This is a genomic window from Rothia sp. HMSC064F07, assembly GCF_001837265.1.
Taxonomy (GTDB): Bacteria; Actinomycetota; Actinomycetes; order Actinomycetales; family Micrococcaceae; genus Rothia; species Rothia mucilaginosa.
The window spans coordinates 104,193-161,863 of sequence record NZ_KV831928.1; the positions used below are offsets into that span (position 1 = coordinate 104,193).

The 57,671-nt window shown below is 59.9% G+C and carries 46 protein-coding genes, 1 tRNA gene and 1 pseudogene (1 of these 48 only partly in view); 7 read left to right on the forward strand and 41 right to left on the reverse strand.

Going from position 1 to position 57,671, the window contains the following annotated elements; translation table 11 throughout:
* The 11 genes and pseudogenes from HMPREF2712_RS09215 to clpS all read right to left on the reverse strand — a co-directional run.
* Nucleotides 1-371 (reverse strand): annotated as a pseudogene (locus HMPREF2712_RS09215) (multidrug transporter); the annotation flags it as partial.
* A 265-nt stretch (nt 372-636) separates the two neighbouring features.
* Nucleotides 637-1,707: a cytochrome d ubiquinol oxidase subunit II gene (cydB, locus tag HMPREF2712_RS08225; protein ID WP_070616505.1), complete on the reverse strand. Its 1,071-nt coding sequence runs from the start codon at nt 1,705-1,707 to the stop codon at nt 637-639.
* Between the two features lie 21 nt (nt 1,708-1,728).
* On the reverse strand, nt 1,729-3,300 hold the full coding sequence (locus HMPREF2712_RS08230) for a cytochrome ubiquinol oxidase subunit I (protein WP_005507833.1): 1,572 nt from the start codon (nt 3,298-3,300) through the stop codon (nt 1,729-1,731).
* A gap of 490 nt (nt 3,301-3,790) precedes the next feature.
* Nucleotides 3,791-5,893: a DNA gyrase/topoisomerase IV subunit B gene (locus HMPREF2712_RS08235; protein WP_070616507.1), complete on the reverse strand. Its 2,103-nt coding sequence runs from the start codon at nt 5,891-5,893 to the stop codon at nt 3,791-3,793.
* A gap of 223 nt (nt 5,894-6,116) precedes the next feature.
* Nucleotides 6,117-7,346, reverse strand: a complete 1,230-nt coding sequence (locus HMPREF2712_RS08240) for an RDD family protein (protein ID WP_070616510.1) — start codon at nt 7,344-7,346, stop codon at nt 6,117-6,119.
* 306 nt (nt 7,347-7,652) lie between these two features.
* Nucleotides 7,653-8,309 (reverse strand): non-canonical purine NTP pyrophosphatase, encoded by a 657-nt coding sequence (locus HMPREF2712_RS08245; RefSeq protein ID WP_070616512.1) that lies wholly within the window; start codon nt 8,307-8,309, stop codon nt 7,653-7,655.
* Nucleotides 8,310-8,347: 38 nt separating this feature from the next.
* Nucleotides 8,348-9,079 (reverse strand): ribonuclease PH, encoded by a 732-nt coding sequence (rph, locus tag HMPREF2712_RS08250; RefSeq protein WP_005506419.1) that lies wholly within the window; start codon nt 9,077-9,079, stop codon nt 8,348-8,350.
* Between the two features lie 121 nt (nt 9,080-9,200).
* Nucleotides 9,201-10,094, reverse strand: coding sequence for an MBL fold metallo-hydrolase (locus HMPREF2712_RS08255; RefSeq protein WP_005507828.1), 894 nt, complete (start codon nt 10,092-10,094; stop codon nt 9,201-9,203).
* Nucleotides 10,085-11,137, reverse strand: coding sequence for a glutamate racemase (gene murI / locus HMPREF2712_RS08260; RefSeq protein ID WP_005507827.1), 1,053 nt, complete (start codon nt 11,135-11,137; stop codon nt 10,085-10,087). The genes HMPREF2712_RS08255 and murI overlap by 10 nt, the downstream gene beginning before the upstream one ends.
* Before the next feature lie 153 nt (nt 11,138-11,290).
* The gene (locus HMPREF2712_RS08265) at nt 11,291-11,911 is read right to left on the reverse strand and encodes a DUF2017 domain-containing protein (RefSeq protein WP_070819727.1); all 621 of its coding nucleotides are present in this window, start codon (nt 11,909-11,911) and stop codon (nt 11,291-11,293) included.
* Entirely contained in the window at nt 11,911-12,231 is a 321-nt protein-coding gene (gene clpS, locus HMPREF2712_RS08270) for an ATP-dependent Clp protease adapter ClpS (RefSeq protein WP_005506424.1), read from the reverse strand. Before clpS ends, HMPREF2712_RS08265 begins: the two co-directional genes overlap by 1 nt.
* 239 nt (nt 12,232-12,470) lie before the next feature.
* Between clpS and HMPREF2712_RS08275 the strand changes: the two genes are divergently transcribed.
* Together HMPREF2712_RS08275 and HMPREF2712_RS08280 are read left to right on the forward strand one after the other, a co-directional pair.
* Nucleotides 12,471-13,769, forward strand: coding sequence for a nicotinate phosphoribosyltransferase (locus HMPREF2712_RS08275; RefSeq protein WP_049354836.1), 1,299 nt, complete (start codon nt 12,471-12,473; stop codon nt 13,767-13,769).
* Nucleotides 13,770-13,842: 73 nt separating this feature from the next.
* Entirely contained in the window at nt 13,843-14,469 is a 627-nt protein-coding gene (locus HMPREF2712_RS08280) for an isochorismatase family protein (protein WP_070616516.1), read from the forward strand.
* A gap of 489 nt (nt 14,470-14,958) precedes the next feature.
* Here the strand turns inward: HMPREF2712_RS08280 and HMPREF2712_RS08285 are convergent, their stop codons facing one another.
* The 6 genes from HMPREF2712_RS08285 to HMPREF2712_RS08310 all read right to left on the reverse strand — a co-directional run bounded on the left by HMPREF2712_RS08285 (nt 14,959) and on the right by HMPREF2712_RS08310 (nt 23,464).
* Complete coding sequence (locus tag HMPREF2712_RS08285; RefSeq protein ID WP_070616518.1) at nt 14,959-16,353, reverse strand: transcriptional initiation protein Tat; 1,395 nt, start codon at nt 16,351-16,353, stop codon at nt 14,959-14,961.
* A 427-nt stretch (nt 16,354-16,780) separates the two neighbouring features.
* A complete protein-coding gene (locus tag HMPREF2712_RS08290; protein WP_005507820.1) occupies nt 16,781-18,568 on the reverse strand; it encodes a DEAD/DEAH box helicase in 1,788 nt (595 codons plus the stop codon).
* 316 nt (nt 18,569-18,884) lie between these two features.
* The gene (locus HMPREF2712_RS08295) at nt 18,885-19,184 is read right to left on the reverse strand and encodes a DUF3039 domain-containing protein (RefSeq protein WP_005506434.1); all 300 of its coding nucleotides are present in this window, start codon (nt 19,182-19,184) and stop codon (nt 18,885-18,887) included.
* A gap of 311 nt (nt 19,185-19,495) precedes the next feature.
* Entirely contained in the window at nt 19,496-21,172 is a 1,677-nt protein-coding gene (locus HMPREF2712_RS08300) for a transporter (protein ID WP_070819728.1), read from the reverse strand.
* Nucleotides 21,148-22,116, reverse strand: a complete 969-nt coding sequence (locus HMPREF2712_RS08305) for an ABC transporter ATP-binding protein (RefSeq protein ID WP_070819729.1) — start codon at nt 22,114-22,116, stop codon at nt 21,148-21,150. The genes HMPREF2712_RS08300 and HMPREF2712_RS08305 overlap by 25 nt, the downstream gene beginning before the upstream one ends.
* A 316-nt stretch (nt 22,117-22,432) precedes the next feature.
* The gene (locus tag HMPREF2712_RS08310) at nt 22,433-23,464 is read right to left on the reverse strand and encodes a co-chaperone YbbN (protein WP_070819730.1); all 1,032 of its coding nucleotides are present in this window, start codon (nt 23,462-23,464) and stop codon (nt 22,433-22,435) included.
* A 295-nt stretch (nt 23,465-23,759) separates the two neighbouring features.
* Here HMPREF2712_RS08310 and HMPREF2712_RS08315 point away from each other — a divergent pair, with 295 nt between their 5' ends.
* Nucleotides 23,760-25,046 carry an AI-2E family transporter gene (locus HMPREF2712_RS08315; RefSeq protein ID WP_070819731.1) on the forward strand — a complete coding sequence of 429 codons (1,287 nt, stop codon included), beginning with the start codon at nt 23,760-23,762 and terminating at the stop codon, nt 25,044-25,046.
* Nucleotides 25,047-25,233: 187 nt separating this feature from the next.
* On the opposite strand, the gene HMPREF2712_RS08320 is transcribed toward HMPREF2712_RS08315, so the two are convergent.
* Together HMPREF2712_RS08320 and HMPREF2712_RS08970 are read right to left on the reverse strand one after the other, a co-directional pair.
* Complete coding sequence (locus HMPREF2712_RS08320; protein WP_070819732.1) at nt 25,234-26,052, reverse strand: alpha/beta hydrolase; 819 nt, start codon at nt 26,050-26,052, stop codon at nt 25,234-25,236.
* 66 nt (nt 26,053-26,118) lie between these two features.
* A complete protein-coding gene (locus HMPREF2712_RS08970) occupies nt 26,119-26,445 on the reverse strand; it encodes an ATP/GTP-binding protein (RefSeq protein WP_080562540.1) in 327 nt (108 codons plus the stop codon).
* Nucleotides 26,446-26,672: 227 nt separating this feature from the next.
* Here HMPREF2712_RS08970 and nucS point away from each other — a divergent pair, with 227 nt between their 5' ends.
* Nucleotides 26,673-27,386, forward strand: coding sequence for an endonuclease NucS (gene nucS / locus HMPREF2712_RS08325; protein ID WP_070687950.1), 714 nt, complete (start codon nt 26,673-26,675; stop codon nt 27,384-27,386).
* Nucleotides 27,387-27,617: 231 nt separating this feature from the next.
* Here the strand turns inward: nucS and HMPREF2712_RS08330 are convergent, their stop codons facing one another.
* The 13 genes from HMPREF2712_RS08330 to HMPREF2712_RS08390 all read right to left on the reverse strand — a co-directional run bounded on the left by HMPREF2712_RS08330 (nt 27,618) and on the right by HMPREF2712_RS08390 (nt 41,230).
* Nucleotides 27,618-27,875: a hypothetical protein gene (locus HMPREF2712_RS08330; RefSeq protein ID WP_070629492.1), complete on the reverse strand. Its 258-nt coding sequence runs from the start codon at nt 27,873-27,875 to the stop codon at nt 27,618-27,620.
* Between the two features lie 2 nt (nt 27,876-27,877).
* Nucleotides 27,878-29,341: a F0F1 ATP synthase subunit beta gene (atpD, locus tag HMPREF2712_RS08335; protein WP_005507810.1), complete on the reverse strand. Its 1,464-nt coding sequence runs from the start codon at nt 29,339-29,341 to the stop codon at nt 27,878-27,880.
* A 56-nt stretch (nt 29,342-29,397) separates the two neighbouring features.
* A complete protein-coding gene (locus tag HMPREF2712_RS08340) occupies nt 29,398-30,339 on the reverse strand; it encodes a F0F1 ATP synthase subunit gamma (RefSeq protein ID WP_070506648.1) in 942 nt (313 codons plus the stop codon).
* A gap of 75 nt (nt 30,340-30,414) precedes the next feature.
* Nucleotides 30,415-32,040: a F0F1 ATP synthase subunit alpha gene (gene atpA, locus HMPREF2712_RS08345; RefSeq protein ID WP_070629493.1), complete on the reverse strand. Its 1,626-nt coding sequence runs from the start codon at nt 32,038-32,040 to the stop codon at nt 30,415-30,417.
* 187 nt (nt 32,041-32,227) lie between these two features.
* Entirely contained in the window at nt 32,228-33,040 is an 813-nt protein-coding gene (locus HMPREF2712_RS08350) for a F0F1 ATP synthase subunit delta (RefSeq protein ID WP_049354850.1), read from the reverse strand.
* Nucleotides 33,040-33,597 carry a F0F1 ATP synthase subunit B gene (locus tag HMPREF2712_RS08355; protein WP_049326923.1) on the reverse strand — a complete coding sequence of 186 codons (558 nt, stop codon included), beginning with the start codon at nt 33,595-33,597 and terminating at the stop codon, nt 33,040-33,042. The genes HMPREF2712_RS08350 and HMPREF2712_RS08355 overlap by 1 nt, the downstream gene beginning before the upstream one ends.
* Before the next feature lie 51 nt (nt 33,598-33,648).
* The gene (gene atpE, locus HMPREF2712_RS08360) at nt 33,649-33,852 is read right to left on the reverse strand and encodes an ATP synthase F0 subunit C (protein ID WP_005506461.1); all 204 of its coding nucleotides are present in this window, start codon (nt 33,850-33,852) and stop codon (nt 33,649-33,651) included.
* Nucleotides 33,853-33,995: 143 nt separating this feature from the next.
* Nucleotides 33,996-34,787, reverse strand: coding sequence for a F0F1 ATP synthase subunit A (gene atpB, locus HMPREF2712_RS08365; protein ID WP_005507804.1), 792 nt, complete (start codon nt 34,785-34,787; stop codon nt 33,996-33,998).
* Between the two features lie 112 nt (nt 34,788-34,899).
* The gene (locus HMPREF2712_RS08370; protein WP_005506464.1) at nt 34,900-35,160 is read right to left on the reverse strand and encodes a hypothetical protein; all 261 of its coding nucleotides are present in this window, start codon (nt 35,158-35,160) and stop codon (nt 34,900-34,902) included.
* 28 nt (nt 35,161-35,188) lie between these two features.
* A complete protein-coding gene (locus tag HMPREF2712_RS08375; protein ID WP_070819733.1) occupies nt 35,189-35,761 on the reverse strand; it encodes a hypothetical protein in 573 nt (190 codons plus the stop codon).
* On the reverse strand, nt 35,761-37,047 hold the full coding sequence (locus tag HMPREF2712_RS08380; RefSeq protein ID WP_070819734.1) for an MraY family glycosyltransferase: 1,287 nt from the start codon (nt 37,045-37,047) through the stop codon (nt 35,761-35,763). Before HMPREF2712_RS08380 ends, HMPREF2712_RS08375 begins: the two co-directional genes overlap by 1 nt.
* 257 nt (nt 37,048-37,304) lie before the next feature.
* Nucleotides 37,305-39,263, reverse strand: a complete 1,959-nt coding sequence (locus HMPREF2712_RS08385) for a polysaccharide biosynthesis protein (protein WP_070819735.1) — start codon at nt 39,261-39,263, stop codon at nt 37,305-37,307.
* On the reverse strand, nt 39,263-41,230 hold the full coding sequence (locus HMPREF2712_RS08390) for a glycosyltransferase family 2 protein (protein WP_070819736.1): 1,968 nt from the start codon (nt 41,228-41,230) through the stop codon (nt 39,263-39,265). Before HMPREF2712_RS08390 ends, HMPREF2712_RS08385 begins: the two co-directional genes overlap by 1 nt.
* A gap of 429 nt (nt 41,231-41,659) precedes the next feature.
* On the opposite strand from HMPREF2712_RS08390, the gene HMPREF2712_RS08395 reads away from it, so the two are divergent.
* A complete protein-coding gene (locus HMPREF2712_RS08395) occupies nt 41,660-42,661 on the forward strand; it encodes an NAD-dependent epimerase/dehydratase family protein (protein WP_070819737.1) in 1,002 nt (333 codons plus the stop codon).
* Nucleotides 42,662-42,835: 174 nt separating this feature from the next.
* Here HMPREF2712_RS08395 and HMPREF2712_RS08400 read toward each other — a convergent pair whose 3' ends face one another.
* From HMPREF2712_RS08400 to argS, 9 genes are all read right to left on the reverse strand, one after another.
* Nucleotides 42,836-44,038, reverse strand: a complete 1,203-nt coding sequence (locus HMPREF2712_RS08400; protein WP_070819738.1) for an L-threonylcarbamoyladenylate synthase — start codon at nt 44,036-44,038, stop codon at nt 42,836-42,838.
* A 169-nt stretch (nt 44,039-44,207) separates the two neighbouring features.
* Nucleotides 44,208-45,134 (reverse strand): peptide chain release factor N(5)-glutamine methyltransferase, encoded by a 927-nt coding sequence (gene prmC / locus HMPREF2712_RS08405; RefSeq protein ID WP_070629500.1) that lies wholly within the window; start codon nt 45,132-45,134, stop codon nt 44,208-44,210.
* A gap of 133 nt (nt 45,135-45,267) precedes the next feature.
* Nucleotides 45,268-46,350, reverse strand: coding sequence for a peptide chain release factor 1 (gene prfA, locus HMPREF2712_RS08410; protein WP_005507792.1), 1,083 nt, complete (start codon nt 46,348-46,350; stop codon nt 45,268-45,270).
* Between the two features lie 140 nt (nt 46,351-46,490).
* A complete protein-coding gene (gene rho, locus HMPREF2712_RS08415; RefSeq protein ID WP_070819739.1) occupies nt 46,491-48,635 on the reverse strand; it encodes a transcription termination factor Rho in 2,145 nt (714 codons plus the stop codon).
* A 512-nt stretch (nt 48,636-49,147) separates the two neighbouring features.
* Nucleotides 49,148-50,116: a homoserine kinase gene (gene thrB / locus HMPREF2712_RS08420; protein ID WP_070819740.1), complete on the reverse strand. Its 969-nt coding sequence runs from the start codon at nt 50,114-50,116 to the stop codon at nt 49,148-49,150.
* A 122-nt stretch (nt 50,117-50,238) separates the two neighbouring features.
* Nucleotides 50,239-51,339, reverse strand: a complete 1,101-nt coding sequence (gene thrC / locus HMPREF2712_RS08425) for a threonine synthase (protein ID WP_070616551.1) — start codon at nt 51,337-51,339, stop codon at nt 50,239-50,241.
* Between the two features lie 156 nt (nt 51,340-51,495).
* Entirely contained in the window at nt 51,496-52,785 is a 1,290-nt protein-coding gene (locus HMPREF2712_RS08430) for a homoserine dehydrogenase (RefSeq protein WP_049354858.1), read from the reverse strand.
* A gap of 302 nt (nt 52,786-53,087) precedes the next feature.
* Nucleotides 53,088-54,608 (reverse strand): diaminopimelate decarboxylase, encoded by a 1,521-nt coding sequence (gene lysA / locus HMPREF2712_RS08435; RefSeq protein ID WP_070819741.1) that lies wholly within the window; start codon nt 54,606-54,608, stop codon nt 53,088-53,090.
* Nucleotides 54,609-54,690: 82 nt separating this feature from the next.
* A complete protein-coding gene (argS, locus tag HMPREF2712_RS08440; RefSeq protein WP_070819742.1) occupies nt 54,691-56,355 on the reverse strand; it encodes an arginine--tRNA ligase in 1,665 nt (554 codons plus the stop codon).
* A gap of 74 nt (nt 56,356-56,429) precedes the next feature.
* Between argS and HMPREF2712_RS08445 the strand changes: the two genes are divergently transcribed.
* Together HMPREF2712_RS08445 and HMPREF2712_RS08450 are read left to right on the forward strand one after the other, a co-directional pair.
* A tRNA-Arg gene (locus tag HMPREF2712_RS08445) sits at nt 56,430-56,503 on the forward strand.
* Between the two features lie 225 nt (nt 56,504-56,728).
* Nucleotides 56,729-57,671: the 5' portion of an NADP-dependent oxidoreductase gene (locus HMPREF2712_RS08450; protein WP_070819743.1), read on the forward strand. It continues 5 nt past the right edge of the window; the window shows 943 of its 948 coding nt (coding positions 1-943); the start codon lies at nt 56,729-56,731; its stop codon lies beyond the right edge, outside the window.

Genomic DNA, 57,671 nt, shown 5'->3' on the forward strand with positions numbered 1-57,671 from the left:
GCGTACTCGACGTTCCAGGGACCGTACTTTCGCCCCATCTCGCCGCGGGGCGCACCCTCAGAGTGGGGAGCCTGGCTGGTGTAGTTCTGCCCGTGTTCGGCGTAGCACTGCTTCATGGCAATCTGAAAGGCGGTGTACTCGTAGTTGGTGCGCTCGTAGTAAAGGTAATCGTCCAGAGGCATCTTCACGATGTCCTGTTCCGCGTCAAAGATGGCGTGGACGCTTTCGTCACGTTCCAGCGGCGGGTTGAAGAGCGAGCAGGCACTCAGGGGCATGATGCCGATACAGAACAGGGCGCCCGTGGCGAGCAGGCGGCGGCTCATGCCAGTGCGAGGGGCGGGTGCAGTGGAGCTGCGGTTGAGGAACTTCATCGTTAAACCCCTTTCATAAGAGTGAGTTGTACACCACATTACACCTTTTACTCCCTGTCGCGCCCGAATTTCGGGGGGGGTGTGCACCAAAAATTTTTGCGCGCCTACTCATCTGCCGAGAGTTGCATCCGCTACGGTCATAGTCCCCTGCAGGAATAGTCCTCTGTGCGCCTACTCCTCTGTGTACCTGGTCCTCAGCGGGCATAGAAAAATCCCCCGAACTTCTCAAAAGAGAAATTCGGGGGATCCTTCAATCAGCTACATGCTACTTGGTCGGCAGTTCAGCCAGTTCGGTAGCGTCGTGAGCGTCGGGGATGTGATCCACGTGCAGACGCTTACGGAAGACCCAGTAGGTCCAAGCCTGGTAGACGAAGACGACCGGCAGACCAAGGCAGGTCACGAAGGTCATAACGCCCAGGGTGTACTCGGAGCTGGATGCGTTCGCAATGGTGAGCGAGTATGCCGGGTCCAGGGTGGAGGGCAGAACGTTCGGGTACATTGCGGTGAAGATTGCCAACGCGCCGAATGCGAGAAACACGGACAGACCAGCGAAAGCGCGACCCTCACGGCCACCCTTTGCGGAGATCCAAGCAATCAGAACAGCAACCACAGCCAGGATGGTGCACAGCCAGGAGACGCCGTTACCGGTGGTGAAGTCCAGGGTCAGAACCCATGCAACGATCGGCAGCAGCAGGACGGGAGACCAGCGTACCAGGGTGTTGCGGGCACGGTCACGGATGTCACCATCGGTCTTCAGAGCGATGAAGGCAAGACCCTGAACCAGAGCGAAGCCCACGAAGCCCAGGCCGCCGAGCAGAACCGGCAGGGAGACCCAAGCGAAGGCGCCGCCGACGCGGTCACCATTGTCGTTGATGGGCAGACCCATGGAGGTCAGGCCCAGCAGAGCACCGACGAGCAACGCGATGAAGAAGGAAGAAACAGACAGAGCGATGTTCCAGTTACGGATCCACTTCTCGTCGTTCTTCTTACCGCGGTATTCAATTGCGACCACGCGCAGAATCAGGAAGACCAGCGCGAGGGTCAGAGGAATGTACAGAGCCGAGAAGAGGGCTGCGTACCAGATGGGGAATGCTGCGAAGATAGCAGCACCGCCGGACACAATCCACACCTCGTTACCGTCCCAGACGGGGCCGATGATGTTCAGCAGCAGACGACGTTCCTTCTCGTTCTTGGTGAACTTGGAACCCATCAGCATACCGACGCCCAGGTCGAAGCCGTCGAGGATCAGGTACATGATGAGGAAGACGCCAATGGCGACAAACCAGAGGGTGGGCAGGCCAGGCTGACCGGCAAAGATATTGAAATCAAAGTTCATGGTGAATCAATCCTTACCCGCCTAGTAGGCGAACTCCAGCACATCGCGCTTGGACTTGTCGTTGGACTCGTCCTCGTGGTGCGATTGAACCAGCTCGGGCATTGCTGCCACAACACCGGCCTTGACGTACTTAATGAGCAGGTAAACCTCAACCACCATCAGCACACCGTAGAGCAGGCCCAGGGTGAGCAGGGAGAAGAGGATTTCTTCACCGGAAACACCCGGGGAGATAGCTGCTGCGGTGAACAGGTGGATCGAGGGATCACCCTGAAGGTTCGGAGCCACAACGAAGGGCTGGCGGCCCATTTCGGTGAAGATCCAGCCCAGTGCGATGCCAAAGAAGGGAGCCAGGATAGACCAGACAGCAACGTTCTTGAGCAGCTTGGACTCAGGGACGGTGCCTACGCCCTTCTTACGGGTTACCCACAGTGCGTAGAGGTAGAAGGGCAGAACGATTCCGCCGAGGCCCATCATGCCGCGGAAGCCCCAGTAGGAGACCTCGAGGGAGGGCAGGTAGTCAATCTTCTGACCTGCGCGCTCACCGTAGAGCGGGTTGTTGGGCAGGTTGGTGCCGAACTTAGCTTCATACTCGGGCAGCAGGGTCTGGATGCCCTTCACCGGGGTGTCGAAGTTGTCGTGTGCCAGGAAGGACAGCACGCCGGGAACCTCGATGACGGGGGTGATCTTGTCACAGCTCTGAGCGCCGAGCTCACCGACGGTCAGAACGGAGAAGGAGGTGCCGTCGTGGCACGCAGCTTCTGCAGCAGCCATCTTCATGGGCTGCTCGTGAATCATCATCTGCGCCTGAATGTGACCGGACGCGCCGATACCTGCGAAGGCGAGGAGGCCCACAACAGCGCCCAGGCGCAGGGACTTGAACCAGACCTGGAAGTCTGCCTTGTCGCGTGCGCCCTTGTCGGACTCACCAACAACGACCTTGCCGTCAACGACCTTGTCGATGCCGTCCTTGCGGCGGCGCCACAGCTTGTACCATGCGATACCAACCAGGAAGCCACCGGCAACCTGGATAGCGGAGGTGATGACGTGAGTGAAGGTCACCCATGCGAGGGGGTTCAGCAGCACAGCGCCGATGTCGGTCATACGGGGACGACCGTCAATCATTTCTGCACCAACGGGGTGCTGCATCCAGGAGTTTGCAACCAGAATGAAGAATGCAGAAATCCAGGAGCCGAGGACTGCCATGAACAGCGAGAATGCGTGTACAGCAGGCTTGAGGCGATCCCAACCGAAGATCCACAGACCCAGGAAGGTCGACTCAACGAAGAAGGCGAAGAGGCCTTCCATTGCCAGCGGAGCGCCGAAGACGTCGCCGACGAAGCGGGAGTATTCACTCCACGCCATGCCGAACTGGAATTCCTGAACCAGACCGGTGGCCACACCCATTGCGAAGTTAATGAGGTATAGCTTGCCCCAGAACTTCGTCATGCGCTTGTATTCGTCCTTCTTGGTACGAACGTAGCGAATGTACAGGTAGGTCACAACAAGGCCCAGACCCAGAGTCAGCGGAACCATGAAGAAGTGGTAGACGGTGGTAATACCGAACTGCCACCTACCAAAATCAAGGGGATCCATTGATAGGTCCTTACTATGTGTGTACTTAATGTGTGTTTGTGCCAGATTTCGGGTAGCCCGCCATCGATGGAGGGCATACGAGAGTTACTGACACACTGTCTCTCATGCTTCTAAGGTACAGGGTTTTCCTGAGGAGCTGTGAGTAGGCTGTGCATAGTATGGACGTTTATTGTTTGACGTTTCGCTAAAGGTACGTTGAACGTTATCCCCCGGCGTGCGGGTGGATTGAGGGGCGAAACGCTGTGGTGCTGTGCGGGGTTGCGAAGTAGTTTCGGAACCGCGGTAAAACTTTGCATTTTTATATTATTTCTGCAAAATTTTGGTGACAGATTCCCGGAATATGACAGGTGGTTCAAGTAGCACTCAAAGCTTAAATTTGCCTAAATTATACCGATTTTACTGAGATTTCCAAGAAATAGTGTGACTATTATCACAGAAAAATCATGGAATGTGACACGCCAGGCACCGCTCCCCCGCAAGGTACCGCAAGCTACATATCGATGCTCTCAGTATCCAGCTGATGAGCACCCGCAATGATGAACTCCTTACGCGGAGCCACCTCAGAACCCATCAACAGGGAGAACGCACGCTCGGCAGCCTCCGCATCCTCAATGCGAATACGGCGCAACATACGATGACGCGGATCCATCGTGGTCTCAGCCAGCTGGTCAGCGTCCATCTCACCCAGACCCTTATACCGCTGAATGGGTTCCTTATAGGACACACCCTGCTCCTGCAAAGAATCCAGAAGCTCATGCAGCTGCTTCTCCGAGTAGGTGTACACCATCTCGTTCGGCTTGCCGCGGCGCACCACCTCCACGCGATGCAGCGGCGGAACCGCAGCGTACACGCGACCCGACTCAATCAGCGGACGCATGTAACGGTAGAACAGAGTCAGCAGCAGGGTACGAATGTGGGCGCCATCCACGTCCGCATCGGTCATCATAATGACCTTGCCGTAGCGGGCAGAGTCCAGGTCAAAGGTGCGGCCCGAACCGGCACCAATCACCTGAATCAGCGCCGCACACTCAGCATTCGCAAGCACATCAGTCACCGAAGCACGCTGAGTGTTCAGGATCTTACCGCGAATCGGCAGCAGAGCCTGATACGAAGAAGAACGCGCCAGACGCGCAGTACCCAGCGCCGAGTCACCCTCCACAATGAACAGCTCAGAATGCTCAACATTGGTCGAACGGCAGTCCACCAGCTTAGTGGGCATGGACGAAGACTCCAGCGCGGTCTTACGGCGCTGAGTTTCCTTATGGATGCGCGCCGAGACGCGGGTCTTCATCTCAGAGACGACCTTCTCGCACAGAGCGGCCGCCTGAGCCTTCTCCGCACGGGCAGTCGACTCCAGGCGAGCCTTCAGCGCATCACCCACGACCTTCGACACAATCTGGCGAACCGCCGGGGTACCCAGAATCTCCTTGGTCTGCCCCTCAAACTGCGGCTCGGCAAGACGCACGGTCAGCACGGCGGTCAAGCCGGCGAGCACGTCGTCCTTCTCAATCTTGTCGTTACCCACCTTGTACTTGCGGGCGTTATCGGCAAGGTGCTTGCGCATCACGCGCAGCAGGCCCTGCTCAAAACCGGTCGTGTGAGTACCGCCCTTGGGGGTGGCAATAATATTCACGAAGCTGCGGACCGTCGTCTCATAGCCAATGCCCCAGCGCAGCGCAACGTCCACTTCACAATCGCGCTCCACATCGGTCAGCTGCGAGCGGCCGTCCTCACCCAGCACCGGCACGGTCTCGGTGAAAGAGCCGCTGCCGCTAAAACGCCAGGTGTCGGTAATACGCTCATCGTGCGCCAGAAACTCGACGAACTCGCTAATGCCGCCGTCGTACTGGAAAACTTCCTCGTGGGGCTCCAACTCGCCGGGGGTGCCGGGCAGTCGGCGCTCATCGCGGATACAAATACGCAGACCCGGAATGAGGAACGCGGTCTGGCGCGCACGAGCAGCTAAGTCCTCATAGCTGAACTTAGCGTCGGGGGTGAAAATCTGCGGGTCAGCCCAATAGCGCACACGGGTGCCGGTCACGCCGCGCTTAGCGCGACCCACAATCTGCAGGGCGTCAGTGCCCTCGGTTGCGGGAGTGAACGGATCTTCGGGCTTGGGGGTGCGGCCGGACTCAAAGTGGCCGGGAATGCCGTGGCGGAAGGACATCTGGTAGGTCTTCGAGCCACGATCCACCTGCACGTCCAGGCGGGAAGACAGCGCGTTCACCACGGAAGCGCCCACGCCGTGCAAACCACCGGACGCGTTATAGGAGCCGCCGCCAAACTTACCGCCGGCGTGTAGCTTAGTGAACACGACCTCCACACCGGACAGGCCGGTACGCGGCTCAATGTCGGTGGGGATACCGCGGCCATCATCGCGCACCTCAACCGAACCGTCACGGTACAGAATGACCTGAATGGACTGGCCGAAACCGGCGAGCGCCTCATCCACCGAGTTGTCGATAATCTCCCAGAGGCAGTGCATCAGGCCGCGAGAGTCCGTGGAGCCAATGTACATGCCCGGGCGTTTGCGTACAGCTTCCAGACCTTCCAGCACGGAGAGGTGACGGGCGGTGTAGTTCGAAGACGCCACGGGAATCCTTTCGGGTGAATATGTCTGCAGTGGTGAACGCGTGCCACCGGGCGGAGTGCGAGTCCGGCTCAAGTGCTACGGGGGCAGAACGACAGCGGGGCACGACGCGTGTCGTGCCCCGCAGAGCGTTCAACGTTCGGAACTCTATTCTAGCGTGGCTTGGGGAAAAGAGTGATTAAGACAGTCACCGCTAATGCGCTGCTCTGCTCCCACGTTCCTTCCCCTAGTGAGCCTCACCCGAGGCGCGCGAGGAGCTCTCGTGACGGTTCGTGACCATGATATTGGACTTGAAGTAGAACTCTTCGGGAAGCTCATTCGTGACCGGGCCGTGCGGGAACTCGCTGAGCTTTGGCACGAAGTACCAGTCCATCAGCTCGCCACTGCTCTGCTTGAGGACGCGGCGTTCCCTCATGGCGTGGCGTACCTTGCGGCGCAGGCGCGGGCTGTCTTTCAGGGTGCTGGTGAAGACCCACGGAGTCTCGTAACCCTCAGTAATCATGCCGAAGGTGATGCGCAGGTTGCCGTTCTCGTCGGCGTCCATCGTGAAGTCGCCGTCTGCGATATCGGTGAAGGCGAGCATCCAGCTGTGTCGGCGTTCGTAGCTTTCGCGGGTGGTCTGCAGCGCCGCAATGATGCGGTGGTCGATCAGCAGCTCCACCTTGCGTTCGGTGATTTCGCCCAGACGAGCGTAGGAGCCGAAGGCGCGGTTGGCGCCGCTGCGGCGAGGCCACTTCGTCACCGCACCGTGCGGCACCTCCCCCGCAAAGGTGAAGGGGCCCGTCATGGTGCCGGGCAGACGCAGACGCTCAAACGGAGCGGTCGGCAGGAAGGTCGTCAGCAGCTGATTGGAGCTGACCGATTTACCCCAGCGCGCCATCTCAAAAATGGTCGGTTCAGGGCCTACAGGGTAGATATGCGGCATCTTGCGACCGAACTCGTCAAAACCCTCAATAAACTCGCCGTTGGAGCTGTACCCGGGCATGGTCGCACCGAGCGGGCGAGTCCACGACCCCGAATACGGCTTGGTCAGATGCGGGTTCTCCACCGGCAGGATGCTGGTGCGAGCACCCAGGTAGGCGGGCATGCGCGAGAGGTTACGCCAGGCGAACTTCGCGGCAACCGCCTCGCGCCACCACATCGGGCGTTTGCCCGGGGTCTGCCCACCCAGGCAGTGCATGAGCAGCCAGAATCCAGCCCAGCCGAGACACCCTGCGGCAACCACGCAGAAAATAATAGTCAGCACAGTGTGCAGGGTTCCGGTCGCCCAGATATTCGTGGCGATCAGAGCCATAAACGCCACCCACGCCGCCATGACGTACGGGCCGAGCGTAATCATCGGATCGACCACCTTCACGGCGGCAATGACGCGGCGGTTCAGTCCGCGCCACACGTAGGAGTACGCCCAGCATCCGGCGGCAAGGGCGAGTGCCATCAGCAGAAGAAGGATGAGCATCGGTGTGTCTCTTTCGCTGCAGGTTTTTCTACCGCGGTCGGTGACAGCAAGCGTCGAGCAGATGCCCCGCTGAAAGGCTCTTCAATAGCAAAACTCGTCTGCCGAAGGTACCTTCAGCAGACGAGTTTCTTTGGTGTCACTAACCTTGAGGTAAAACTTCTTTACCTATTGTGCCTTTAATTGGTATCCCTGTGGGGGATTTTAGGGGGATGCACGAAAAAATCGTACCCAACCCCGCGTTTCCACCCAGCAGAGCGGCACAGCGAGTACGCTCTGGCGCCTCAGCGACGGTTTTAGACAGCGATTTTAAGAGGCCAGCGCCGCCGCAATCTGAGGAATCAGCGCCTCAAAAGCACGCGCACGGTGGCTAATCGAGTTCTTAATCTCGGCGGGAATCTCAGCGCAAGACTTGCCAGCGTACTGCCCCTCATACAGGGCGTTCTCACCGTTCAGCTCCACGGGGCGCAGAATCGGGTCGTAACCGAAGCCGCCCTCCCCCGCCGGTGCGGTCAGCAGCTCACCGGGCAGCTCGCCGTACTCGACCGCCTCAAAACCGCTCGGGGAGGCAACCGAGGCCGCGCAACAGAACTTCGCGCCGCGGTGCTCGGCAGAAATATCGCTCAGCTGAGCCAGCAGCAGGTTCAGGTTCGCGGTGTCATCGCCGTGGCTACCCGCCCAGCGCGCCGAGAAAATACCGGGAGCGCCGTTGAGCACATCCACCGACAGACCGGAATCGTCAGCAATAGCGACCAGGCCGGTTGCCTCGGCAACAGCACGAGCCTTCAGCAGGGAGTTCTCAGCGAAGGTCACGCCGGTCTCGGGAACATCGGGTGCGTTCACGCTGGAGGCGTCAACCACCTGGGTGTCAACGTCCAGGCCGTCAATGCGTCCGCGCAGAATTTCGCGCAGTTCCTTGAGCTTGCCCTTATTGTGGCTTGCCAGAACAATCTTTGCATCTGCCATAGTTTCTCCTTGTCGACGGAACTAGTTACTGGGACGGGTTAGTGTGCCAGTGCTTCACGCTGAATCTGAGCCAGCTCGGCGGTGCCTTCCAGAGCCAGGTCGAGCAGGCTGTTGAGCTCGTCGCGGTCGAAAGGCGCGCCCTCGGCGGTGCCCTGAACCTCAACGAACTTGCCGCTGCCGGTGACGACCACGTTCATGTCGGTCTCGGCGCGAACGTCCTCGGTGTAGGGCAGATCCAGCATGGGGGTGCCGTCAATAATGCCCACCGAAATTGCGGACACCGAATCGATCAGCGGGTTCGCCTTAGCGGGCAGAATCTTCTGCTCCTTCGCCCAAGAAATAGCATCAGCCAGCGCCACGTACGCGCCGGTAATAGAAGCGGTGCGGGTGCCGCCGTCAGCCTGCAGAACGTCACAGTCGAGCACGATGGTGTTCTCGCCCAGCTCATCCATGTTGATGACCGCACGCAGGGAGCGACCAATCAGGCGAGAAATCTCGTGGGTGCGGCCACCCACGCGGCCCTTGAGCGACTCGCGAGAAGAACGGGTGTTGGTGGCGCGCGGCAGCATCGCGTACTCGGCGGTCACCCAGCCCTTACCTTCGCCCTTGAGCCAGCGCGGCACGCCCTCAGTGAAGGATGCGGTGCACAGCACGCGGGTGTTGCCGAACTCGATGAGGGCGGAGCCCTCAGCGTTGCGGGACCAGCCGCGGGTAATGGTGATGGGGCGCAGCTCGTTGAGGGCGCGGCCGTCTTCGCGGGTTGCAGTCATGGGTTCTCCTTGAATCTGTCTGCGGAATCTGTGTCTGTCTGTTGACTCTATGTCGAAAGGCAGGCGGAGCTGAGCGCAGTTTGCACTAGTCCAGCTCGTTTTAGCTTAGCTCGGGTTTGGCCTAGTCCAGCTCGGGCTTGGGCAGCGCAATCGCGGTGTTCAGCGGCGGATCGAGCACCTCCACCACGTTCAGGGTGGACGTGACCGGGTGAGCCTCCGTCGGGCGCGGGTAGATGCGGTAGCTTGCCGCCATTTCGGCAATGCCGACCGGGCCGGAGAAAGCACTGCGCGCCTCCGCGCGGGCGATGTCCGGGTCGTTCCACACGGGCAAGTGGGTTAGCAGCAGGTTACGCACGCCCGCCTCCGTGGCGGCTTCGCCGGCGCGCTTGCCGGTCAGGTGAATACCGCGCAGGGCGTCGTCGCGACCCTCCTGGTAGGCTGCCTCGCAGAGGAACAGGTCAGCGCCGCGCGCAGCCTTGACCAGCCCCTCGCACAGGTCGGTATCGCCCGAGTACGAGAACACGGTGTGGCCCTCGCGGTCGTTGCAGGTGATGCGCAAGGCGTACGGATCCTTCGAGGGGTGAACCACACGGAACGGCTCCACGCGGAAGGGACCAATCTGGACGGGCTCACCCTCAGTCCAGGTGTGGTACTCGAACTCGGTGCTCATGCCCGGATCCGGGTCCAGGCCGTGAGTCGCCGAAAGGTACTCGTTAATCGCGGCGGGACCGTACAGCGGAATGCGACCCTTAGGCCAGCCGCGCGGATCCCACTTGACCGCCACGTGCAGACCGGACAGATCGATGCAGTGGTCCGGGTGCAGGTGCGAAATCAGAATCGCGTCGATATCGCTCAGGTCGATATGGCGCTGGAGCATGCCGAGGGAGCCGTTGCCCATGTCCATGATGATGCGCCAGGTTCGACCCGCGAAGTCCGTGGCGGTGAGCATGTAGCAACTAGCCGGTGAGACGGGGCCGGGAAAGGAGCCCGTGCAACCGATAACGGTTAGACGCATGAGGTGTCGTCCTTAGGGGTGGTGCCAGAAAATTCGGTGCCCGCGACAGTGTGTGCTGCCTCTGCAGGATCTGCCGATTCGTCGAGGGTGATGCTGCGGTGTGCCGCAAGCATTTCGGGGGTGAGTGCCGCCAGCGAGCCGGTCGGGTAGCGTTCCGCCACGGAGCTGGTGTGGCGCACGTTGGTGACCTCGGGGCCGAGGAAGCGGCGTGCCAGCTGCGAGAACGTCTCAGATTCGCCGGTGGCGAGGAATTCGTGGTGCGGGTTTTCCGCGGGGACCGGGCTTTCAATGGCGTGGTTGAGCAGTTCGCGGTACACGTCCTTCGCGGTCTCATCCGCGGAGGAAACCAGGGTGACGTCCTCACCCATAATGTAGGAAATCACGCCGGCCAGCAGCGGGTAGTGGGTACAGCCGAGCACGAGGGTGTCCACGCCGGCGTCCTTGAGCGGCTGCAGGTACTCGCGGGCGGTCTCCAGCAGCTCGGGGCCGGAGGTAATGCCCTTCTCCACGAACTCCACGAAGCGCGGGCACGCCACCGAGTGCACTTCAAGGTTCGGGGTAATCGCGAAAGTGTCCTCGTAGGCGCGGGAGGTGACGGTCGCCTCCGTCGCAATCACGCCGATCTTGCGGTTACGGGTTGCGGCGAGCGCACGGCGGGCGGCGGGCTGAATCACCTCGATGACGGGGATGCCGTACTGGCGGGTGTAGCGTTCGCGGGCGTCGCGGAGCACCGCTGCGGAGGCGGTGTTGCAGGCGATGACGAGCATTTTCACGCCGGAGTCGACGAGTTCATCCATGATGCGCAGCGCGTTGGCGCGTACTTCTGCGATTTTGAGGGGACCGTAGGGGCCGTGGGCGGTGTCGCCGACGTAGATGATGCGTTCGTGAGGCAGCTGGTCCATGATGGCGCGTGCCACGGTGAGTCCGCCAACGCCGGAGTCGAAGACGCCGATGGGTGCCGCGGCGGTGGGGCCTACGGGCGCGGGGCTTCCCCAGGGGGTGCGGGCACGGTAGGGATTTGTTGCGTCGATGCTGTCACTCATGTGTCACCTACACTTCGTTATCGGTCGGGTACCACGTTCTATGCTAACTCGCTAAGGTTACCCTTTTAGTCCGTTGAGCGGTTATATGAGTCGAGAACCACCATTATGTGGTTGTATATGACGATAGTTTGAAGGGAATTTGAAAAATTCGTTCTATTCTTGCTCTTTTTCCCCGCCATCTGCCCCGCCGGACTTTTCCTCTTCTTCGTCGTCCAGCCCGTCGAGCATGGCGAGCATGAGCGAGTCCTGAACCCAGGAGACAAAGTTGTACACCACAGCCATGTACTCTTCTTGGGTCTCAATCTCGGAAGGATCGGTGAACGCCGCAATATCTTCTGCGGTGTCTTCGTCCACGATGTAGAGGCGGTCGGCGAGCACCAGGCGAATATCACCGAGCGCGGCAGCCCAGGCGCGGGCGTGTTCTTCGTTCAGGCGCAGGTCGCTGGATTCAATGTCGAAGACGAGCATGGCGAGGTTCGCGCGTTTGGTTTCGCGCAGGTCGCGTTCGGTGTAGCGGCGGTATTCGGTGGCGGCCTCGTCGTCGCTGCTTGCGGCGGGTAGCAGGCGTGCTACGGCACTGTCGGCGGGGATGGTGGGGTTTTCGGTGATGCCGACCAGCGCCTCCAACGGGTCGACGGTGCCGCCGTCGGCGGTGGTATCTGCCGGGCGTAGTAGCGCGCGCACGTCTTCGGCGAGTTCGCGGATCAGGTCGCGTTCGGCGGGTTCGAAGGAGGCGGTGTAGCCTCCGGGGGTGCGGCGGAAGGGTCGCGCCATTAGTTTTCTACTTTCTCGAAGGTTGCCAACAGGCCCCAGGCGTGCATTGCCTGGGTGTGTTTTTCGGCGTCTTCGCGCGAGCCGGTGAAGACGATTGCCTTGCCGTTGTTGTGCACCTGTAGCATGAGCTCTTCTGCGCGGGCGCGGGAGTAGCCAAAGTGGCTGCGGAAGACGTAGGACACGTAGGTCATGAGGTTGACGGGGTCGTTCCAGACGATGACTTTCCAGGGGGTGTCTGTGGCGAGGATGTTCTCCAGGGTGGTGTCGAGGTCGGTGTCCTCGAGGGTTCCGGTGGAGAGGGTCACGGCGGTAGTGTTCATTGGTTTCCTTTGCGGCCGGTTCCCTTTGATTATACGGGCGGGTATGTGTTGCCCCTGTGTTCGTCCTGCGCTACTGCGGTGTTCGTCCTGCACTACCCCGGTGTTCGTCCTGCGTTGCTCCCGCACAGAGTGCTGGTAATTTGTCATACTACAGCACTTAGAGTCAAGAATACTTTATGTTGTGATTGACACGCCGACTCAAGAGGAAAAATACCCTAATCCCCCACTACAATAAACACATGGCTACTACTTCCCTTCTCACCGACCACTACGAACTGACCATGCTCCAGGCGGCACTCGCCTCCGGCGCAGCCAACCGTAAGTGCACCTTCGAAGTCTTCACCCGCCGCCTGCCCGCAGGCCGCCGCTACGGCGTCCTCGCAGGCACCGGCCGATTCCTCGAAGGCCTCGCTAACTTCCGCTTCAACGACGAAGAACTCTCCTTCCTCTCCTCCCGCAACATCGTCAACAAAGAAACCCTCTCCTACCTCGAATCCTTCACCTTCAGTGGCAACATCCGCGGCTACGCAGAAGGCGAAGCGTTCTTCCCCCACTCCCCCGTCATGCAGGTCGAAGGCACCTTCGCCGAAGCATGCGTCCTCGAAACCTACCTGCTGTCCATCCTGAACTTTGACTCCGCCGTGGCGAGCGCCGCCTCCCGCATGAGCGCAGCCGCTGGCAACCGCCCCTGCCTCGAAATGGGTTCGCGCCGCGCCCACGAACGCGCCGCCGTCTCCGCCGCACGCGCCGCCGTGATTGCCGGCTTCGCGGGCACCTCCAACCTGGAGGCTGGCCTGCGCTACGGCCTGCACACCATCGGCACCAGCGCCCACGCCTTCACCCTGCTGCACGACAGCGAACGTGAAGCATTCGAGGCGCAGCTGCGTTCCCTCGGCGCCCGCACCACCTTGCTCGTCGACACCTACAACGTGGACGAGGCGGTCCGCCTCGGCGTGGAACTCGCTGGCGAAGAGCTCGGCGGCGTGCGCCTGGACTCCGGCGACCTGGTCGCCACCGCGGCACGTGTGCGTGAACTGCTCGACTCGCTCGGCAACACCCACACCAAGATCACCGTCACTAGCGACCTGGACGAGTACGCCATCGCATCCCTGGCGGCAGCGCCCGTGGACTCCTACGGTGTGGGTACCAAGCTGGTCACCGGTTCCGGCGCGCCGACCTCCTCCATGGTGTACAAGGTTGTTGAGCGTGAGAACTCCGCCGGTGAAATGCAGCCGGTCGCTAAGGCGTCGGCTGGCAAGGCGTCCATCGGTGGCGCCAAGCGTGCGGCCCGCCGCCTCAACGGCATGGGCATTGCGACCGCCGAGGTTCTGGGCACCCACGAGGACCCGAGCCTGCTCGAGGACACCCGCCCGCTCATGGTGGACTTCGTCCGCAACGGCGAGCTGCTCCCCGGCTTCACCGGCGAGGAAGGCGTGCGCCGCGCAACCGCCCGCCACGTAGCATCCCTGGCTGAGCTTCCTGAAGCTGCCCACCGCCTCTCGGAGGGTGAGCCGATCATTCCGACCGAATTCATCTAAACCACCCTTCTGAGATACTGTTTTCACCTGGCGAATCAGAGTGAAAACTCATTCCTACTTGTAAAGGACAGACATGTCTAAGGCACTGATTATTGTTGACGTGCAGAACGATTTCTGCGCCGGCGGCGCCCTCGCCACCGAGCGCGGTGCGGACGTTGCCGCGCTGATTAGCGAATACGTGGAGAACAACCACCACCGCTACGACGCGATTATTGCCACCCAGGACTGGCATATCGATCCGGGCTCGCACTTCTCTGACACCCCCGACTACGTTGACTCCTGGCCGGTGCACTGCGTCGCCAAGAGCGAAGGCTCGCAGATTCACGAGAACCTGGACACCGACTACATTGAGGCGTACTTCCGTAAGGGCCGCTTCGAGGCAGCCTACTCGGGTTTTGAGGGTCTTCTCGCCCCTGAGGATGAGGTCGCAACCGGCGAGCACGAGCCCGGTGCGGATGCGTCCGAGGACGGCCCGCAGACTCCCCTGTCGGAGTGGCTGGATGAGCGCGGTATCGAGTTCGTCGATGTTGTCGGTATCGCCACCGATTATTGTGTGTCGGCAACCGCTCGCGATGCGGTCGATGCAGGCTACGAGACTCGCGTTCTGGTTGACCTGACCGCGCCCGTGCACGAGGACAAGCTCGACGACGTGGTTGCCGAGCTTGAAGATGAGGGCGTCGAGGTGGTTGAGGTTCTCTAACCTCCACTAGCTCTGCCGATGACTCGCCATTTCAGGCGGGTACTAAAGATACAGAGACGTTGAATACACAGAGGCGGGGAGCCTGGGATGTACTATCCCAGGCTCCCCGCCTCTAGCATGCCCATAACTTATCGTGCCTGCAACCAGCCGAGGTCATGAAACCTCTGCGGTTATGTAGCAGATTGAGCCGCTTACTTAAAGCGGACCTCCACCATGACGGTGCCACCTGCGCAGCCGGTGAGGATGGTGCGGCGGGTGGGGTGTGCGCTGTGTGGTATGAGGTTTTCTTGTATGAGGGTTGAGGGGGTAAATAATTTATACCTTTGTACATTGAGTGCAATATTCATTTTCTGGAGTATAGACACCGAAAAACATTCTCAACTCACCACGCTATGGCCTCGCTCAACCCAGCATTTCCGGGCACGCAAAAGCCCGCGAGCGCATACACACTCACGGGCTTCTACCCCTCAACCTTCAGAGGGCGTTAGACTAACCCTTAGTCTCGCAGAGGTACACCTTGGCCTCGCCGTCATAGACGTTAATGCCAGCCCTCATCGAGTTCATAGAGTTAGAGAGTTCGCCCTGAATAACGCGCGGCGACAGGTACGAACCGCCCGCACCACCGGCACCGGAGAACTGCAGGTAGCTCACACTCTGACGAATACCATCAGGGTTGTTATTCCACTTCTGGATAGTCGTAATAGCAGACAGCGCCAGTGCAGCACCCGAACCACCACCGCCGTAGCCGCCGCCACCGCCTCCGGACATTGCGAACTGGTAACCGTTGAACTCAGCGGCAGTCTCCTCAGCAGAGAATTCGATACGCTCGCCGCCGGGCAGAGTCAGCACTTCAAGGTTCTTCGGGTCATTATTGTCGAGCTGGTAGCTATATGCAACAGCGCCGTTACCACCCTTGGCCTCAAAACCGGAGCCGCCCGCGTTACCTGCGGTCGAAGAGCTGTACAGCACCTGGTTATTCTGGCTGTCGTAGCTAAAGATGTGGTTGGGGCTACCGGTCGGCACCTCGGGCTTAGCTGCGCCCGCGCCACCTGCGCCGTTGTTTCCGCCCTTACCGCCGTCAACAGATACCTTAGTGTTCAGGCTGTGGGTGTAGAACTGGGTTCCCGTGGTGGCATCCTCGCCGCGAGTGCTCAAACCGCTACCCGCAAAGCTGCGGATGGGCGGATCGGTCGGGTGGTAATTCTTCGTCACGCTCGCGTCAAGAACAGCGGGGAAATGCTTAGCATGAGGCGCTGAGGTGTAGGAGTACGTGATGCCGCCGCCACCGCCACCGCCTGCGACAGCGATGACTTCGCCGTCAATCAGCAGTGCCGAGGCACCGCCGCCGGGGTGTCCATAAACCTCAACGGTGCCCTTGGGTCCCTTTTTAAGTTCCCTCCAGTTGAGGGCGCCCGGGTAACGTTTGGTCACTTCAGCCACCACTTCGGCAGGCACGGTGAATCGGGGTGCGTCGCCGCCGTCGCCGTAGCCACGCCCGCCTCGTGCCGGGCCGCCAGTCTTAAGACCATCCGGATGGGGAGTGCGGGCGTCACCGGAGCCGCCACCAGCAATGACACGAACCGTCTGGCCCGGCTTCACCTCAACGATTCCAATCGCGCGGGCACCCGAGCCGCTTTCGTGGCCGGTGTCGCTGACTCCGCCACCACCAAAAATATCGAAGCGGATCCTATGCACGTTAGCGGGGACGGTGAATTCCTCTTCTACACGATAGTCACTATATCCCCTCAAGAACTTGTGGGGGCTTTCGGCAAAGACGCAGTCCAGGGACGCAGCGAACGCGGGAACAGCAGCCGAGGTGGCAATGACGGGGGCTGCCCACGCGGCACCCGCAACGACCCTGCGGCGAGAAATGTAAGTAGACATCAATGTCCTTCGGTGTGGTTAGTTCAGGTGCTCGCTCCCCTACCGCGCGGGGCGGCAGGCTGTGCCGGGCTGATGCTTCCCCGGAAGCGGGGCTCATCAGGTGCTACACTGCCGCCTCAGCTGTGAAGCGGAAAATGTGGTGCTTCAGGTGTGCGTGGTTGGGAAACGGTGACCTGGTGTTTCTCTATATGTGCACCGCTCATGCACTCAGCACTGCCCTTTTATTCATTCTGGCCGGTGTCTAAGAGCGGGGAGGAGTCTACACCGAACCGTGTGTTCGGCGCCGGATGTTACCTCCTCTCCTACCCTACAGGTATAAGGCTCTAGTTGAGGGTCATCTCTGCTTATGCGACCAAATATTACGGGCATGCAAAAGCCCCGCGAGCGCACACACCCGCGAGGCTTTTCTTTACGTTCTATCCACGTTCTAGCGTCGGCCCACGAACCAGTCCGACAGCTTATCGATACGCGCCTGAATCTGCTCAGCAGAAGCCTGCGCAACCGCCGGGCCGCCACAAATCTTACGCAGCTCATTGTGAATCACACCGTGCGGCTGACCCGAACGAATCGACCACGCCGCCACGTTCTTCGCCAGCTTATTGCGTAGCTCCTTCAACTGGCGGTGATCCACCACCGAAGGCGCCGCAGTCGCCGGGCGGCGCGCCGCATGCTCACGCTGATGCGCTCGCAACAGCGTACCGACCTGCTCGGCATCCAGCAGGCCCGGAATACCCAGGAAGTCCTGCTCCTCCTCACTACCCACGGCAAGGTTGCCGGAGGCGAACTCGGCGCCGTCGAACAGCACACCGTGGAAGGACGCCTCGGAGCCGAGCGCCTCGAACTTGCCACGTGCCAGCTGCTCGGAGGCGCGCTCCTCGCGGTTTGCTTCTTCGAGCAGGTGGTCGTCCAGGCCCTCAACCATGGGGTCGATTTCCTGGGGTGCGCCGCGGTCGAGGGCATGGTCGCGTTCCACTTCCATGTCGTTGGCGAGCATCATCAGCTGCGGCACGGACGGCAGGAACACGGAGGCGGTTTCGCCGCGCTTGCGGGCACGCACGAAACGGCCGATAGCCTGGGCGAAGAACAGCGGGGTGCTGGTGCTGGTGGCGTACACGCCCACGGCGAGGCGGGGCACGTCCACACCTTCGGACACCATGCGCACGGCAACCATCCAGCGCTGCATGCCTTCACGGAATTCATCAATTTTTGCGGAGGCTTCACGGTCGTCAGAGAGGATCACGGCGGGGTATTCGCCGGTGATTTTCTGAATCTGTTCGGCGTAGGCTTTGGCGTCCGCATGGTCGGTAGCGATGACAAGCGCACCGGCATCGGGCACGGTGCGGCGCACCTCGGTCAGGCGCTTATCGGCCGCCGCGAGCACGGTCGGAATCCATTCGCCGTTGGGGTCGAGGGCGGTTCGCCACGCCTGGGAGGTGATGTCCTTGGTGAAGCCTTCGCCGAGGTTTGCCGCCATTTCCTCACCGGCGGAGGTACGCCAACGCATCTGGCCCGAGTACGCCATGAAGATGACCGGGCGCACCACGTGGTCCTTCAGCGCGGGGCCGTAACCGTAGGAGTAGTCCGCCTTGGAGCGGCGGATTCCGTCATTGTCGACCTCGTAGGTGACGAACGGAATCGGGGAGGTATCCGAACGGAACGGGGTACCAGTCAGCGCCACGCGGCGGGTCGCATCATCGAACGCTTCACGCAGGCCGTCACCCCAGGAAAGCGAATCACCGGCGTGGTGAATCTCGTCGAAGATTACGAGGGTTTTCGTTTCCTCGGTGTTGCGGGCGTGTAGCTGCGGCTTATTCGCCACCTGCGCGTAGGTCAGCGCCACACCCTTGTAGTGGCGGCTGATGGTCACATCCGCGTTCTTGAAGTTCGGGTCAATGGGAATACCGACCTTCGCGGCGGCGTCTGCCCACTGCTTTTTCAGGTGGTCGGTCGGCGCCACAACGATGAGCTGGCGGACCGTGCCGCGGTTGAATAGTTCCTTGGCGAGGGTCAGCGCAAACGTGGTTTTACCCGCGCCGGGGGTTGCGACTGCCATGAAGTCGCGGGGGTTGGTTTCGAAGTACTTCTGCATGGCTTCTGCCTGCCAGGCACGCAAGCTGACGGAAGTACCCCAGGGGGCGCGGTCGGGGTATGCCGGGGAGAGCTTCGGCTTCACCATACTGTCGAATAGGGTGGGTTCCTCTGCGGGTGCGCTCATTCTCTCCTTCTTCCTCGTCTGCATCTGCTGATTCCTCCCGCCGACTCAGCACAGGGGCGCTTCTCCCCCGTATGGAGGTGGTGGGCACTCTGGTGTTTCTGGTGCTCTGGTGTTCTTAGCGCTCTGGCGGTCCGGGCACAGCGAGGTTAAATTCTAGCACCACATCCGCGGGTTGGGCCGGGCTGTGGTGCAAGAATTTGGTGCTCGTCAGCAAAGTCTCATGAGCGGTGTTGGGCCGTTGAGTCTTGCTGCTGCGGCGTGTTATTTATTCGTATTTATTCAGGCGTATTGTCTGAGGCGTGTCGCCTGGCGCGTATTATTCGCCGGAGCCGTTATCGCCGTCGTTGCCGGGTGCTAGGCCTTCGTAGATTTCCTTGCACTGGGGGCAGACAGGGAACTTCTGCGGGTCGCGGCCGGGTACCCACATTTTGCCGCAGAGGGCGCGCACGGGTTCACCGGTCAGCGCCGATTCGAGGATCTTTTCCTTGCGTACGTAGTGGGAGAAGCGCTCGTGGTCACCGGGCTCAGAAAGCTGGGTTTCTTCGCGTTCGAGCAGGGCGGTACCGCCTGCGGTTCCGGGGCCAAAGGGGTCTTCGATGCCTTCGATCGAGCTCATGTTTCTCCTTGATGATGAGGTGGGATACATAGGGTGAGGGGTGCCGCTGCACGGTTGGGTGATTGGCGCCTTCTCTATTTTAGTAGCAGTTGGGAGGTACTGAGCCCCCGGGCGGTCAATATGGAGGCAGGCCACAGCTGGGCCATAGACTCTTAGGTATTGCGGTGAGCTTCTTTCCGCTAGAAGTTCGGGGCTAGAAAGTTCAGGGCTAGAAATTCGTGCGGCACAGAAAAGGGGGTTCCGTGCCAGGCTTAGTACCTAACACGGAACCCTTCTCTTTTATTCCTGATGTGCGGGAGCTTCGACTCTTATTAGTTCGCCTGGAAGCGTGCCACACGCTCCAGCATCTTGGAGCTGACTTTGTCGTAGCGGTGGCCGCCCCACGCCACGCCGCCCACGAGCAGTGCAGCACCGATCAGCAGCTGAATCAAGCCACCGTAGACGAGGGTCAGCACATCCTGCGTGCCAAAAATGTACACGACAACAGAGATACCGCCGGGCAGGGCACTGAGCATCACCAGAAATATAGAGAGCATCAGCAGCAGTTGCTTAGCAAAGCCGTCAGTGTTCTTCGGGTTCTTGAACGGGTTAGCCCCGGGAGGAGCCACCGGCGGACTGATGAAGGTATCCAGTACGCATCCCACGCCAGCCGCCGCGGCGAACACGCCCAGCTGGTGCATCAGCACGATGGGGACGAGTTCCAGGTGTCCGTTTGCTACGCAGGCGACGAACACCATCACCACCACGATCGGAACCGTCAAGATGCTGTACCCCCAGAGACGACCAAGACGGTCGTCAATACCGCGCAGCGGGGAGAGCACGTGCAGGCTGAATGCGGTGTTGTCGTAGGAGACGAGGTAGCACATGTAGTAGCCGGTGAAGATGGTGCAGAAGTACATCCAGAATCCGAAGAGCTGCATGACGCCGCTATTGATAATCTGGTTGGCTTCAGCCGCGTTACCACCGTTGAAACTGACCTGACTTTCGAAGGAGCCTACAGAGCTCAGGAACAGCGGCATGGCCACCGTCAGCATCAGGTAAATCATGGCGGTGCTTGCGGTCAGCATCTGCAGACGGTTGTCTTTCAGGAATGAGTGCAGGGTTCGTGCCGCCACGGCGCCGCGCGGGGTTGCGGGGAAGCGAGCGAACAGGCCCAAATCCCCTGCGGCGACTTCAGCTGCGCTCGCGTGGTGGGCGCTACCGCCCACATTCGCCATGGAGCGTGCAAGGTTCTTACCCCACAGCCACCATCCACCAGCCAGGTAGACAAGGGTCAGAGCCAGGCAGCCAAGGGCGGCACCCATATTGCCGGTCGCCATAAAGTAGGGCACGGCGAACGCGGAACCGAAGGGGGTCACGCCCAGCCACGGCAGGTAGGGCAACACTTCTTCCCAATGATTGGTCAGGTAAATCATCGTTCCGCCGAAGATGAAGCCGGCACTCATCAGTAGCATTGCGGCAACGATCATCAGAGTGTTGGCGATGCGCGGGTTATCGTTCAGCACCATGCCCAGGCGGTTGGCGAGACGTGCCCACACCATGAGGTTGGCAAGGCCGAGCACGCAGCAGATGAGGTACACGATCAGCGCGAGCGGCTGCGATATAAACGCGATAGCACCCAGCAGCACGGCAATGATGCTGGCGATGCCGGGGATACCCACGAACCCCCCGAGGAACTGACCCTTCTGCAGGGTGGAGGGCTTGATGGGGAAGAGCACGAATCGGCTCTCGTCCAGGGTGCCGTCGAGTCCGCTAAAGAAGATGGGGACGATAGCCCAGGCGAGCGCCACAACGGTGCCCACAAGGAGGGTTCCGAGCTGACCGTATTCGGGGACCTTCGAATTAGCAATCACGTATGCGGAGCCGAGGCCGAAGAGCATACCGCCCGCATAGAGCGCCGCAAAAATCAGGCCGATGAGCGCCCAGATGCTACGGCGGAAGGAGGCGAGCACATACTGCCACTTTAGTGAGACGAGGTGCCCAACCATGACAATCCTTCCGAGGAGGTGCGGCCGCCGACCAGCTGCACGAATCGTTCTTCAAGGCTCATGCCGGCGCGTACTTCATCGACGGTTCCGGCGGCGAGAATACGGCCGGAGTCCATGACGGCTACGTGATCGCACAGGCGCTGGACAAGGTCCATCACGTGCGAGGAGATGATGACGGTACCGCCGGAGGCAACGAAGCCGCGCAGAATGTCCTGAATATTAGCGGCAGAAACCGGGTCGACTGCCTCGAAGGGCTCGTCCAGAATCAGCACGGAGGGTGCGTGGACGAGCGCGGCGGCGAGCGCAATCTTCTTGGTCATACCGGCGGAGTAGTCGGCAACGGCACGGCCCGCAGCGTCGGTCAGGTCCATTGCGGTGAGCAGGTCCTTGACGCGGGATGCGACAGTTTCCTTATCGATTCCGTGCAGGTAGCCGGAGTAGGTGATGAGCTGCTCGCCGGTGAGCTTGTCGAAGAGGTGCACGCCGTCGGGCAGCACACCCAGGTGTGCTTTGGCCTTGAGCGGGTCGGCCCACATGTCGATGCCTCGCACGTATGCGGTGCCTTCGCTGGGCATGAGCATGCCGGTGACCATGGAGATGGTGGTGGTTTTACCGGCACCGTTGCGGCCGACCAGCCCGTAGAAGGATCCGGAGGGGATATCCAGGTTGATGCGGTCGACGGCGACCTTCTGACCAAATGCCTTAGTGAGGCCGCGGATTTCGATGGCGGGGCGGGCGCCAGCGGTCGGTGCGGTCTGCGGGGTGACGGGTAGCTGCGGTGCTACCGACGCGGGAACTACAGCTTCCGGAGCTGCAGATTCGGGGACTATAGCTTGAGGTACTGCCGCGGCGGGTGCTGCCTCTACTGCGGTCTCTTGTACCGGGTTCTGCGGTGAACCTGGCTCATGCGAATCGGGGTTCTGAGAAAAGTGACTAGTGTTCATATTTTTACCCTAGCACTCTCATATAAAGGTCGATAGTGTTTGGCGATAAAACCGGCATATTACGCATCCGTCATGCAGTATATGGACATTTCGGAGTGCTATACGTAGCGTCCTAGCGCGCTATCGGTCAGGTTGGGATGTCTGCTCTCCCCCGCCTGAAAATCGCAAAAACCGCAAATGCAGAACGGGCTACCGCCCACCCCACATCACGAGTGCAGGGGTAGACGATAGCTCGTCCGTATTCAACGTTTCAGCCGCCTAGATTAGCCAGAGCTAGCTAGACCGGCTCATGACGTTTCCCGGGCGACAGCTGTTTTTAGAACAGCGCCATGGTCAGTGCCGCACGCGCCTTGACGGTGCGCGGGTCAGATGCACCCACCACGTCGAAGAGCTGCACGAGGCGCTCGCGCACGCGCGCCTTATCGTCGGGACCTACCGCGCTGAACAGGCGCAGCAGACGGTTGTACGCGTCCTCCACGTGGCCGCCGACCAGGTCCAGGTCAGCTACGTTGAACGCGGCGTCAATGTTCATGGGGTCTGCCGCGGCCGCCGCACGTTCGGTTGCCATGTCCAGGTCCTTCACGCGGGCGAGCAGTTCAACCTGTTCCAGGCCGAGCTTCGCTTCCTTATCGCCGGGGTTCTCGGTGATTGCCTTGCGGTATGCGGCGCGGGCGCCCTCCAGGTCGCCGCGGTCGAGGGCGGCGACGGCTTCTGCGTGCAGGGGCGGCAGGGGCTTTTCGTCGTCGGGAACGACCGGGTCGAAGCCGCCGGGCAGCTGGTACTGTGCCGCGAGCTGCAGAACCTGGGAGAGCACATCGCCGAGGTCTTCTGCGCTGACCGGGCCGGTGTAAATCGGTGCCGGGCGGCCCGCCAGAACGGCAACGCCCGCGGGCACGCCGCTCACGCCGAATGCCTGGGCAGCTTCGGGGAGCTTGGTGACGTCCACGGCGGCGCAAATCATGCTACCTGCGGCGGAATCAACGAGCTTCTGTACGCCTTCGAGCATCTGCAGGGAGGAGGGCGAGTGCGGCGCGTAGAGCGTAAAAATCACGGCACCCTGGCTGGAGAGCTGAACGAACTTCTGGAACTCTTCCGGGGTGTTGACCTCGTAGCGCCAGGTGGGAGCGGAGGGGGTCTGCTCGCCGCCCTGTTCACCAGCAGACTGTGCCGCTGCGTTCTGTGCCCCGGCATTGGGGTTCAGTTCCATGGCGTTGCGTACGGAGGCGGGAATCTCCTGCGCTACCCCGTTCTGCACAGCCCCGTTCTGCGCTGCACCACCCTGCGCGACGTTACCCTGTGCCGCGTTCTGGGATGCGCCGCGGTCTGCCGGATCAAAAATAATGCTCATCCTGGGCTCCTTTACGTTCTGTACCTATTGTTGCGTGCGGGCTAGATCCTTCACGCGTTCCTTCCTCTATTATCCCCACAACGCGCCGTTGCGAGCGCCCGTTCTCTGTCGCCTACGCTCTGAGCTCATGTAAGGGGATAGCGTTTGGGCTATTGCCCGATCCGCCCCGCAAATATCTCTCCGACATGCACTCCCTTGCCCTTGGGATTCACCGTGGACGCCGTAACAAAGTAAACCAGCCGGTAGAATGGCACAGTAGAGAAAAAATACCCGGAATGATCCGGAAAGGAAGAGCATGAGCGAGAAGAAATCCTCAGCAGCTCCCGAAGAGACGACCTCGTCCTCCGAGACGCGCAAGAAGGAATCCCTCACCGACCAGCTAACGGAGACCTTCAGCGAGATAACCGAAAGCATTAGCCAGGTGCGTTCCAACCGCCGCCGCGCGTCCATGCCTCCTACGGATACTATTCCGGTGGTCCCCGCCGCTTCTGAAGATGCGCCTCCCGCCCCGAAGGTGGTCGGCAACGGCAAGACCTCCATGATGCACAACCCGGTCGCGTTTGGTTTCCTCATGACCGTGGGCGTGGGTCTGGCGCTCTTCGCCTACTACATTTTCAATAATGTGGGTGCCCTGGTGGGCTGGGTGACCGGCGCTATTTTCATTGCTCTGGGTCTGGATCCGATTGTGCGTCGCCTGGAGTCGTGGGGCATTAAGCGCGGTATCGGCGTGATTGCTGTGCTTGCTGGTTTTGCTGGCGCCGTGACCGGTCTGGTCATGACGATTGGCCCGGTTATTAGCGAGCAGGCTTCTAAATTTATCCAGTATGCGCCGGGTATTTATCAGAACACGATTGATTCTGATTGGTACCACGAGCTTGATCAGCGCTTTAATATCAGCACCTGGGTGAATGAGAACGTCCCGAAGTTCTTGGAATCAACGTTCTCCTCTTCGCAGGTCAATAGCTTCATGTCGAGCCTGGTTTCTGCGGGTTCTACCCTGGCGCAGAGCGTGACCGGCGTGATTATTGTGCTGTTCCTGTCCCTGTACTTCCTCACCTCGATGGACACTATCAAGGCGTGGGGTGTGCGCCTGGCGCCGGCGTCTAAGCGTGTGCGCGTCAAGTACATTACCGACAAGATTACCGAGTCGGTGGGTAACTACGTGATGGGTCAGGCTCTGGTTGCTGTTCTGAACGCTTTTGTGGCGTTCTTTATTATGCTGTTTGTGGGCTTTAGCTTCCCGCAGTTGATGGCTTTGGTCGTCATGATTCTGGCGTTCATTCCGCTGGTTGGTGGCGTGATTGCGCTGATTTTGACCTCGCTGATTCTGCTGACCCAGGGCTGGAGCCTGGCGCTGTGGTTTGCGGTGGCGTACTTCCTGTACTTGCAGGTGGAGGCATACCTGATTTCTCCGCGTATTATGGCTCGCGCTGTGTCGGTCCCTGCCGGTGTTGCGATTATTTCGGTGGCTGCCGGTGGCGCGCTCTGGGGCGTGCTGGGCGCACTGATTGCTATTCCGGCGGCGGCTTCCATGCTGATTCTGGTGCGTGAGGTGTTCATTCCTCGCCAGGACCAACTGTAGTCATCTCCAGCTGTAGTCACCGCCCAACTGTAGTCACCTCCAGTTGTAAACAGTTGTAGGTTATCTACGCTCTCGCTACTCTTCCCGTGGGGGCACGCATCCCGTATAGATACGAAGGCGGCGGCTTTGGATGTTCTATCCAAAGCTGCCGCCTTGATATTTTTATGCCGTGTTTTTATGCCGAACCTTAAAGCTCAGTGATTTCTTCTGCCACGGGGCCGGTGTATTCGGTAGGCAGTTCGGTGGGTGCACCGGTTACGATGCTGACCACGGTGTTGAGGACCTGCTGCACGGACTTCTCGCCCACCCACAGGTGCTTGCACCCCTCAAAGGGGATCACCCGAGTGCGCGGTACAGCCGCAAAACGCTCACGCGCTGCCGGAGGCTGCAGGTAGTCGTCGTGCTCGGGCACCAGCGCGTACAGCGGGTTCGAGATTTTGTTCCACTCGTCCAGCTCAGCCGGGTGCACGCGGTGCAGCGGCGGGGAGAGCAGAATAGCGCCGGTGAACTCGTTCGCGTATTCGGGCGCGTACTTGAGCACCAGCTCGGTGCCGAAGGACCATCCGACCAGCCAGGGGTTCGGCAGGGCGCGCTCGCGTACAAACTTCAGGATTGCGTCGAAGTCCTTCTTCTCGGCAAAGCCGCCGTCAAAGACGCCTTCGCTGGTGCCGCGAATCGAGGAGGTGCCGCGAGTGTTGAAACGCAGCACCGCAATGTTCGACAGCGCCGGCAGGCGGAAAGACGCCTTCTTGTACACGTGCGAGTCCATGTAGCCGCCGTGGGTGGGTAGCGGGTGGAAGGTCACCAGGGTTGCCTTGACCTCGCCTTCGGGCAAGGCGAGTTCACCGACGAGGCGCTTGCCGTCCGCGGTGGTGACGGTAAAATTCTCGCGGCGTGCAGGAAGCACAGTACGTGCCTTAATGGGGGTGGGCTCAGCGGCGGTGCTGAAGACGTAGCGGGCGGGATCGAATTCCTGCTCGCGGGTGATATCGGCGGTGTTGCTCATTGCGTTCCTTCAAGAAATGGATTCGAGAATATGGTCTTGGGCTGCACCTCAAGTGCAGTGTTCAGCCTATTTGCGGCGGGTGCGCCAGCAGTGCTGATGCCAGTGCCTGCGCTCGTCAATGGCGCGGCTACGGCCCATCGTGTGGCTTTCTTGCCACACCACCAGGTGTGCTGTTCTGGGCGGAATCGGGCGGTAGCATTCGGGGCAGGTGTAGGTTTTTTGGGCGTTGACGGCGGGAATGTATTGCACCAGCCAGTCACCGTATCGGTCACGTTCCAATCGGGGTGCAGGGTCCAGAATCCTGCTGATATCACGCCCTGCGGGTGCTTGACGGTGCCACTTATCGCTGGTGGTGCCGGATGCTCGCCTGCCGGGGTGATTCTTACGTGCCATGAGCCCTATTCTACCGCGCCGCTCAGCTATCTCTGCCTACCCGTCTCACACCTGTTCGCTCTACGCTCTTCCTCATACTGGCGTGGTACTCATACTGAGGCGGTACTCCCCCGCTCTGTGCCGCACCTCCCTACTGTGCCCCATCCGTGACCTGTACCAAGCTCAGGTTCCCTAGCTCATACCCTCACCTGCTAGAGCCAAACACTCGTACCTGCTAGAGTGGACGGATGCGTATTGTCATTGCTGAATGCTCCGTAGATTATGAGGGCCGCCTCCGCGCCCACCTGCCCCGCGCTACCCGCCTGCTGATGGTCAAGAATGACGGCTCCGTCCTCATTCACTCCGACGGCGGTTCCTACAAGCCTCTGAACTGGATGAGCCCTCCCTGTTCCCTGCTGGTGGCTGAGCGTGAGGACGTTCCGCAGAGCATCCGTGAGGACCTGGAATCCGATGTTCAGCAGCTGTGGACCGTTCAGGCAGCTAAGAGCGATGACCGACTCATGATTCGTATCTACAAGATTGAGCACGAGCACACCGTCGACCTGGGTGTTGACCCAGGCCTCATCAAGGACGGTGTGGAGGCTGACCTGCAGCGTCTGCTCGCCGAGCAGATCCACACTCTCGGTGAGGGCTATTCGCTGGTACGCCGCGAGTACCCGACCGCTATCGGTCCGGTAGACATCATGGCGAAGGATGCGCACGGCGTCTCCGTGGCGGTCGAGCTCAAGCGTGTGGGCGATATTGACGGTGTGGAGCAGCTGACCCGTTACCTGGAGCTGCTCAACCGTGACCCGCTGCTAGCTCCGGTGCGCGGCGTGTTTGCGGCGCAGACGATTAAGCCGCAGGCTCGTACCCTGGCTGAGGACCGCGGCATCCGCTGCGTCAGCCTGGACTACGACGCGATGCGCGGCGTGGACGATTCGGCTGACCGCCTGTTCTAAACGACTCTAGCTAGGCGGCTACACATAGTTTGAGGGGCGCCTCCCGATACATGGGAGGCGCCCCTTTTCTGTGCGCATTATCTTTCTATGCACGCTGTCGTTCTGCACGCGCGCTCTTTCTGGGCCCATGCTCTACCCCCGGATACACCAATCGCCGGTGCCCCTCCCCTTTCAGGGTGGAACACCGGCGAGGTGTACACAGCGGTCAATTCCCTCTGTAGAGAACCGACTTTAAATCTGTGCGTGCTTTGCAGCGATGGTCACGTGATCGTTCGAGACGGTCAAGAAACCTGCGTTGAGGATGGTCTTAATGGGCTCACCATCAACAGGTTCAATGAGCAGCTCGCCGTCCTGTGCCAGCAGCGTGCAGGTGGGGATCATGCCCGGCAGGATGCCGAGGTCACCGCTGACGGAGCGTGCACGAACGTACTTCGCTTCGCCAGTCCACACGACGCGTTCGCGGGAAACAACTTCAACTTTCAGAGCCATGATTACTTAGCTCCAGTCTGTGCCTTGATTTCCTCGTAGCGGCGCATAACGTCGTCCATACCACCAATGTTGTAGAACGCCTGCTCGGGGATGTGGTCGACATCGCCGTTGCAGATCATCTGGAAGGACTCGATGGTGTCCTTCAGCGGAACGGTCGAACCCTCGACACCGGTGAACTGCTTTGCAGTGTAGGTGTTCTGGGAGAGGAACTGCTCGATACGACGTGCACGTGCCACGACAATCTTCTGCTCCTCGGAGAGCTCGTCCACACCCAGAATCGCGATGATGTCCTGCAGTTCCTTGTTTTCCTGCAGAATAGCCTTCACGCGAATTGCGGTGTCGTAGTGCTCCTGACCGATGTACTGTGCGTCCAGAATTCGGGAGGTGGAGGACAGCGGGTCAATTGCCGGGTACAGACCGCGCGATGCGATTTCACGAGAGAGCTCGGTGGTCGCATCCAGGTGCGCGAAGGTGGTTGCCGGCGCCGGGTCGGTGTAGTCATCCGCAGGCACGTAAATTGCCTGCATGGAGGTGATGGAGTGACCGCGGGTGGAGGTAATACGCTCCTGCAGCAGACCCATTTCGTCCGCCAGGTTCGGCTGGTAACCCACTGCGGAGGGCATGCGGCCCAGCAGGGTGGAAACCTCAGAACCTGCCTGAGTGAAACGGAAGATGTTGTCGATGAACAGCAGCACGTCCTGGTTCTGAACATCGCGGAAGTACTCCGCCATGGTCAGACCGGTCAGTGCCACGCGCAGACGGGTTCCCGGGGGCTCATCCATCTGGCCGAATACAAGAGCGGTGTCCTTCAGAACGCCTGCTTCTTCCATTTCGACCCACAGGTCGTTACCCTCACGGGTACGCTCGCCAACACCGGTGAACACGGAGGTACCACCGAAGTTACGAGCCACACGGGTAATCATTTCCTGGATCAGCACGGTCTTACCCACGCCTGCACCACCGAACAGACCAATCTTACCGCCCTTGATGTAGGGGGTCAGAAGGTCGATGGACTTAATACCGGTCTCCAGCATTTCGGTGGAGCCTTCCAGCTCTGCGAAGCCGGGAGCGGCACGGTGGATCGGCCAGTAGGTGTCAGCCTTGATCTCGGAGTTCGGCACGTCGAGTGCGTCACCGAGAACGTTAAAGATGTGGCCCTTCACGCCGTCACCAACGGGGACGGAGATCGGTGCGCCGGTGTCGACTACAGCCTGACCGCGGACCAGGCCGTCAGTCTGCTGCAGGGAAATAGCGCGAACGATCGAGTCGCCCAGGTGCTGTGCGGTCTCGAAGGTGATGGTGCGGGTGCGACCGTCGAGGGTCAGCTCGGTGGTCAGAGCGTTGTAAATCTCGGGGACCTGACCGGCGGGGAACTCGACATCGACCACGGGGCCGATGACGCGGGCAATACGACCCGTTGCGCCCTGAGTCGGTGCGGAGACCGATTCGTTGTAGGTGGCAGTCATATTTCTCACTTACTTAGAAAGTTTGGACAGTTGATGGCTTCGTTGGCGTACCAATACTAGGAGCCGAGGGCGTCTGCGCCGCCCACGATTTCGGAGAGCTCCTGAGTAATTTCCGCCTGACGTGCGTTGTTCATCAAACGGGTGTACTTGGTAATCAGCGTCTCAGCGTTGTCACCTGCGGTCTTCATTGCGCGCTGGCGGGATGCCAGCTCACTTGCTGCTGCCTGCAGGAGGCAGGAGAAGATACGCGATGCAATGTAGCGCGGCAACAGCGCGTTGAGCACTTCCTCAGCGGAGGGCTCGAACTCGAAGGATGCCGCCTGCTCGTACTCAGCCTTGGTCAGTTCCTGGTCGGGAACGATTTCCTCGCCCATAGCCTTTGCGTCACCCACGTGGATGGGCAGCAGGCGCAGAATCTTGGGTTCCTGAACAACCATCGACTTGAACTCGGTGTATACGATGTGCAGTTCGTCCACGCCGCCCTCTTCGAAGGGCAGGTCGTAGGCTTCGAGCAGCGCGTCACGAATCTCGACGGCGGTTTCGACGCGAGGTGCATCGGTGTGGCCCTCCCACGCACGGGCGTAGGGGCGCTCACGGAACTCGAAGTAAGCCTTTGCCTTACGACCAACCAGGTACAGCTGTACCTCCTGGCCGTTAGAGCGCAGCCTCTCAATCAGAGATTCGGTACGACGCAGGATAGCGGAGGAGTACGAACCTGCCAGACCGCGGTCACTGGTAACAACCAGGATTGCGGAGCGGCGGTGTTCGTAGGCTTCGGACTCGTTCGGCTTGTGAATCAGCGGGTGCTTAATACCGTGCTGAGTCGCAACCGCAGTCACCACGCGGGTCAGAGCGTTCGCGTAAGGTCCGGCTGCCTGAGCAGCGTTACGAGCCTTGTTAATGCGGGAGGTCGCGATCATCTCCATCGCCTTGAAGATCTTCTTCATAGACGACGTCGAAGCAATCTTCTGTCGGTAAACCCTAATCTGGGCTCCCATAGAGCTTCCTTTCTCCTTGCTTTCTGCCCCGCCCCAGCCTCATAGCTGAGGCGGGGAGAAGGCGAGGACTAATCGCTAACCGATGGTTTCCTGAGTGATGTCGCTATCGCGAGCTGCCTTGTGCTCCTCGTGACCTGCGTCGACGAGGTGGCTGCTGCCCTCAGACTTGAAACCCTGCTTGAAGTCAGCAACTGCGGACTTCAGAGCTGCAACGGTGTCATCCTCAAGCTTGCCGGAGGAAGCGATATCGGTCAGTACCGAGGTCTTGTGACGCAGGTACTCGATGAATCCTGCCTCGAAGCGCAGCACGTCGGAAATCTCGATGTCGTCGAGGTGACCGGAGGTACCAGCCCAAATGGAGACAACCTGCTCTTCAACTGCGTACGGGGTGTACTGCGGCTGACGCAGCAGCTCGGTCAGGCGAGAACCGCGGGTCAGCTGTGCCTTGGTAGCGTCGTCCAGGTCGGATGCGAACATTGCGAACGCTTCCATTGCACGGTACTGTGCCAGCTCCAGCTTCAGGGTACCGGAGACCTTCTTCATAGCCTTGGTCTGTGCGGCACCACCAACACGGGAGACGGAGATACCGACGTCGACTGCCGGACGCTGGTTAGCGTTGAACAGGTCGGACTGCAGGAAGATCTGGCCGTCAGTAATGGAGATGACGTTGGTCGGAATGAAGGCGGAAACGTCGTTTGCCTTGGTCTCAATGATCGGGAAGCCGGTCATCGAGCCTGCGCCCAGGTCGTCAGAGAGCTTAGCGCAACGCTCCAGCAGGCGGGAGTGCAGGTAGAAGACGTCACCGGGGTATGCTTCACGTCCCGGCGGGCGGCGCAGCAGCAGGGACACAGCGCGGTATGCTTCTGCCTGCTTCGACAGGTCGTCGAAGATGATGAGGACGTGCTTGCCACCGTACATCCAGTGCTGGCCGATAGCCGAACCGGTGTAGGGTGCCAGGTACTTGAAGCCTGCTGCGTCAGATGCGGGAGATGCCACGATGGTGGTGTACTCCAGCGCGCCGCGAGTCTCAAGGGTGTGGCGGACAGCTGCAATGGTGGATGCCTTCTGGCCAACAGCCACGTAGATGCATCGAACCTGCTTCTCGGGGTCACCGGAAGCCCAGTTGTCCTTCTGGTTCAGAATGGTGTCGATCGCGATAGCGGTCTTACCGGTCTGGCGGTCACCAATGATCAGCTGACGCTGACCGCGACCGATCGGAATCATCGAGTCGATTGCCTTCAGACCGGTCTGCAGCGGCTCGTGAACCGACTTACGCTGGGTCACGCCGGGAGCCTGCAGCTCCAGTGCACGGCGACCTTCGGACTCAATGGGGCCCAGGTCATCGATCGGGTTACCGAGGGGGTCAACAACGCGACCGAGGTACGCGTCGCCAACGGGCACCGAGAGGACCTCACCGGTGCGGTGTACGACCTGGCCCTCTTCAATACCGGTGAAGTCACCCAGGACAATCACACCAATATTGCGGGTATCCAGGTTCTGTGCGAGGCCGAGGGTGCCGTCTTCGAAACGAAGCAGCTCATTCGCCATAACCGAGGGAAGGCCCTCGACACGAGCGATACCGTCGGAGGCCGATACAACTCGACCCACCTCAACACGTTCTGCATTGCCGGGTTCGTAAGACGCTGCAAACTCGTTCAGCGCATTACGGACATCTTCGGCATTGATGGTCAGTTCGGCCATCTTGTGTCCCTGCTCTCTCATTGTGGTTGCGTTCCGTCAACGGAACCAACCGAAACTTGCAATTCGGGTTGAACGGGCGGGCAATGCCGCCGCTTCTGCGAAGGAGGCATCAGCCACGCACCCGCTACCCGAGGTATCTTCTAAATCACCGTTGCGACGAACGGTTCAGCGTCGCTAGCTTGAGCCGCTAGCCGATGGAACGAGTCAGGTCGGACATGCGGGTCTCGACGGTACCGTCGATCACCTCGTCGCCCACCTGAACACGCAGACCGCCCAGAACGGCGGGGTCCACCGAAACGTCGAGCTTCAGCTCACGGCCGTACACGGCGTTGAGCGCGCGACCGAGACGTTCAAGCTGTGCCTGCGACAGCGCAATCGCGCTAGTTACTCGCGCAATGTAACGGTTCTGTCGCGTGACGATGATTTCTGCGAACTCATCGGCTACCCGTGCAGCGTGACGGCCGCGGGGGTTGGAGCCAACTCGTTCGAGCAGAAGCACACCTTCGGCGGTGGTGGCGGGGCCACCGAGCGCCACGGCGAGCTTCTTCTTTGCTTCTTTGCTTGCCTGATGGTCGGACAGCGCTTCCTGCGCCTGAGCGTTGGAATCAACGGTACGCACAAAGGTGAGTAGTTCGTTGAGCACCTCGTCCAGGGCATCCACGCCACCGCGAGACTGAGCCGATGCGGTCACGGCGAGCACTGCTGCACGTTCCAGGGCGTTCGCCAGATCAGCATCATCAGACCAGCGCTGAGCCACCGCATTGGTGAGCACAGCCATAGCCTGCGAAGAGATCTTGCCGCCGAAGACGGTGTTAGCGATACCCTGACGTGCTGCTGCATCACGCGAAGAATCGGTGACAGCACGGCGCAGGGTGCCGTTGTGGTCGAGAACATCAACCACAGCGAAAAGCTCGCTCGCCAGGTTCAGGGGCTGCAGGGAAGCGTGAGCTTCCAGCACCTCTTCCACCTTGCTCAGTGATTCAGTAGATACTCCTGCCATTACCGAGCCGCACCTGCGTTCTGCTTCTCGGTTTCAAGGTCAGCAAGAAAACGATCTACCACACGGGCCGATCGCTCATCATCGTTGAGGGCTTCGCCCACAATCTTGCCGGCAAGGGTCGTAGCAAGAGTGCCAACCTCGGAACGGAGGGACACTGCTGCTGCCGCACGCTCTGCCTCGATAGCCTTTGCTGCATTATCGCTAATGCGCTGAGCCTCAGCGGTTGCACGCTCGCGAGCATCGGCAATGATTGCCTCGCCCTCTGCGCGTGCCTCTTCACGAATCTTCTGAGCCTCCAGTCGAGCGCTTTCGAGCTGCTGGGTGTACTCATCGCGAGCCGCTGCAGCCTCTGCCTGTGCCTTCTCGGCCTTGGCAAGGCCACCTTCGATTGCTTCCTTACGGTCCTGGTAGATCTTCTCGAACGCCGGGACAACGTACTTAGCAACGATGTAGTAGAGGATCAGGAATCCGATGAGGGTAATGACAATTTCCCCGACGTCGGGAATCAGGGGGTTCGAAGTTGCCTCCGCTCCCCCTTCGCTTGCCAGATAAATCATGGAGGGAATCCTGTTCTATGGGATGGGTCGTTTAGGATGTGGCAGAGCCGGTTACTTGATGAAGACGAGAACCAGGCCCAGAATTGCCAGTGCCTCGACCAGTGCGAAGCCCAGGAACAGCATGGGCTGCAGGGTCTTCTGGGACTCGGGCTGACGAGCAACGCTGGTCATGTATGCCGCGAAGATCAGACCCACGCCGATGCCGCCGCCAATAGCTGCCAGACCGTAGCCAACCGCAGTGATGGAACCAACCATTATTTTTCCTTTCAACAGTGCTCGACCGGGAACATACCCGGACCGAACAGAGTTTGATTTGAGTTAATAGCCCGCACAGTGAACGTGTGGGTTGCTTTATTCACGCCCAATGACGAACGCGAAAACCTAAAAAACTAAAGAGTTTAGTGTCCCTCGGAAACCGAGCCCTGCAGGTACACAGCCAGCAGCAGAGCGAACACATATGCCTGGATGCACTGAATCATGAATTCCAGGAAGTACAGGAACATGCCCAGAGCACCGGGAGCAATAGCAGCCAGGTAGCCGATGCCACCCAGGGTCTCAACCATGTAGGTCACCATGCTGGAAGCAACCATCAGCGCCAGGTGACCACCGAACATGGTCGCGAAGAGACGCAGTGCGTGAGTTGCGGGACGAATCAGCAGGTTCGAGAAGAACTCGATCGGAATCAGGATGGGGTAAATCCACACCGGCAGACCCGAAGGCATGGTGATGTCCTTGAAGAAGCCGCCCAGGCCCTTGCGCTTGATACCAACACCAACCCAGGTCAGGTATGCGACGCCAGCCAGTGCGTAGGCGCTACCGGGGTGGGAGAAGGAGGGCAGCTGAACAAACGGAATCGAACCGAAGAGGTTGTTCACCAGAACGAAGAAGAAGGAGGCGAACAGAATCGGCACGAAAGGCTTGTAGTGCTGAACGCCCAGGGTTTCCTTGCCGAGGGAGTTACGAGCAAACATGTAGCCGGATTCAGCAATGAACTGAGTCTTGCCGGGAACCATGGCACGCTTACGTGCTGCGGTGAGGAAGAAGACCGCAATAATCACCACGGACAGCAGAATCAGTACGTTCTGCTTACCGAAAGCGAAATCACCAATGGTGAAGAAGGGGGGCAGATGCATGTCTTCAGGGGTCGGCGGCACATAGGCTTCCGCGAGGATCAACCCGTTCTCGATCAAAGCAAGTCCTTTCTTGCTACTAGTGGCTATCAAGAGCCCATGTCTGCCTATAAACGACTGACATGCTAACTACATGGATGAATGTGTGACCTAGCGGTCCGCGTTCAATGACCTAACGGTCTTTATTCTGCCTGGTCATGTGGGTAAAGACGAGGGTCAAACCTCCAACAGCGCCAATCAAGACGCCAACCCACACCAGCCAGGTGGTGGAGAAGACCAGGTCACCGAGGTAACCGATGCCTCCCCACACTGCTACACCGATGATCAGATAGAGAATCGACATGACTGCGCCGGAGAGCCCTCCGTCAGATACCAATTCTCCGGTGGTGCGGAGCTTTTTATCTCCGTCCCACCACTTCTTCTCTTCGGCCAAACGTTTTTCCTTTCAAACACCAATCGTGTTACCGACCATGGTCTTCCGAGTCGGTGTCGAAGTACAAAATTCTCAGTCGTGCGATGCTGACTGTTTCAATAACAATCCACAGAATCACGCCGGTACATGCGCCTGCGAGAGTCCAACCGTGCCTCAGATTCTCGGGGAACGGCACAAACATCAATACCAGACCGAGCAGAGCAATCTTCACGAGGTAGCTCACCACCAGCGATTTGGGTACACCCCAGTCGAAAATGGGAGCAACCAACATAACTAATACGCCCAGAGTGAAGCATATATAGATTATCAGAAAGCCCAATGTTATTCCTAGCGCGCCCACGGGGCCCGCAAACAGGTACGCACTCATCATACCGCCCAACCAAGCCAGCAGAGAGTAAGTCGATACTCTGTAGAACAAAAATTTCCAGGAAAGCTCTTGACTCTCGAAGGAAGATACCTTCAAACCTGCTTGAGCACGCTCTCGGCGGTGTTTCTGCTGCTTCATGCGTTCAGCAGGCGGATACCAGAGAACGTCGACTACGCGCCGCCACAAAGGCTCTAAAGGAGTCTCAACTGAGGCTTTAAAGCGTTCAGAAACCATTAGTGTTTCTCCCCACGATTCTGATTAGACTGCGTCGAAGAAGAGGAAGCAGAAGAAGGCTGACCCGCACGATCCTTCACCGAATCCGGCATAATCGGCTCCGGATGCAGCGAGGTAGGCTCCACACGCTCCGGAGTCGCCGGAACGCCAGTCGCCGAGGTCAACGAGCCGGTAGCAGGCTCCGCAGTTGCCGACTTCGCCTTCGACGCCGAACCCTTCAAATCCGCTGCAAAACGCTTCGACAGATCAATCGTAGAAATAGGAGCCTCACCGCCAAAGAGCTGCGGCATACGCAGATACACCACCAGCACGGCAAGAGCCACAAGAACCACACCCACGGTCGCCACCACAGATCCCGCAGCATACAAATCAGACGCAAACGCCAACAGCACCCACACCAGAATGGTCGTACCCGTCACCACGGCGGTCGAGCCAAGGTGGCTGAAACCAACATCCGTCAGACGCTGATACGTGTGAGTGCGGTGCGGCTTGTACCACTGCTCCCCCGCCATAAAACGACGGAACAGAGTCGTACCCGCGTCCGCCAGATAAGTCATTAGCGGGGCAAAAGCCAACAGGAACGGAACATCCGCAAACCAAGCACCCACAGCCAACGTACCCAGCGCCGCGCCCAAAACATAAGAACCCGCATCGCCCAAAAACACGTTCTTACCCGGGCGCACATTCCACGGCAGGAACGCCGCAAAAGCACCGGCAACAGCCACACCAGCCAAAGCCAGCCACGGCAGGTTCACCATCCAACCGGTCAGCGCATACGCCAAACCAGCCACCAGACCGTGAGCACCAGAAATGCCGTTAATACCGTCCATAAAATTCGCCACGTTAATGTAGCCGGCAATAAAAATCGCGCCAAGAATCAGTACCAGAACGTTCGTGCCCTGCACTGTCGCGAAGCTCACGCTCACCAGTACGCCAATCACCAGCTGCAGGCCCGCACGACGCACAATGCTCACGCCGCGGATATCCTCAAGCCAGCCCAGGGCAAGAGCACACAGAATCGCCGCGGCAATCGTCACCGCCAGCTGCAACGACTCAGCAGAACGGTACGTCCAGCCGAACAGAGTAGCCGCAACAAACGCAACAAAGGTCGCAGCCGCAGTCGCCAAACCCATACCGCGGTACGTCGGAGCAGTATGCGAAGAACGCTCATTAGGAACATCCACCATGTCGTAGCGGTGCAAAATCGGGCGCACCGCAAACGGCAAAAGGGCACCCAAAACAAAAGCAAGAGCAAAAATACTCAACAGCTCAGAAAAGGAGGTCATACCAGCTCCAAGGCATTGGCGCCGCTCCCCTGGACGCAAACTCCAGAATCGCGGCTGAGGGACGATGTGTGCGTAGTGTGTGTGTGTTTACTTCGTATTCTATAGAACTCTTCAGTAGCCCGGGACTAAACGGTACAGAATCTCTCCATACGCTCTGCATATTCTGCGTCCTGATATGTTCTACACCCGAGAAAGAGAAAACACCGGATACCGCACCCGCCACGCAAGTGCAGCATCCGGTGTCATTTCCGTAAAGATTAGAACGTCTGCGCATCCGCCAAAGTACGCGGATCAGGGGCACGCTCCAGGCCATGACGCTCATAGCCGCTGTGCTCCCGATAGTTCTGAATCCACCGCTCATAATCGAGCTCATCAGGGTCAAGTGCCGGGGCACTCGACCGGGAAATATACCGGTTCTCCTCGCTCGGCACCAGCTTCTCGGTACCGCCGAAGAGAGTCTCATCCAGCTTCTCACCCTTGCGAAGACCAATCTCCTTGATCTCCACGTCATACCGCTCATACGCCTGGCGCATCGCCTTCGCAACGTCCAGGATCTTAACCGGCTGGCCCATATCCAGCACCATGACCTCGCCCGGGCGACCAATCGCACCGGCAAGCATCACCAGCAGGCAGGCATCGGTAATCAGCATGAAGTAACGGGTCGCGCGCTTATCCGTCAGGGTAATCGGACCACCCGAAAGAATCTGCTTCGTAAAGAGCGGCTTAATCGAACCGCGCGAACCAAACACGTTACCGAAACGAACCGACACGTAGGTGTTGCCGGTCTTCTCGCCAAAGTACGCGGTCAGACGCTCCGCCACGCGCTTGGACTGACCCAGCGCAGTCTTCGGATCCGCCGCCTTATCGGTCGAAACGTTCACGAAGGTCTTCACGCCCACCGCCTCCGCGGCACGCAACACGTTCAGAGTACCCAGAGAGTTCGTCTTCCATGCTTCCTGCGGGTACGCCTCCAGCGCCGACACATGCTTCAAAGCCGCAGCGTGGAACACCACCTCGGGGCGACGGTCACGGAAAATCTCCAGCAGGTTATCGCCCTCACGAATATCAGCCAGGATGATGCGATCATCATCCAGGCTCGACTCGTGAGTAATCGAAACCTTCGTCTCCATTAGCAGAGTCTCATCATGATCAAGCATCATGAGGGTCTCCGGCTCAAACTCGCTAATCTGACGGCACAGCTCAGAACCAATCGAACCGCCCGCGCCCGTAACCAGCACGCGCTTACCGTGCAGGTACGAACGCAGAATATCGCGGTCAATATCGTAGTTAATCTCACCACGAATCACGCGCATCAGGTCGTTATCGCTCGCGGTAATCAGACGCTCACCCATCAGTCGAGCATTCGCACTACTAATACGCTGAACCTCAACCTTAAGCTTACGCATGCGGTTGCAGAAGGACTCGAAGTAATCCTCCGACATATCCGAAATCGTCACCAGAATCTTACGGGTACCCGACTCACGAATCACCTGCTCCAGCTCACGGTAAGTAGTAATCACCGAAATGCCGTGGAACTTCGTACCAGCCTTCAGCTGGTCATCATCGAAGACCGCAACCGGGCGAAGCTTCGCATCCTCATCGTGCAACATCGAATCCATGACCATGCCGCCGATAAAGCCAGCACCGTACACAATCACCGGCTCACCGGTCAGCTCACGCACAGCACCGCGCTCAGTGTACACACGCTTCGCCATGCGAGCGCCCGCCATCATAATCAAGCTAAATGCCGCCGCAATCGCAGGCACACTATGCGGAATATGCGGCAGACCCAACAGCTCATCCACAAAAGAGAAAGCAGTCAACGCCGCACCCGCGCTCAAAGCAGCCGCGCCGGCACGCCACGACTCGTCAAACGAACCGTACGAATACACGCCGTTATAAATCTTCACGCCCGCCAAACCAACGACCAGGTGCAACACCACAGCCAACATAGCGGTCATCGTCAACGACGCCGGGTGAATAATATCGAACACCGAGCCGTTACTGAGCAGCACACTATAGCGGAGCATGTACGCGAACAAAACCGCCAGAACCCAGGCACTCGAATCAATCAGCGCCTGCGCAATCAGCCACCACGGCTTACGCTCATACAGGCGGTTCACCAGCATCGTGCCAGAGTCGCCCTCCGTCACCATCGTGCCGCGCTGGGCCGCCTTCCGCATCACCACATGAGCGTGAGGTTTCAACTGAGCCACTACATGCCTCCTTCAGATGCGGTACTAGAAGAACGAGAAGAAGCACGAGCCGTCAAAGACGACAACGCACGAAACGCCGAACGGCGCGCCCGCTCAGGAACAAAACGGTACACACTCCGCACCGCCATATTCTGAGCCCACTGAAGCTTAGAAATACCGTGACCGGTGTACAGTCGACGCTGAATCGCCACATCCTGCAACCAGGCGTCCACTCCCCCGCGCTTCGTGTACGCGCCCGCACCCACGCGGTAACGCACCAGAGCCTCGGGGATATTGCCCAGACGGTAGCCAGCATCGCGCAGACGCATCCACAGCCACCAATCCTCAGCGCCGGGCACGAACTCGTAACCGCCCAGCTGCTGCACGGCACTCTTCACGAACGCCACGGACGGGTGATAAATCGGGTTACGCGAATCCATCGCGCTGAGCAAACGAGCAGAATCAACAATCGCCTCGCGGGTCGACTCCACCGAAGTATTGCTCTCATTCACCTCAAGCATGGCAGAGCCCAGCACCGTGTAGCCGCCCTGCACCAGGGCAGGAATCAGACGCGCAAAACGAGTCGGCTCAGACAGATCATCAGAATCAGCACGAGCAACCAGCTCATACGAACACGCCTGCAGCCCGGCGTTCAGCGCCTCCGCCAAACCAACATTCTGAGCCAGATCCACCACCTGAATCGGCGGGCAATCCAGGTTCTCGGCGCGCTGAACCCAGCGGTCCACCACGGCATCCAGCTCGGGGGTCAGCGGGCCGTCCTTCACCAAAACCAGCTCGGAAGGACGCACCGTCTGGTTCAGAAGATTCGACTCCAACGCCTGATCCAGATAGGCGGGGTTCTCCTTAGCGTACACGCTCATCAGCACCGAGAAATCGGGTACGGAGCTCACGCAACCGCGCGCCTTCTCAGAATCAGCGCGGCTTTCAGCGGATGTAGGCACGCCATAGCGGCCCGGGAAAGTCAGCGGGTAAATGCCCTCAAGCACCTGAGCATTCGGGCGAGGCGCACGCAAACCATCACGCACGCCATCGAGGAAATACCCCAGGTAGGTACGGCGGTCATCAGTACGCAGAACAGTAGAAATCCACAGACGCGCCGACGAGCCACCATAGAGCAGCTTCTCCAGCGGGTTCAGAGTACGCGAACGGGTAAAGACCCACAGCTTATTACGCACATCGTTATAGAAACGCGGGCCCGGGTCGGCATTCGTCGTGCCAAAAGTCTTCGTGTGGTGCTTAGCCACCGAAGAAGGTACCGCAATGCCGTCACGGTGATGAATCAGACGAGTCGAAAATTCGAAGTCGTCATTCCAAATGAAGAACTCAGCAATCGGCAAACCACCATTACGGCGAATAGCCTGCGCATCCATCAGAATCGACACGAACGAGGCGCTACGAATCGGACGGGCACCCACCGCCTGCGCACGAGCATGACGCTGCTCCCCCGCCGCAAACATCGTGCGCGGAGTGTTCATCGGGTGGTCCTCGCCGTTCGTCCACACCACACGAGACGCCACCACCGCGGGGCGCTGCGAAGGCACCGGCGAATAGTTCAGCCAGGCGGCAACCGCCTCCGACAGGGTGTTCTCGGTCGGCTCGGTGTCATCATCCATAACCCACACCAGATCCGGGTTATGGCGTTCCAGAGCGCGATCAATACCCACCGCGAAACCGCCAGCGCCGCCCATATTGCTCTCCAGGCGGATGCAGTCCACCGGCAGCTTATAGTCCAGGGCGCGCAGATACTCGGCAGTACCGTCCGTGGAGGCGTTATCAACAATCACCACCGCCGCAGGCACACGCTCACCAGAAGCGATACCAGCAAGGGTCTTCGGCAGCAGGTCCTCACGGTTATAAGTCACCACCACGGCAACCGTGCGGGGATACTCGTTCAAAGGATCGTGAGAAGAAGACTGATTGGAAGAAGGCTGGGCAAAAGCGGTCACGTCGCTGTACTTTTCTGCCATAAGTTCTCCCTCCGCGGCGCGATGCGCCTGAATCAGCCGGTACGCGATATACCCATACCGTACTGGGCGCTTCTGGTGTTTCTCGCGCCCGCGGCATTCAACCGTGTGGATATATCACTCAAAGAAAATATTCTACCTGCGGTCTCCACTAGAGAGTGAACCATCACCTCAAAAGACGCACTTTATGACAAATAAACAACCGAATTCAGTTGATTTATCCGCATAGCGGACGTACCGGCACACCCAGTTTTGGGTATCCATCAAGCTACCAGCTTCACAGCCTGTGTTTGCGCTGTGCACCCCGTGCGAAAAAACGACCAGAGACCGAATAAAAACCCACAAATTCCCCATAAACTGTTCAAATATGGGAAAGTTGAAATGACCCCATTTTTCCCCGCAACGTACGCGGGCTCGTGAGAGGTAAAAGAGATGTCCGAATCCAAGTGGAAAGTCATTGGCGCCAGCGGCTTCGTTGGTTCCTCCATCGTCGCGCGTCTGAACGCAGAAGGTATCAGCGTCGACCCCATTGAGGCACCTCGACTCGCAACCCGCGCCCTCGACGTAGACAGCATCATCGACGAAGCAGACCAGCTTGAAGGCATCATCGACTCCCTCGCAGAAGCCTTCGCAGGCGCACAGGTCGTCGTCAACGCAGCGGGCCTCGCAGCACCCAACATGCAGGATCTGCCCCCGCTCGTCGGCGCAAACGCCCTGCTTCCCGCCGTAATCGCAATCGCCGCACAGCGAACCGGCGTGCGCCGCGTCATCCACCTCTCCTCCGCAGCTGTGCAGGGCCCGCGCCTCGTGCTAGATGATTCCGAAGAGACCAACCCGTTCAGCGCCTACTCCTTCTCCAAGGCACTCGGCGAAGAAGCGCTGCTCGACCTGCAGGACTACTTCCTCGAAGAGCACCCCGACTGCGCACCCGAACTGTGCATCCTTCGCGCAACCAGCGTGCAGGGCCGCGGCCGACGCACCACCGAACTCTTCGCCAAGATGGCCTCCTCCCCCTTCGCGTCCGTTGCGGGTGCAGGCACCGGCAAGTCCCCGGTTTCCAGCGTGCACGCCCTCGCAGAATTCGTTGTCATGCTCGGCACCTTCCCCGGCGAGCTACCCACCATCGTGCTGCAGCCTTGGGAAGGCGCAACCGTCGCCTCCGCATCCGTGGATGCTGGTCGCCGCCACCCGCACCGCCTGCCCGAGTGGCTCTGCCGCGTAGCCGTCAAGGCGGGCTACACCGTCTCCGAGCTGATGAATGACAAGTTCGCAGGTTCCGTGCGTAAGGTCGAGGTCATGTGGTTCGGCCAGGGCATCGACGACTCCTGGGCACGTGACAACAACCTTCTGCCCACCCCGCGCGTGCGTGAAGTACTGCGCAATGCCCACACCGCGCTGGGTAAGAAGAAGGACCGCCGCTTCGAGAAGAACTAGGTAGCGCGCGTGCTCTCCTAAAGGTGCACGACCTGAGGCACACAGCCTAGTTGCGCGCCTCTAGAGGGCTCATAACGAAAGGGAACCCCCGATATATCTGAACGATATATCGGGGGTTCCCTATACGTTTTTATGCTCCGAGATTTATACCCGAGCGCTATAACCCGCAGAGGTTTAGAGGTGATCCTCCGGGGCGTCTTTCTGCTCGGTCTTTGCCTCAGCTTCAGTCTTAGTAGCTTCAGTCTTAGCGTCTTCAGCCTTAGCTTCTGCCGGCTTAGCCTCATCCTTAGCGGCAGTCTCAATCTTCGACTCGCCAAAGACCAGCGCGCGAGCAGTATCAGCAGGAACCGGGTTGGTCTGCGGCTCATCCGCACGAACCGGCTTCGGAGTGTTGTCACGGTAGCCGCGCGAACGCTCCTGATCCACGCCAGTGCTGAAAGCAGAAGACAGAGCCGAAGTAGCGCCCAGCAGGGACGCCGCGACAGAACCGGCAACCGGTGCCGAAGCGCGACGAGCAGGCTCACCGCTCACAGTGTGGGTGCTGTCCCACTGCTCGTACGCCTCATCCAGGTCAGCCTGCTCATCCAGAGCACGCTCAGAAGGAGTCGACTCAGACGACGCGGAAGAAACAGCCTCAGCTTCCTCAACCTTACGAGCCGCCTGCTCGTCAGCCTCCGCACGAGTCAGAATGGTCGGAACAACCTCGCGCAGCTCCTCCACCGAAATCGCGCCCTCACGAACCACCACGTAGGGGAAGGAGGTGCAATCCAGAATCGTGGACGGTGCCGGGTCACGCTCAGTAACCACAACCACGCCGTCCTCATTCGGCTCAGACTCAAGCGGCTTAGGACGAGCGCCACCGTCAATCACCACGGCAACGTCCTCGCCCAGAGAATCCATGGCGGTCTGTGCGTCCAGTGCGGCTTCATGACCGGTCTTATTCGCGCTCGACACCGCCAGCGGACCGTGCTCAGTCAGCAACTTCAGGGCGAACTCATCATCGGGAACACGCACGGCAACAGTACCGCGAGTCTCGCCCAAATCCCAGCTCAGCGACGGGTACGCGTGAAGAATCATAGTCAGCGCGCCGGGCCAGAAGCGACCACCCAAATCGTAAATATCGTCCGGAACGTCGTCGACCACGCCAGCGAGCGCAGCAAGATCAAAGATCAGCACGGGCGGCGGCATGGTGCGGTCGCGGCCCTTATCTGCCAGCAGCTTGGCAACGCCCTGATGCGAGAAAGCATCGGCGGCAATACCGTAGACGGTATCGGTGGGCATCACAATCGTGTCGTGCGCCTTCAGCGCCTCGCGGGCAGCTTCAATGGCCTCGCGGGTCTCAGTTTCAGTCGTTACGGGGTACAGCTTTGCAGTCACGGGTCTTATTCTCTCATGTTTTTCTGGATGCGGCGAGACACCGGCACCCACAACGCGCCATGTGGAAGCACTCTTCCGGGGGTTCACCATATTTCGCGGGCTTTGAGCTGGCTGAGGAGGCGGACGCGTTGCCTTCATGCAGCCCGGCACGGGCTAGGTGGTGCATCTACTAGTCTAAAGGCTCTAGTGGGCGCGGTTTATAACCGACGCTATGACGCGGACGATTATTCAGGTCACGCACCGGGTAGCAGCCCTCGAAGCCAACACGCGCCAACAGCTCGGCGACGGCTTCTTCCTGGGTGTCGTCGTGCTCCATAATGAACAGGCCGCCGGGGGTAAGAAGCTCGAAGGCGCGGGCGGCAATTGCGGAGGGCATCTGCATGCCGTCCTCTCCCCCTCCGTACAGTGCCATGTCCGGGTCGTGCAGGGCGGCTTCCGGGTCGGCGGGCACGTTCGCCGGCGGAATGTACGGAGGGTTAGAGAGCACCGCATCGAAGGTTCCGGCAAGTTCGGGCAGGGCGGTGAGGGCATCCCCCTGAACCAGGTGCACGCCGAGTGGCTCCAGGTTCTTGCGGGTGTAGGGGATGGCGTCTTCGGAGAGCTCTACCGCGAATACTTGGGCGTTCGGCAGTTCGCTCTTGATAGCCGCGGCGATAGCCCCGGAGCCGGTGCACAGGTCGACGATGCGCAACGCACCGGTTGCCGAATTGGTGCGGGGTGCCGAATTGGTGCGTGCGGTCAGCACTTTGAGGGCTTCTTCGACGAGTAGCTCGGTCTCGGGGCGGGGTACGAACACGCCCGGTCCGACTGCCAGTTCTAGACGGTAGAAGGGAGCGGAGCCGGTGATGTGCTGCAGCGGTTCGCGGCAGGCGCGGCGGGCGACCAGCGCCTCGTACTCTGCGACCTGGTCGGGGGTGAGCCGCTCCCCCATCAGCGCGGCGTGCTGGAGGCGCGAGCGTGAGCCGTCGTAGAGCAGGTGCGCTGCGAGTAGCTCAGCGTCGACGCGGGGGCTGGGCACCTGCGCCAGTGCCGCGGTGGCGCGCGTAATTACCTGTGCGAGTTCTTCCCCGCGCGGGTCGTGCACATTCACCTTCATGAGCTCTCCTCCTCGTCTCTCAACAGCTCAAAACCTGTCACAGCATATGGCTAAGGGGCTCCACCGCCGTAGCGGCGAGCCCCTCACCAACATCTCATACCGTTTCAAAGAATCGGCACGAGCAAATACAGAACTACTTCTGTTCCTGGCCCACCTGAGCGAGGCGGTGCGCCTCATCCATCTCAATAGCGGACTGAACCACAGGCTCCAGGTCACCATTCAGTACGGCATCCAGGTTGTACGCCTTGTAGCCGGTACGGTGATCCGCAATGCGGTTCTCCGGGAAGTTGTAAGTACGGATACGCTCCGAACGGTCCATGGTACGCACCTGCGAAGCGCGGTGTGCCGCGTTCTCAGCGTCAATCTGCTCCTGCTGGTGAGCCAGCAGTCGCGCACGCAGAACGCGCATCGCAGCTTCACGGTTCTGCAGCTGAGACTTCTCATTCTGCATCGCCACCACAATACCGGTCGGAAGGTGGGTAATACGCACCGCCGAGTCAGTGGTGTTCACCGACTGACCACCGGGGCCCGAAGAACGGTACACGTCAATCTTCAGGTCATTCTGGTTAATCTCGATTTCTTCCGGCTCATCCACTTCGGGGAACACCAGAACACCGGCAGCAGAAGTGTGGATACGGCCCTGAGACTCAGTCGCCGGAACACGCTGCACGCGGTGCACGCCACCCTCGTACTTCAGGTGCGCCCACACGCCCTCGGCCGGCTCATTCGAGGAACCCTTAATAGCAATCTGGGCATCCTTATAACCGCCCACGTCAGTGCTGGTCGAAGAGATAATCTCAGTCTTCCAGCCCTTGTGCTCGGCGTAACGCATGTACATGCGCAGCAGGTCACCAGCAAACAGAGCCGCCTCGTCACCACCGGCACCAGCCTTCACCTCAAGAATGACGTTACGGCCATCATCCGGGTCACGCGGAATCAGCAGGCGGCGCAGCTTCTCCTGAGCAACCTCCAGCTCCTCCTCCAGACCGGGAATCTCCGCCGCGAAATCCGGATCCTCATCAGCCATCTCGCGAGCAGCCTCAAGGTCATCCTTCAGCGAAGTGTACTTGTTGTACGCAGTCACAATACCGGTCAGCTCCGCGTAGCGGCGGCCCACACGGCGTGCCTTACCCTGATTCGCCTGCACGGCGGGGTCAGCCAGCTGATTCTGCAGGTCAGCGTGCTCATCCAGCAGAACCTGAATAGATTCAAACATTCTGTTCTCTCTTCCATCTCCCGCACTTTACGCCGCACGGGCAGGCACTAGACATCTCACACCCCTGGCAGGGATGCACAAAACGAACGGCTCACGCGCCCCACCCACAATGAGGAGGTGGGGCGCGTGAGATACGAGCCTTAGTCGACCAGACGCAGACCGTTCTTCTGAACCGTCAGAAGGAACTCCACGTTGCTTTCAGTCTTACGCAGCTGGTTGGTCAGAACACCCAGAGCCTGCTCGGGTTCCATACCCGCCAGGGCACGGCGCAGACCCCACATAATCTTGATCTCATCCGGGGAGAGCAGGTTCTCCTCGCGGCGAGTACCAGAAGCGTTAATATCAACCGCCGGGAAGATACGCTTATCCGCCAGCTGACGGGACAGGCGCAGCTCCATGTTACCGGTGCCCTTGAACTCTTCGAAGATCACTTCGTCCATCTTCGAGCCGGTCTCAACCAGCGCGGTAGCCAGAATGGTCAGCGAGCCGCCCTCTTCAATGTTGCGGGCAGCGCCGAAGAACTTCTTCGGCGGGTACAGTGCGGCAGAATCCACACCACCGGACAGGATACGACCGGATGCGGGAGCAGCCAGGTTGTATGCACGGCCCAGGCGGGTCATGGAGTCCAGCAGCACGACCACATCGTAGCCGAGCTCCACCATACGCTTCGCACGCTCAATAGCCAGCTCAGCCACAGTGGTGTGATCCTCAGCCGGACGGTCGAAGGTCGAGGCGATAACCTCACCCTTAACAGTGCGCTGCATATCGGTCACTTCTTCAGGACGCTCATCCACCAGGACCATCATCAGGTACACGTCCGGGTTGTTCACGGTAATCGCGTTCGCGATGGACTGCAGCATGAGGGTCTTACCCGCCTTCGGCGGGGACACAATCAGACCACGCTGACCCTTACCAATCGGGGACACCAGGTCAACCACGCGGGTGCCCAGCTTCTTCGGGGTGGTCTCCAGGCGCAGACGCTCCTTGGGGTACAGCGGGGTCAGCTTCGAGAAGACGCGGCGGTTCGCTGCTTCCTCAACGCTCTGACCGTTAATCGCCTCAACCTGAACCAGGGCGTTGAAACGCTGGCGGTTGTTCGACTCACCCTCGCGCGGCACGCGAATCGCGCCGAGCACGTGGTCGCCCTTACGCAGGTTGTACTTCTTCACCTGAGCCAGGGAGACGTACACGTCGTTGGTGCCGGGCAGGTAGCCGGTGGTACGCACGAAAGCGTAGTTGTCGAGAATGTCCAGAACACCTGAAATCGGTGCCAGCACATCGTCTTCGCTCAGGCGAGGCTCGTTCTCCTCGCGGCGGCGAGCCTGCTTCTCAGCACGCTCAGCCTGGCGGTCACGCTTGGAACGGCGCTCAGTGCGCTCGGCACGCTCTGCGCGTTCTGCACGCTCAGCAGCCTTACGCTCGGCACGTTCGCTACGCTCAGCATTGCGCTCTGCACGCTCCGCCTGGCGGTCACGCTTGGAACGACGCTCAGTACGCTCACCATCCTGGTCGCGGCGACGCTCACGGGTGCGGGTACGCTTCGAGCTCTTCTCACCGTCGGGGGTGCCAAAAGTCATGTCCAGGGCAGCGTTCAGGCTGTCCAGGCTCGCGGTGCCGTCAGCGGTAGTAGCCTTCAGCTCAGCAGAGTTACCGGGCAGGTCAACCTGCTCCGCACGCTCGCCAATACGCTCAGCAGCCAGCTCAGCACGCACGTCCAGCGGAGGAAGCTCAGCGGGCTTCTCGTCCTTACGGGTACGGGTGCGGCGGGTACGCTTCTCCGGCTTCTCGTTATTCTCAGTCTTCTCGAACTTCTCAGCCGATGCGTCCTCGCCCTCAGCGGCGCGGCGAGCGCGCGCACGCTTCTGAGCGGGAGTCTCATGGCGGGAAGAACGGGTACGCTTCTCAGACTTTTCAGCCTTCTCAGCACCCTCAGCGGGAGCCTCAACAGCCTCCGCGTTTTCGGTCTTCTCTGCCTTCGCCTCAGCATCCTTCTGGGTGCGAGTACGGCGGGTACGGCGAGGCTTAGACTCCTCAACCTTCTCAGCATCGGGAGTCTGGGCAGACTCAGCGGGAGTCTCAGCCTTGGGCTCAGCAGGAGCGGCTACGGCGCCGCCACGCTGATGCTCCTCAAGAGCCTGAACCAGCTCAGCCTTCTTCAACTTCAGATAGCCGCGGATACCAAGCTGCTGGGCGAGGACACGCAGCTGCGCGACCTTCAAGTTCGCAAGTTCCGGTGCGGCAGCTGCCGTACCGTACTCATCGGTGACAACAATATTCTTTGCCAACTACAATTCCTTTGGTTATAAGCCCTGAAAATCTTCAGAATAAAGATCGGGCGAACGCTATAGCGCGGTCAAAGGCTTAGACACTGCCGAAAGAAAACAGCAGTCCGCACCTTCGACTCCCTCGAACCGCACTGGAGGCGGTTCGCGTCTCTTACCGTACCCGCTGATTCAGACACAGCGGGCACACACGGAAGATAAGGCGCTCTATCACAAATGTGGGCAAGCCCAAACCATCATCTCTAAGAACCATCTACACGAGATGAAGAGGATGGAATGGTCACTTTGAAAGGGCACCCGCCGCGAAACCGAACCTCCAGAAAAGTCTTCCCCTATGCGTCAGAAATAAAGAAAGACGTGAACTCCAAAGGCACTCCCCCGAACCCTGCCGACTCCCGCTCAGATACAAAAGCACCTGAGGGATAAGGGGAAACGGAAGTACGTTACGAAGGATAGTATCGACGGTCTACATTGAACGACGGGCGAACCTCAACATAGGACGAACTAATAACGTCCTACTGAGTAACTATAACACCTTCAGTATCAATTTCAAGAGGAAGAACCCGCCAGTTCAGGCGACGATCCACAATAGCGCTACAGGGGTGAGTCGCCGCGAACTCGGCAATAGCCTCCTGCACCTGCTGCACCTGCTTATCGCCGTGCGCAAAGGTCAAAACAGTCGGGCCAGCGCCAGAAATCACCGCCGCAAAACCCTGACCGCGCAGGTACGCCACCAGCGCAGCCGACGGCTCCATCGCGGTCACACGATAACCCTGATGCAGGTAATCCACAGTCGCATCCATCAGGTACTCGGGAGCATCAGAGAGAGTGCGCACCAACAACGCCGCACGAGCCGAGTTCGCCACCGCCTCAACGTGGGGCATCTGCGCAGGAATCAGCGAACGAGCAAGCTTCGTCGACACCTCATAATCGGGCACAGCCACCACAGGGTGAACATCAGGATGCACCGGAATAATCAAGGTCTTCCAGTTGCCCATCTCACCCCAGGACACCGACAGGTTGCCGTAAATCGCCGGAGCCACGTTATCCGGATGGCCCTCCATATCGGAGGCGACCTGTAGCATCTGCTCACGGCTCAGACGGTGCTCCTCCGGCAGCAGACCGCTCGCTGCAGCCACACCCGCAACAATAGCCGACGCCGAAGAACCCATACCGCGAGAATGCGGAATCTTGTTATCAGCAATCAGCTTCACCGGGGGCAGCTCATCCAAACCAGCCGCCGCGAAACCAGCCTTCATCGCCTGCAAAACCAGGTGGCTCTCGTCGCGAGGAACATCCGCGCTACCCTCACCGCTGAGCTCAAACTCCAGGCCGGACTCAATACGCTCAACAACCAGCTCATCATAGAAGCCAAGACCCAAACCCATGCTGTCATAGCCGGGACCCAGGTTAGCGCTCGTAGCGGGAACGCGAACCTTAACGGACGCGCCCACCGGAATATCAGAAATATGCAGGGAAGACATGAGAAGAACCTCGCGATCGGTGACGTAATGAGTGAATAGGTGAAAGATACAAAAAGGGCTGTCATGCAGGTGCACCCCGCCCCGAAAAATCGGGACGGAGTGCACAACGTAGTATGAATAGGCTAGTGCAAATCGAGAATATCTGCCACAGCAACCACGTCGAAGGGAGCCTTAGTCGGCTCAACCTTCACGCCGTTCACAGCCTCAAGAGCCCACTGCGGGTCCTTCAGACCGTGACCGGTCACGGTGATGACGATGGTCTTACCCTCGGGAGCTTCACCGGCGCGGTGCTTCTTCAGCAGACCCGCAACACCGGCAGCCGAAGCCGGCTCCACGAAGACACCCTCGCGGGCAGACAGCCAGCGGTGCGCCTCCAGAATCTCCTCATCGGTGACAGCCTCAATCACGCCGCCGGACTCGTCACGAGCAGCTTCAGCCTTCTCCCACGACGCGGGGTTACCGATACGGATCGCGGTCGCAATGGTCTCAGGAGCCTCAATCGGGTGACCAGCAACGATCGGTGCAGCACCAGCAGCCTGGAAGCCCCACATGATCGGACGCTTGGTCGCAACCGGCTCCAGCACCTTACCGTCACGGTTGGTGTAAGGCTCCGAGTACTCCTTGTAGCCCTTCCAGTACGCGGTGATATTACCCGCGTTACCAACCGGCAGCAAGTGGTAATCGGGAGCGTCACCCAGGGTGTCAACAACCTCAAACGAACCGGTCTTCTGGCCCTCAATACGGTAAGGGTTGACCGAGTTCACCAGGAACACCGGGTAGTTCTCGCTGAGCTTGCGAGCAATCTCCAGGCAGTTATCGAAGTTGCCGTCAATCTGAATGATGTCAGCACCGTGAGCGATAGCCTGAGACAGCTTACCCATAGAAATCTTGCCGTCCGGAACCAGCACTGCACAGCGCATACCAGCCTGCAGAGCGTACGCAGCCGCCGAAGCGGAAGTGTTACCGGTCGAAGCGCACACAACAGCCTTCGCGCCGTCACGCTTAGCGGCGGTCATCGCGCTGGTCATACCGCGGTCCTTGAACGAACCGGTCGGGTTCATACCCTCAAACTTCAGGTAAACGGTGTTACCGGTCTCAGCAGACAGTGCCGGCGCGTGAATCAGCGGGGTACCGCCCTCGCCCAGGGTCACAGCCTTCACATCATCTGCGAAAGGCAGACGGTCACGGTACTCATTGATAACGCCCTGCCACACGTGTGCCATTGGCTTCTCCTTCAATCTTGGCGCCCCGCCCGCCGGACCTCCCATAGGTCCGGCGCGATAGCGGGTACGCGGGTTCGTTCGTGAGCGATGCTTCTACACGAAAACACCGCAGGTTTAGTGAGCGGCGCGTGCCGCACGTCAGTTAGCGCTAAGCGCCTAGTGCTTCTCAGACTCCACGCGGATGACCGAATTCACCTCACGCACAGTGTCCAGAGCGTCAATCACAGCAATCGCACGGCGCAAATCAGCGTCCTTCGCAGAGTGGGTGACCATACGAATCTGAGCCACACCCTCCTTCGGGGCGGACTGGCGCAGAGAATCAACAGAAATACCGTGCTCAGTCAGGATGCGGGTAATATTCGCCAGAACGCCCAGGCGGTCCTCAACCAAAACACCCACCGAGTAGCGAGACACCACGTTATCCAGACCGGTTGCGTGCAGCTGCGCGTGGGAAGTCTCCGGAACACCGGGACCACCCAGCACCAGACGACGAGCCAGGGACACGAAGTCACCCAGAACAGCCGAAGCAGTCGGAGCGCCACCCGCGCCGGGACCGTAGAACATCAGCTCACCAGCGTTCTCCGCCTCAACAAACACAGCGTTGAACGCACCGTGCACGCCCGCCAGCGGGTGCTGACGAGGAATCAGGGTTGGGTTCACGCGAATGTTCGCGCCGTTCTCACCCTCGCGCTCGCAAATAGCCAGCAGCTTGATGACGTAACCATCAGCATCCGCGGCAGCAACATCATCAGCGGTGATAGAAGTAATGCCCTCGGTGTGCACGTCATCAATAGTGAACGTCGAGTGGAACGCCAAAGAAGCAACAATCGCAGCCTTCGACGCGGCGTCGTGGCCCTCAACGTCAGCGGTCGGGTCAGCCTCCGCGTAGCCGAGCTTCTGAGCCTCAGCCAGCGCGTCCGAGAAGGATGCGCCGGTGGTGTCCATCTGGTCAAGAATGTAGTTGGTGGTGCCGTTCATGATGCCCAGAACGCGGGTCACACGGTCACCAGCCAGGGAGTCACGCAGGGGGCGCAGAATCGGGATAGCGCCAGCAACAGCAGCCTCGTAAGAGAGCTGAGCACCGGACTCATCAGCGGCAGCCTGCAGCTCCACGCCGTGCTTAGCCAGCAGTGCCTTGTTACCGGAAACCACGGACTTACCCGCCTTCAGAGCACGCAGAATGCGGGTGCGAGCCGGCTCAATACCGCCGGTCAGCTCGATGACCACATCCGCCGCATCAATCAGGGATTCAGCGTCGGTGGTGTACAGCGAGGGGTCCGCATTCCAGTGGCGGGATGCATTAGTATCGCGCACAGCAATACCGATCAATTCCACGGGCGCGCCAATGCGCTTTTCAAGGACGGCGTTATCCTCGACCAGGATGCGAGCAGCCTGGGAACCGACATTACCGGCACCAAGCAGTGCTACTTTGATCTTTTCAGCCACGATAGTCTCTTTCTACGGTCTGTTCCGGGTTCGCCCCGGTATCTCTTCGGGCTACGGCACGGATGCGGCGCAGAGCACGCACCCAACAACCACTTTATCAAGAGGCGGCGACGGGGCTGCGGCCTCAAGGTGCGACTTTTACTCTCTGAGATGAGGTTTCCCTCACACTTATGAGGTGAACCTTATCTTCTGTCATGTTGTAAACGCGCAAAATCGTGAAGACCCCGCCCGCGACCGCCACCTCACGGCGTCCATTGCAAAAATGGGAACTTCACGGTTTTTCATGATGTCAGAATGGGTTCTTAGATATCCGAACCCATATCCAGCGCCAACATATCCTCCTCACGCTGACGACGAATCATCACACGAGAAGGCTTACCCTCAGCAGTGGCAATCACCGGCGGGCGAGTCAAGAAGTTATAGTTCGAACCCAGCACATAGCAGTACGCGCCGGTCGCCGGAACCGCCAAAATATCGCCAGCCTGCAGGTCAGCAGGCAGGTAGCAGTAACGAACCACCACATCGCCAGACTCGCAGTGCTTACCCACCACGCGAGAGAGCACCTGCTCCCCCGCCGGAGCACGATTCGCCAGGGTCACCGAATAATCCGATTCGTACAGCACCGGGCGGGCGTTATCGCTCATACCACCGTCCACCGAAACGTAGCGGCGCACACGAATCTCGCCGTTCTCATCCTCAATGCTCACGTTCTTAATGGTGCCGACCGTGTACAGGGTCGCACCCGAAGGACCAGAAATGGAACGGCCCGGCTCAAACGACATATGCGGAATCGCCATGCCCAGGCGCTCGCAGGTCGCCGCGACGGAAGCGGCAATCGACTCGGTCACCTCGGTAATGGAGCGGGGGTGATCCGCCTCGGTGTAGCCGATGCCGTAGCCACCACCCAGGTCCAGCTCCGGCAGGGTCACGCCCAGGTCACGGTTGAGACGGTTCATGAACTCCAGGGCGGTAGTAGCCGCCTGCTCAAAGCCCTCCGCCTCAAAAATCTGCGAACCAATATGGCAGTGAATACCGCGGAAATCCAGGGAATCGGTCGCGTTCAGAATCGCGGCAGCCAGAGCCGCGTAAGAATCGGTGGACTCAACACCCCAGTGCTCCAGCTCCTCCTCATCCAAACCGGCGAGCGCGGCGGTGCCGGGCTGCAGGGACATGCCGAACTTCTGATCCTCGTGCGCGGTCGCAATGGACTCGTGGGTCGAGGCATGCACACCGGGGGTGATGCGAATCAGCACCGGAACCGGGGCGTAGGGTTCCTCGCCCTCAGCCACACGCTCGGCGGCAAGCTCGGCGTACACGCGCTCAATGAGCTTGAGCTCGTCCACCGAGTCAGCCACCACGCGGCCCAGGCCGTTGCGGATCGCGCGGGCAATCTCAGCCTCCGACTTGTTGTTACCGTGCAGGGCGATGTTCGCACCGGGCACCTGTGCGCGCAGAGCCAACGCCAACTCACCACCGGAGGCGGTATCCAGGCACAGCCCCTCCTCGGTAGCCCAGCGCGCCACGGCGGTGGACAGGAACGACTTACCGGCGTAGTAGACGCTCACCTTCGCACCGTGCACGGCGAAAGCCTGCTCAAAAGCGGTGCGGTAGGCGCGGGCGCGGGCGCGGAAGGTTGTCTCGGAGAAGACATACTGCGGGGTTTCGTGCTCAGCAACCAGGTCGCTGACGGTCACGCCGTCAATGCAGAGCTCGCCCTGCTCATTGCGGGTGAAGGAATCCGTCCAGATTGTGCGGGACAGTGCTTCGGGATGCTCGGGGTAGGTGAGCCATTCGGGGGCGTAGAGGGCGCGGGCTTCGCTCATCGTGTCTCTTTCTTAGCTATCTTGCCGGCATACGTTCAACCCCCGCCCCAGTAGCACCGGGTCGGGGGTTGAAACGAGAGTATTACATGCGCTCGGGTGCGCTCACACCCAGCAGGTTCAGGCCGTTAGCCAGCACCTGCTGTGCCGCGTTGTTCAGCAGCAGGCGGGTACGGTGCAGGTCGGTGACCTCTTCATCCGCCTTGGGGGTGACGCGGGAGACACCGTACCAGCTGTGGTACGCCGAAGCGAGCTGCTCCAGGTAGCGGTTCACGCGGTGCGGCTCGTAGAACTTCGCGGCATCACGCACAGCGGCGGGGAACTGGCCGAGTACAGCCAGCAGCTCACCGTCAGCAGCCGAGTCGAGCAGGGAGGTGTCCACGCCGTCCTCAACCTTCACGCCAGCCTCCGCAGCGTTACGTGCCACAGCGGCGGTACGTGCGTGAGCGTACTGCACGTAGTAGACCGGGTTCTCGTTGCTCTTGGAAGTCAGCAGGCCCAGGTCAATATCGATGGGGGTGTCCACCGAGTAGCGGGTCAGCTCGTAGCGAGCCGCGTCAACGCCAACAGCCTCGACCAGGTCCTCGAGGGTGACCACGGTGCCGGCACGCTTGGACATGCGGACGGGCTTGCCGTCCTTGACCAGGTTCACCAGCTGACCAATCATGACCTCAATCTGGTCGGCGCGGTAGCCAAGAATCTGGGCGATAGCCTTCAGACGGCCCACGTAGCCGTTGTGGTCAGCACCGAGCATGTAAATCGCCACGTCTGCGGGGTTCTCGGCGCGGGTCATCTTGTCCTGGTAGTAGGCGATATCGCCCGCCACGTAGGCGTGGTTACCGTCAGACTTGATGACCACGCGATCCTTGTCGTCGCCGTAGTCGGTGGTGCGCATCCACCATGCGCCGTCAGCCTCGAAGAGCTGACCGTTCTCGCGCATAGCGTCGAGCAGGGCGTCCACCTTGCCGCCTTCGAACACGGAGTTCTCGTGGAAGAACACGTCGAAGTGGGTGCCGAATGCCGCCAGGGACTCCTTGATCTGATTGAACATCAGGTGAGTACCGATTTCGCGGAAAATCTCTTCGGGGTTCTCAGCCTCAAGCGCGTCGGGGCGCTGAGCCAGGATCTGGTCCTTAATGTCCACAATGTACGCACCAGCGTAGCCGTCCTCGGGGGTCTCCTCACCGCGGGCAGCAGCAATCAGGGAGCGCACGAAACGGTCAATCTGGGTGCCGTGGTCGTTGAAGTAGTATTCACGCACCACGTTAGCGCCCTCAGCCTCAAGGACGCGGGCGAGCGCATCACCGACGGCAGCCCAGCGGGTGCCACCCAGGTGGATGGGGCCGGTGGGGTTCGCGGAGACGAACTCAAGGTTAATGGTCTTGCCGGCGAACTTGTCGCTGCGGCCGTATGCTTCGCCAGCCTCAACGATGGTGGCGGCAAGCTCACCAGCAGCTGCGGCGTCCAGGGTGATGTTCAGGAAGCCGGGACCAGCAATATCTACGGATGCGACACCGGGGATGGCACCAATCTTCTCTGCCAGAAGAGCTGCTGCCTCACGCGGGTTCTTGCCCACCTTCTTAGCGAGCTGCAGAGCGACGTTGGTTGCCCAGTCGCCGTGTTCGCGGGACTTGGGGCGCTCCACTCGGACGGCGGGCAGTTCAGCGCCCTCCACGAGGGTCAGCTGGCCGGAGGAAATGGTTTCTTCAAGGGCAAGCGCAATGGCTTCGGAGAGTTCTTCAGGAGTCATAACAAACTATTCTAGCAAGCCTTGGCAGGTGCCTGACCCTTTATCTAGTGCTTATCTGATACCATAGGTGGGTTGCCTCTGTAGCTCAGCGGATTAGAGCACCAGTTTCCGGTACTGGGGGTCGAAGGTTCGAATCCTTTCAGGGGCACGATGTTCTTATTCGAGAGGGAACACGGGAGCCGATATCCGAGGCGTATTGTTGGGTATCGGCTCCTTTTTATTTAACTGCCATGCTGCCCCCACTTTTCAACGTCAGAGCGTGGACACTACCCTCCGCCCTGTTGTGGCAACGCTAACAGCCTTGAGAGAATGGGAAAACGCGCACACCCGTCACATCAGCACGGCTTCAAGCCACAACAGCGGAGGTAACCCGATGACCACCATGCGCCAGATTCAGCTCACCGAATGGGGCGACGAAAACGTTCTGCACGAAGCAAGCGTGCCCATCCCCTCGCCGGTGCGCGGTCACGTGCTCATCAAGACGGTTGCCGCCGGTGTGAACCCGATTGACCTGACCACCCGCAAGGGTCTGGGCCCCGCCGCTCAGCTTGTCGACCCGTCGTACAAGCCCTTCGTGCCCGGCTGGGATGTTGCCGGCACCGTGGTTGCTACCGCCGGCGACTACACGGGTTTTAAGGTGGGCGACGGCGTATTTGGTCTTGTTGCTTTTCCCTCCCCCGCCGGTGCTTACGCCGAGTATGTTCTCGCCCCGGCGCATCAGCTGGTGAAGGTGCCCGCCGATGTTCCCTGCGCGCAATTGGGTGGCGCTCCCCTGGCGGCGCTGACCGCATACCAGGCGCTCTTCGAAGTGGCGCGATTGAAGGAAGGCGAGCGCGTGCTCATTCACGCCGGTGCCGGAGGCGTCGGTCACCTCGCCGTTCAGCTGGCGGCGCAGGCTGGCGCTCAGGTTTTTGCGACCGCCTCCGCGGCGAACCACGAGTTTGTGCGCTCGCTGGGTGCCCAGCCTATTGATTACCGCACCGAGGATTTCCGTACCGTACTGGGTCAGACCATGGATGTGGTGCTCAATTCCACCGGTCAGCAGACCTTCCTCGATTCGCTGGAGGTGCTGGTTCCCGGCGGCCGCATTGTCACGCTGACCAGCCCCGACCCGCTGGATGTTGCGCGTGAGCGCGGCTTCGAGGCGCAGTGGCTGACGGTTCACCCGGACCGCGCGCAGATGCAGGAGATTGCCCGCCTCATGTCCTTGGGCCTGTTGAAGGTGCACGTGGATCAGGTGCTTGATTTTTCGCAGGCTGCGCAGGCTCACACACTGGTGGCGACGGGTCGCACCCGCGGCAAGATCGTACTGGTTC

Coding starts and splice junctions, on each gene's coding strand:
- cydB (WP_070616505.1), bottom strand. CDS start 1,707: ATGAACTTTGATTTCAATATCTTTGCCGGTCAGCCTGGCCTGCCCACC.
- HMPREF2712_RS08230 (WP_005507833.1), bottom strand. CDS start 3,300: ATGGATCCCCTTGATTTTGGTAGGTGGCAGTTCGGTATTACCACCGTC.
- HMPREF2712_RS08240 (WP_070616510.1), bottom strand. CDS start 7,346: ATGCTCATCCTTCTTCTGCTGATGGCACTCGCCCTTGCCGCCGGATGC.
- HMPREF2712_RS08245 (WP_070616512.1), bottom strand. CDS start 8,309: ATGGCAGATGCAAAGATTGTTCTGGCAAGCCACAATAAGGGCAAGCTC.
- rph (WP_005506419.1), bottom strand. CDS start 9,079: ATGACTGCAACCCGCGAAGACGGCCGCGCCCTCAACGAGCTGCGCCCC.
- HMPREF2712_RS08255 (WP_005507828.1), bottom strand. CDS start 10,094: ATGCGTCTAACCGTTATCGGTTGCACGGGCTCCTTTCCCGGCCCCGTC.
- murI (WP_005507827.1), bottom strand. CDS start 11,137: ATGAGTGACAGCATCGACGCAACAAATCCCTACCGTGCCCGCACCCCC.
- HMPREF2712_RS08265 (WP_070819727.1), bottom strand. CDS start 11,911: ATGGCGCGACCCTTCCGCCGCACCCCCGGAGGCTACACCGCCTCCTTC.
- clpS (WP_005506424.1), bottom strand. CDS start 12,231: ATGAACACTACCGCCGTGACCCTCTCCACCGGAACCCTCGAGGACACC.
- HMPREF2712_RS08275 (WP_049354836.1), top strand. CDS start 12,471: ATGGCTACTACTTCCCTTCTCACCGACCACTACGAACTGACCATGCTC.
- HMPREF2712_RS08280 (WP_070616516.1), top strand. CDS start 13,843: ATGTCTAAGGCACTGATTATTGTTGACGTGCAGAACGATTTCTGCGCC.
- HMPREF2712_RS08285 (WP_070616518.1), bottom strand. CDS start 16,353: ATGTCTACTTACATTTCTCGCCGCAGGGTCGTTGCGGGTGCCGCGTGG.
- HMPREF2712_RS08290 (WP_005507820.1), bottom strand. CDS start 18,568: ATGAGCGCACCCGCAGAGGAACCCACCCTATTCGACAGTATGGTGAAG.
- HMPREF2712_RS08295 (WP_005506434.1), bottom strand. CDS start 19,184: ATGAGCTCGATCGAAGGCATCGAAGACCCCTTTGGCCCCGGAACCGCA.
- HMPREF2712_RS08300 (WP_070819728.1), bottom strand. CDS start 21,172: ATGGTTGGGCACCTCGTCTCACTAAAGTGGCAGTATGTGCTCGCCTCC.
- HMPREF2712_RS08305 (WP_070819729.1), bottom strand. CDS start 22,116: ATGAACACTAGTCACTTTTCTCAGAACCCCGATTCGCATGAGCCAGGT.
- HMPREF2712_RS08310 (WP_070819730.1), bottom strand. CDS start 23,464: ATGAGCATTATTTTTGATCCGGCAGACCGCGGCGCATCCCAGAACGCG.
- HMPREF2712_RS08315 (WP_070819731.1), top strand. CDS start 23,760: ATGAGCGAGAAGAAATCCTCAGCAGCTCCCGAAGAGACGACCTCGTCC.
- HMPREF2712_RS08320 (WP_070819732.1), bottom strand. CDS start 26,052: ATGAGCAACACCGCCGATATCACCCGCGAGCAGGAATTCGATCCCGCC.
- HMPREF2712_RS08970 (WP_080562540.1), bottom strand. CDS start 26,445: ATGGCACGTAAGAATCACCCCGGCAGGCGAGCATCCGGCACCACCAGC.
- nucS (WP_070687950.1), top strand. CDS start 26,673: ATGCGTATTGTCATTGCTGAATGCTCCGTAGATTATGAGGGCCGCCTC.
- HMPREF2712_RS08330 (WP_070629492.1), bottom strand. CDS start 27,875: ATGGCTCTGAAAGTTGAAGTTGTTTCCCGCGAACGCGTCGTGTGGACT.
- atpD (WP_005507810.1), bottom strand. CDS start 29,341: ATGACTGCCACCTACAACGAATCGGTCTCCGCACCGACTCAGGGCGCA.
- HMPREF2712_RS08340 (WP_070506648.1), bottom strand. CDS start 30,339: ATGGGAGCCCAGATTAGGGTTTACCGACAGAAGATTGCTTCGACGTCG.
- atpA (WP_070629493.1), bottom strand. CDS start 32,040: ATGGCCGAACTGACCATCAATGCCGAAGATGTCCGTAATGCGCTGAAC.
- HMPREF2712_RS08350 (WP_049354850.1), bottom strand. CDS start 33,040: ATGGCAGGAGTATCTACTGAATCACTGAGCAAGGTGGAAGAGGTGCTG.
- HMPREF2712_RS08355 (WP_049326923.1), bottom strand. CDS start 33,597: ATGATTTATCTGGCAAGCGAAGGGGGAGCGGAGGCAACTTCGAACCCC.
- atpE (WP_005506461.1), bottom strand. CDS start 33,852: ATGGTTGGTTCCATCACTGCGGTTGGCTACGGTCTGGCAGCTATTGGC.
- HMPREF2712_RS08375 (WP_070819733.1), bottom strand. CDS start 35,761: ATGGTTTCTGAACGCTTTAAAGCCTCAGTTGAGACTCCTTTAGAGCCT.
- HMPREF2712_RS08380 (WP_070819734.1), bottom strand. CDS start 37,047: ATGACCTCCTTTTCTGAGCTGTTGAGTATTTTTGCTCTTGCTTTTGTT.
- HMPREF2712_RS08390 (WP_070819736.1), bottom strand. CDS start 41,230: ATGGCAGAAAAGTACAGCGACGTGACCGCTTTTGCCCAGCCTTCTTCC.
- HMPREF2712_RS08395 (WP_070819737.1), top strand. CDS start 41,660: ATGTCCGAATCCAAGTGGAAAGTCATTGGCGCCAGCGGCTTCGTTGGT.
- prmC (WP_070629500.1), bottom strand. CDS start 45,134: ATGAAGGTGAATGTGCACGACCCGCGCGGGGAAGAACTCGCACAGGTA.
- prfA (WP_005507792.1), bottom strand. CDS start 46,350: ATGTTTGAATCTATTCAGGTTCTGCTGGATGAGCACGCTGACCTGCAG.
- thrB (WP_070819740.1), bottom strand. CDS start 50,116: ATGTCTTCCCTGCATATTTCTGATATTCCGGTGGGCGCGTCCGTTAAG.
- thrC (WP_070616551.1), bottom strand. CDS start 51,339: ATGGCACACGTGTGGCAGGGCGTTATCAATGAGTACCGTGACCGTCTG.
- lysA (WP_070819741.1), bottom strand. CDS start 54,608: ATGAGCGAAGCCCGCGCCCTCTACGCCCCCGAATGGCTCACCTACCCC.
- argS (WP_070819742.1), bottom strand. CDS start 56,355: ATGACTCCTGAAGAACTCTCCGAAGCCATTGCGCTTGCCCTTGAAGAA.